Origin of the sequence: Massilia sp. 2TAF26 (assembly GCF_052115005.1) — a bacterium.
In the GTDB taxonomy this organism is placed as follows: domain Bacteria; phylum Pseudomonadota; class Gammaproteobacteria; order Burkholderiales; family Burkholderiaceae_D; genus Telluria.
The window spans coordinates 56,958-112,947 of sequence record NZ_JBFRFV010000004.1; the positions used below are offsets into that span (position 1 = coordinate 56,958).

At 64.4% G+C, this 55,990-nt stretch carries 54 protein-coding genes and 1 riboswitch (2 of these 55 only partly in view); of the genes, 25 read left to right on the forward strand and 29 right to left on the reverse strand.

Annotation, left to right across the window (positions count from 1 at the left end; genetic code table 11):
- Positions 1-262, forward strand: the end of a protein-coding gene (locus AB4Z32_RS05415; protein ID WP_441934897.1) for a LysR family transcriptional regulator. Its footprint begins 650 nt before the window's first position; only the last 262 of its 912 coding nucleotides appear in the window; its start codon lies beyond the left edge, outside the window; its stop codon occupies positions 260-262.
- A 2-nt stretch (positions 263-264) separates the two neighbouring features.
- Here the strand turns inward: AB4Z32_RS05415 and AB4Z32_RS05420 are convergent, their stop codons facing one another.
- A complete protein-coding gene (locus AB4Z32_RS05420; RefSeq protein WP_441934898.1) occupies positions 265-1,254 on the reverse strand; it encodes a PAS domain-containing protein in 990 nt (329 codons plus the stop codon).
- A gap of 241 nt (positions 1,255-1,495) precedes the next feature.
- On the opposite strand from AB4Z32_RS05420, the gene AB4Z32_RS05425 reads away from it, so the two are divergent.
- The 5 genes from AB4Z32_RS05425 (at position 1,496) to AB4Z32_RS05445 (ending at position 7,956) form a co-directional block, all read left to right on the forward strand.
- Positions 1,496-3,106 carry a BCCT family transporter gene (locus AB4Z32_RS05425; RefSeq protein WP_441934899.1) on the forward strand — a complete coding sequence of 537 codons (1,611 nt, stop codon included), beginning with the start codon at positions 1,496-1,498 and terminating at the stop codon, positions 3,104-3,106.
- Positions 3,107-3,206: 100 nt separating this feature from the next.
- On the forward strand, positions 3,207-4,328 hold the full coding sequence (locus AB4Z32_RS05430; protein WP_441934900.1) for an aromatic ring-hydroxylating oxygenase subunit alpha: 1,122 nt from the start codon (positions 3,207-3,209) through the stop codon (positions 4,326-4,328).
- Positions 4,321-5,805 carry an NAD-dependent succinate-semialdehyde dehydrogenase gene (locus AB4Z32_RS05435; protein ID WP_441934901.1) on the forward strand — a complete coding sequence of 495 codons (1,485 nt, stop codon included), beginning with the start codon at positions 4,321-4,323 and terminating at the stop codon, positions 5,803-5,805. Before AB4Z32_RS05430 ends, AB4Z32_RS05435 begins: the two co-directional genes overlap by 8 nt.
- Positions 5,806-5,829: 24 nt before the next feature.
- A complete protein-coding gene (locus AB4Z32_RS05440; RefSeq protein ID WP_441934902.1) occupies positions 5,830-6,807 on the forward strand; it encodes a PDR/VanB family oxidoreductase in 978 nt (325 codons plus the stop codon).
- Positions 6,808-6,846: 39 nt separating this feature from the next.
- Entirely contained in the window at positions 6,847-7,956 is a 1,110-nt protein-coding gene (locus AB4Z32_RS05445; protein WP_441934903.1) for a porin, read from the forward strand.
- 9 nt (positions 7,957-7,965) lie between these two features.
- Here the strand turns inward: AB4Z32_RS05445 and AB4Z32_RS05450 are convergent, their stop codons facing one another.
- From AB4Z32_RS05450 to AB4Z32_RS05495, 10 genes are read right to left on the reverse strand one after another with little or no spacing between them, the layout of a single operon-like run.
- Positions 7,966-8,892 carry an ACP S-malonyltransferase gene (locus AB4Z32_RS05450; protein WP_441934904.1) on the reverse strand — a complete coding sequence of 309 codons (927 nt, stop codon included), beginning with the start codon at positions 8,890-8,892 and terminating at the stop codon, positions 7,966-7,968.
- 2 nt (positions 8,893-8,894) lie between these two features.
- Positions 8,895-9,773, reverse strand: a complete 879-nt coding sequence (gene mdcB / locus AB4Z32_RS05455) for a triphosphoribosyl-dephospho-CoA synthase MdcB (RefSeq protein WP_441934905.1) — start codon at positions 9,771-9,773, stop codon at positions 8,895-8,897.
- The gene (mdcG, locus tag AB4Z32_RS05460) at positions 9,766-10,449 is read right to left on the reverse strand and encodes a malonate decarboxylase holo-[acyl-carrier-protein] synthase (protein WP_441934906.1); all 684 of its coding nucleotides are present in this window, start codon (positions 10,447-10,449) and stop codon (positions 9,766-9,768) included. The genes mdcB and mdcG overlap by 8 nt, the downstream gene beginning before the upstream one ends.
- Positions 10,433-11,149: a biotin-independent malonate decarboxylase subunit gamma gene (mdcE, locus tag AB4Z32_RS05465; protein WP_441934907.1), complete on the reverse strand. Its 717-nt coding sequence runs from the start codon at positions 11,147-11,149 to the stop codon at positions 10,433-10,435. The genes mdcG and mdcE overlap by 17 nt, the downstream gene beginning before the upstream one ends.
- Complete coding sequence (locus AB4Z32_RS05470; protein WP_441934908.1) at positions 11,146-12,045, reverse strand: biotin-independent malonate decarboxylase subunit beta; 900 nt, start codon at positions 12,043-12,045, stop codon at positions 11,146-11,148. Before AB4Z32_RS05470 ends, mdcE begins: the two co-directional genes overlap by 4 nt.
- Complete coding sequence (mdcC, locus tag AB4Z32_RS05475) at positions 12,042-12,353, reverse strand: malonate decarboxylase acyl carrier protein (protein ID WP_441934909.1); 312 nt, start codon at positions 12,351-12,353, stop codon at positions 12,042-12,044. The genes AB4Z32_RS05470 and mdcC overlap by 4 nt, the downstream gene beginning before the upstream one ends.
- Positions 12,354-12,355: 2 nt before the next feature.
- Entirely contained in the window at positions 12,356-14,023 is a 1,668-nt protein-coding gene (gene mdcA / locus AB4Z32_RS05480) for a malonate decarboxylase subunit alpha (RefSeq protein WP_441934910.1), read from the reverse strand.
- A complete protein-coding gene (locus AB4Z32_RS05485; RefSeq protein ID WP_441934911.1) occupies positions 14,024-15,373 on the reverse strand; it encodes a TRAP transporter large permease in 1,350 nt (449 codons plus the stop codon).
- A 4-nt stretch (positions 15,374-15,377) separates the two neighbouring features.
- The gene (locus AB4Z32_RS05490; RefSeq protein WP_441934912.1) at positions 15,378-15,926 is read right to left on the reverse strand and encodes a TRAP transporter small permease; all 549 of its coding nucleotides are present in this window, start codon (positions 15,924-15,926) and stop codon (positions 15,378-15,380) included.
- The gene (locus AB4Z32_RS05495; protein ID WP_441934913.1) at positions 15,926-16,951 is read right to left on the reverse strand and encodes a TRAP transporter substrate-binding protein; all 1,026 of its coding nucleotides are present in this window, start codon (positions 16,949-16,951) and stop codon (positions 15,926-15,928) included. Before AB4Z32_RS05495 ends, AB4Z32_RS05490 begins: the two co-directional genes overlap by 1 nt.
- Before the next feature lie 134 nt (positions 16,952-17,085).
- On the opposite strand from AB4Z32_RS05495, the gene AB4Z32_RS05500 reads away from it, so the two are divergent.
- Positions 17,086-17,748 (forward strand): GntR family transcriptional regulator, encoded by a 663-nt coding sequence (locus AB4Z32_RS05500; protein ID WP_441934914.1) that lies wholly within the window; start codon positions 17,086-17,088, stop codon positions 17,746-17,748.
- Here AB4Z32_RS05500 and AB4Z32_RS05505 read toward each other — a convergent pair.
- Positions 17,745-18,299, reverse strand: coding sequence for a porin family protein (locus AB4Z32_RS05505; RefSeq protein WP_441934915.1), 555 nt, complete (start codon positions 18,297-18,299; stop codon positions 17,745-17,747). The genes AB4Z32_RS05500 and AB4Z32_RS05505 overlap by 4 nt on opposite strands.
- 409 nt (positions 18,300-18,708) lie before the next feature.
- On the opposite strand from AB4Z32_RS05505, the gene AB4Z32_RS05510 reads away from it, so the two are divergent.
- The gene (locus AB4Z32_RS05510; RefSeq protein ID WP_441934916.1) at positions 18,709-20,703 is read left to right on the forward strand and encodes a PhoX family protein; all 1,995 of its coding nucleotides are present in this window, start codon (positions 18,709-18,711) and stop codon (positions 20,701-20,703) included.
- Positions 20,704-20,727: 24 nt separating this feature from the next.
- On the opposite strand, the gene thiE is transcribed toward AB4Z32_RS05510, so the two are convergent.
- From thiE to thiC, 5 genes are read right to left on the reverse strand one after another with little or no spacing between them, the layout of a single operon-like run.
- Positions 20,728-21,354: a thiamine phosphate synthase gene (gene thiE, locus AB4Z32_RS05515; RefSeq protein ID WP_441935119.1), complete on the reverse strand. Its 627-nt coding sequence runs from the start codon at positions 21,352-21,354 to the stop codon at positions 20,728-20,730.
- 16 nt (positions 21,355-21,370) lie between these two features.
- Positions 21,371-22,114, reverse strand: coding sequence for a bifunctional hydroxymethylpyrimidine kinase/phosphomethylpyrimidine kinase (gene thiD, locus AB4Z32_RS05520; RefSeq protein ID WP_441934917.1), 744 nt, complete (start codon positions 22,112-22,114; stop codon positions 21,371-21,373).
- Between the two features lies 1 nt (position 22,115).
- Positions 22,116-22,916, reverse strand: coding sequence for a thiazole synthase (locus AB4Z32_RS05525; protein ID WP_441934918.1), 801 nt, complete (start codon positions 22,914-22,916; stop codon positions 22,116-22,118).
- Positions 22,917-22,939: 23 nt separating this feature from the next.
- Complete coding sequence (thiS, locus tag AB4Z32_RS05530; protein WP_441934919.1) at positions 22,940-23,143, reverse strand: sulfur carrier protein ThiS; 204 nt, start codon at positions 23,141-23,143, stop codon at positions 22,940-22,942.
- A gap of 15 nt (positions 23,144-23,158) precedes the next feature.
- On the reverse strand, positions 23,159-25,039 hold the full coding sequence (gene thiC, locus AB4Z32_RS05535) for a phosphomethylpyrimidine synthase ThiC (protein WP_441934920.1): 1,881 nt from the start codon (positions 25,037-25,039) through the stop codon (positions 23,159-23,161).
- Positions 25,040-25,109: 70 nt separating this feature from the next.
- A riboswitch (TPP riboswitch) is annotated at positions 25,110-25,210 on the reverse strand.
- Between the two features lie 133 nt (positions 25,211-25,343).
- Between thiC and AB4Z32_RS05540 the strand changes: the two genes are divergently transcribed.
- From AB4Z32_RS05540 to AB4Z32_RS05555, 4 genes are all read left to right on the forward strand, one after another.
- Positions 25,344-25,874 (forward strand): hypothetical protein, encoded by a 531-nt coding sequence (locus AB4Z32_RS05540; RefSeq protein ID WP_441934921.1) that lies wholly within the window; start codon positions 25,344-25,346, stop codon positions 25,872-25,874.
- 19 nt (positions 25,875-25,893) lie between these two features.
- Positions 25,894-26,730 (forward strand): DUF6159 family protein, encoded by an 837-nt coding sequence (locus AB4Z32_RS05545; RefSeq protein ID WP_441934922.1) that lies wholly within the window; start codon positions 25,894-25,896, stop codon positions 26,728-26,730.
- A 56-nt stretch (positions 26,731-26,786) separates the two neighbouring features.
- Positions 26,787-27,635 carry an MOSC domain-containing protein gene (locus tag AB4Z32_RS05550; protein WP_441934923.1) on the forward strand — a complete coding sequence of 283 codons (849 nt, stop codon included), beginning with the start codon at positions 26,787-26,789 and terminating at the stop codon, positions 27,633-27,635.
- A gap of 76 nt (positions 27,636-27,711) precedes the next feature.
- On the forward strand, positions 27,712-28,833 hold the full coding sequence (locus AB4Z32_RS05555) for a DUF484 family protein (protein ID WP_441934924.1): 1,122 nt from the start codon (positions 27,712-27,714) through the stop codon (positions 28,831-28,833).
- Positions 28,834-28,854: 21 nt separating this feature from the next.
- Here AB4Z32_RS05555 and AB4Z32_RS05560 read toward each other — a convergent pair whose 3' ends face one another.
- A complete protein-coding gene (locus tag AB4Z32_RS05560; protein WP_441934925.1) occupies positions 28,855-30,837 on the reverse strand; it encodes a monovalent cation:proton antiporter-2 (CPA2) family protein in 1,983 nt (660 codons plus the stop codon).
- Positions 30,838-30,925: 88 nt separating this feature from the next.
- Here AB4Z32_RS05560 and AB4Z32_RS05565 point away from each other — a divergent pair, with 88 nt between their 5' ends.
- From AB4Z32_RS05565 to AB4Z32_RS05610, 10 genes are all read left to right on the forward strand, one after another.
- On the forward strand, positions 30,926-31,960 hold the full coding sequence (locus tag AB4Z32_RS05565; protein ID WP_441934926.1) for a KpsF/GutQ family sugar-phosphate isomerase: 1,035 nt from the start codon (positions 30,926-30,928) through the stop codon (positions 31,958-31,960).
- A complete protein-coding gene (locus AB4Z32_RS05570) occupies positions 31,960-32,493 on the forward strand; it encodes a KdsC family phosphatase (RefSeq protein WP_441934927.1) in 534 nt (177 codons plus the stop codon). The genes AB4Z32_RS05565 and AB4Z32_RS05570 overlap by 1 nt, the downstream gene beginning before the upstream one ends.
- A 13-nt stretch (positions 32,494-32,506) precedes the next feature.
- Positions 32,507-33,115: an LPS export ABC transporter periplasmic protein LptC gene (gene lptC, locus AB4Z32_RS05575; RefSeq protein ID WP_441934928.1), complete on the forward strand. Its 609-nt coding sequence runs from the start codon at positions 32,507-32,509 to the stop codon at positions 33,113-33,115.
- On the forward strand, positions 33,112-33,693 hold the full coding sequence (lptA, locus tag AB4Z32_RS05580; protein WP_441934929.1) for a lipopolysaccharide transport periplasmic protein LptA: 582 nt from the start codon (positions 33,112-33,114) through the stop codon (positions 33,691-33,693). The genes lptC and lptA (AB4Z32_RS05580) overlap by 4 nt, the downstream gene beginning before the upstream one ends.
- Entirely contained in the window at positions 33,694-34,254 is a 561-nt protein-coding gene (lptA, locus tag AB4Z32_RS05585) for a lipopolysaccharide transport periplasmic protein LptA (RefSeq protein ID WP_441934930.1), read from the forward strand.
- Positions 34,254-35,030: an LPS export ABC transporter ATP-binding protein gene (gene lptB / locus AB4Z32_RS05590; protein WP_441934931.1), complete on the forward strand. Its 777-nt coding sequence runs from the start codon at positions 34,254-34,256 to the stop codon at positions 35,028-35,030. Before lptA (AB4Z32_RS05585) ends, lptB begins: the two co-directional genes overlap by 1 nt.
- A gap of 2 nt (positions 35,031-35,032) precedes the next feature.
- A complete protein-coding gene (locus AB4Z32_RS05595) occupies positions 35,033-36,529 on the forward strand; it encodes an RNA polymerase factor sigma-54 (protein ID WP_441934932.1) in 1,497 nt (498 codons plus the stop codon).
- Positions 36,530-36,631: 102 nt separating this feature from the next.
- Positions 36,632-36,991, forward strand: a complete 360-nt coding sequence (hpf, locus tag AB4Z32_RS05600; protein WP_441934933.1) for a ribosome hibernation-promoting factor, HPF/YfiA family — start codon at positions 36,632-36,634, stop codon at positions 36,989-36,991.
- A gap of 104 nt (positions 36,992-37,095) precedes the next feature.
- Positions 37,096-38,181, forward strand: coding sequence for an enoyl-CoA hydratase/isomerase family protein (locus tag AB4Z32_RS05605; protein WP_441934934.1), 1,086 nt, complete (start codon positions 37,096-37,098; stop codon positions 38,179-38,181).
- A gap of 146 nt (positions 38,182-38,327) precedes the next feature.
- Positions 38,328-39,731: a GntP family permease gene (locus AB4Z32_RS05610; RefSeq protein WP_441934935.1), complete on the forward strand. Its 1,404-nt coding sequence runs from the start codon at positions 38,328-38,330 to the stop codon at positions 39,729-39,731.
- A 46-nt stretch (positions 39,732-39,777) separates the two neighbouring features.
- Here the strand turns inward: AB4Z32_RS05610 and rapZ are convergent, their stop codons facing one another.
- The 5 genes from rapZ to ilvA all read right to left on the reverse strand — a co-directional run bounded on the left by rapZ (position 39,778) and on the right by ilvA (position 45,009).
- Positions 39,778-40,641 (reverse strand): RNase adapter RapZ, encoded by an 864-nt coding sequence (rapZ, locus tag AB4Z32_RS05615; protein WP_441934936.1) that lies wholly within the window; start codon positions 40,639-40,641, stop codon positions 39,778-39,780.
- A 73-nt stretch (positions 40,642-40,714) separates the two neighbouring features.
- Positions 40,715-41,650, reverse strand: coding sequence for an HPr(Ser) kinase/phosphatase (gene hprK / locus AB4Z32_RS05620; protein WP_258843954.1), 936 nt, complete (start codon positions 41,648-41,650; stop codon positions 40,715-40,717).
- A 9-nt stretch (positions 41,651-41,659) separates the two neighbouring features.
- Positions 41,660-42,142: a PTS sugar transporter subunit IIA gene (locus AB4Z32_RS05625; RefSeq protein WP_258843953.1), complete on the reverse strand. Its 483-nt coding sequence runs from the start codon at positions 42,140-42,142 to the stop codon at positions 41,660-41,662.
- A 349-nt stretch (positions 42,143-42,491) separates the two neighbouring features.
- A complete protein-coding gene (queF, locus tag AB4Z32_RS05630; RefSeq protein WP_441934937.1) occupies positions 42,492-43,322 on the reverse strand; it encodes an NADPH-dependent 7-cyano-7-deazaguanine reductase QueF in 831 nt (276 codons plus the stop codon).
- A 121-nt stretch (positions 43,323-43,443) separates the two neighbouring features.
- Positions 43,444-45,009, reverse strand: coding sequence for a threonine ammonia-lyase, biosynthetic (ilvA, locus tag AB4Z32_RS05635; protein WP_441934938.1), 1,566 nt, complete (start codon positions 45,007-45,009; stop codon positions 43,444-43,446).
- A gap of 138 nt (positions 45,010-45,147) precedes the next feature.
- Here ilvA and AB4Z32_RS05640 point away from each other — a divergent pair, with 138 nt between their 5' ends.
- Positions 45,148-45,651, forward strand: coding sequence for a YqaA family protein (locus AB4Z32_RS05640; RefSeq protein WP_441934939.1), 504 nt, complete (start codon positions 45,148-45,150; stop codon positions 45,649-45,651).
- On the opposite strand, the gene AB4Z32_RS05645 is transcribed toward AB4Z32_RS05640, so the two are convergent.
- The 6 genes from AB4Z32_RS05645 to AB4Z32_RS05670 form a co-directional block, all read right to left on the reverse strand.
- Entirely contained in the window at positions 45,652-45,912 is a 261-nt protein-coding gene (locus tag AB4Z32_RS05645; protein WP_441934940.1) for a PAAR domain-containing protein, read from the reverse strand.
- Positions 45,913-45,925: 13 nt separating this feature from the next.
- Positions 45,926-47,284, reverse strand: coding sequence for a T6SS immunity protein Tli4 family protein (locus AB4Z32_RS05650; protein WP_441934941.1), 1,359 nt, complete (start codon positions 47,282-47,284; stop codon positions 45,926-45,928).
- A complete protein-coding gene (locus tag AB4Z32_RS05655) occupies positions 47,281-48,462 on the reverse strand; it encodes an esterase/lipase family protein (protein WP_441934942.1) in 1,182 nt (393 codons plus the stop codon). The genes AB4Z32_RS05650 and AB4Z32_RS05655 overlap by 4 nt, the downstream gene beginning before the upstream one ends.
- The gene (locus AB4Z32_RS05660) at positions 48,459-49,007 is read right to left on the reverse strand and encodes a hypothetical protein (protein WP_441934943.1); all 549 of its coding nucleotides are present in this window, start codon (positions 49,005-49,007) and stop codon (positions 48,459-48,461) included. Before AB4Z32_RS05660 ends, AB4Z32_RS05655 begins: the two co-directional genes overlap by 4 nt.
- Before the next feature lie 20 nt (positions 49,008-49,027).
- Positions 49,028-51,769 (reverse strand): type VI secretion system Vgr family protein, encoded by a 2,742-nt coding sequence (locus tag AB4Z32_RS05665; protein WP_441934944.1) that lies wholly within the window; start codon positions 51,767-51,769, stop codon positions 49,028-49,030.
- Positions 51,770-51,980: 211 nt separating this feature from the next.
- Positions 51,981-52,388 (reverse strand): MerR family DNA-binding transcriptional regulator, encoded by a 408-nt coding sequence (locus AB4Z32_RS05670; RefSeq protein WP_441934945.1) that lies wholly within the window; start codon positions 52,386-52,388, stop codon positions 51,981-51,983.
- A gap of 68 nt (positions 52,389-52,456) precedes the next feature.
- Here AB4Z32_RS05670 and AB4Z32_RS05675 point away from each other — a divergent pair, with 68 nt between their 5' ends.
- Positions 52,457-53,695, forward strand: a complete 1,239-nt coding sequence (locus AB4Z32_RS05675) for an NADH:flavin oxidoreductase/NADH oxidase family protein (RefSeq protein ID WP_441934946.1) — start codon at positions 52,457-52,459, stop codon at positions 53,693-53,695.
- A 194-nt stretch (positions 53,696-53,889) separates the two neighbouring features.
- Positions 53,890-55,990 carry the 5' portion of a DUF3683 domain-containing protein gene (locus AB4Z32_RS05680; RefSeq protein ID WP_441934947.1) on the forward strand. Its footprint extends 1,910 nt past the window's final position, so 2,101 of the gene's 4,011 nt are visible here — the first part of the coding sequence; its start codon is at positions 53,890-53,892; its stop codon lies off the right edge, out of view.

Genomic DNA, 55,990 nt, shown 5'->3' on the forward strand with positions numbered 1-55,990 from the left:
CGAGGAAACCGTGCGCGTCAAGGGGGCGCTCTCGACCAATAACGGCGAACTGGTACACCAGTGGGCGATCGACGGCCACGGCATCATCCTGCGCTCGATCTGGGACGTCGGCCGCAGCCTGGACGATGGGCGCCTGGCGAGGGTGCTGCCGGACTACGCGCAGGAAGCCGACGTCTGGGCCATCTATCCGGCGCGGCTGGGAACGACGGCCAATGTGCGGGTTTGCGTCGCCTTTCTGGAAGAATGGCTGAACGCGTCTTGAGTTTATAAGGGCTGGATCGCGACGACCACCCAGGCCGGCCCGCCATCGTCGCGCCGTCCGGCAGTCACGCGCACTTGCGCCGGCAGCGCTTCGCCGCGGCTGTCCTGCAGGACGGTCTCGAAGGGAGAGGGCGACTTGGCGCGCGCACTGCGCCGCAGGCGCGCGCCGCCGTCCGTGAACAGCTTCAGCAAGGCTTCGCCTTCCAGTTCCGCCTTCGGCCAGCCGAGCCAGGCCGCCAGCGCATCGTTGACGGACTCGCAGCGCAGGTCCGCATCCAGCAGGGCCATGCAACCGGCACTCAGCTCGAGCACCGCGCGGCAGCGCGCCCGTTCTTCGCGCAAGGACTGCTCGACCAGCTTTTGCGCGGTGTTCTCCATGCTGATGCCGACGAACTTGATGACTCTTCCGTCGAACTCGCGCACCGGCGTGGCGCGGGAGCTGATCCAGCGGACGGTGCCGTCGGGCTGGATCAGGCGGAAATCGAATTCGTGCGGGCTGCCGAGACGGATCGACTCCTCGTAGATCCGCTGCATCATCGGGATGTCGTCCGGGTGCACGTGGGTATAGAAGGTTTCGTTGCTCTCGACCTGCCAGCCGTAGACCGACTCCACGTTCGACGAGTACTTGACGTCGTCGGTGATGAGGTCCCATTCCCAGGTCACGATGCGGGCACCTTCCTGGGCCAGCTTCATGCGCGCTTCGTTGGCCACCACCTCGGCGGTGTAGCGGCGGCGCACGTCGGTCATCGGCAGGTCGACCGTCGTCGCGCTTTCCATTTCGTGCTGCGCCTGTTCGCCGTAGCGCAGCCAGACCCAGTTCACGCCCAGGAAGGCGGCCAGCTTGCGCAGCTTCTCGTAATCGATCTCGCCGCCTTTGGTCCACTTGTGCACCGCCGGTCGGGACACGCCTAACACAGTCGCGACTGCCTGCAAGGTCAGGTTCTTATGTTCGAGCAGCTCCTTGAGGCGGAACGCAAAACTGTTTTCTGTCATAAATCGATCCAAGTTGGCGGTATGGCAAGGTGCCGTTCGAAAGTATAGCTCAGCGACCCGGTGCGTAAAAAACTCGCAAATTCTGCTTGTACACGGCTCGCAAATTCCCTAGAATGAATTCGTAAACCATAGTTTTACCGTAAACCAGTAGTTTACATAACTCCGCAGATGAGTGCCAGTACTGGACCAGACATGCGGAACAAATAAATAATCCATGTGCGAGCGCACAGGAGGAGACAGTATGAAAAACACCTCGCTACGCAGCGACGGGTTTCTGACCGGCTGCACCATCGCGGCCGTGCTGGTGACCGTCGTCGCCCTGGCGGAATGGCCTGCCCAGGCAGCCGCCACCGCTTCCCACCTCTTCGAATGGTCGACGCGTTCCTTCGGGGCGCTGGTCCAGGTACTCGCCTTCGGCTGCGTGCTGGCCTGCCTGGCCCTCGCGTTCAGCAAGTACGGCAACGTGCGGCTGGGCGAAGACAAGCCGGAATATTCGACCCTCTCCTGGATCTTCATGTTCATCTGCGCCGGCATGGGTTCGTCCACCATGTACTGGGGCGTGATGGAGTGGGTCTACTACTACCAGACGCCGGGCCTGAACATCGCCAGCGGCAGCCGCGACGCGCTGGAGTACAGCATCAGCTACTCCTTCTTCCACTGGGGCCTGAGTGCGTGGGCGATCTATGCGCTGCCGTCGCTGGCCATGGCCTACCACTTCCACGTCCGCAAGAACAAGGGGCTGAACCTGGCTTCCATCGTCGAGGCCATCACGGGCTTCCGCGCTTCCGGCCCGGTCGGGCGGGTGGTCGACCTGATCTTCCTGCTGACGATGTTCGGCGCACTCACCGTCTCGATCGCGCTGACCGCATCGACCCTGACGCGCGGCCTGGCGAGCCTGACCGGCGTGCCCGATACCTTCACCACCCAGCTGGTCATCATCGTCGGCGTGTCGATCCTGTTCTCGCTGAGCGCCTACGTGGGCATCGACGGCGGCATGCAGCGCCTGAGCCATATGGTCTGCTGGGGCGCGCTGCTGCTGGCCGCGGTGGTGTTCGTGATCGGTCCGACCCAGTTCACCGGTAATAACATCGTGAACGGTTTGGGGCGCATGCTGCAGGACTATGTGCACATGAGCCTCTTCACCGACCCGGCCGGCGACGGTTCCTTCAGCCGCAGCTGGACCGTGTTCTACTGGCTCTGGTGGGTCTCGTATTCGCCCGGCGTCGCGATGTTCGTCGCCCGCGTGTCGAAGGGCCGCAAGATCCGCGAAGTGATCATGGCCCTCCTGCTGGGCGGCAGCGTCGGATGCTGGTTCTTCTTCGGCGCCCTCGAAAGCTACAGCATGCACCAGTTCCTGTCGGGCGCCATCGACGTCCCGCGCATCCTGAAGGAACACGGCGGCGAGGAGGCGGTCCAGATTCTGCTGAACGCCATGCCGGCCGGTCAGTTCTTCCTCGGCGTCTACCTGGCCATCATGGTCGTCTTCCTGGCCGCCCACGTCGACGCCGTCGCCTACGCAGTGGCCGCCACCACCACCCGCAACCTGCGCGAAGGCGAGGATCCGACGCCGACCAGCCGCGTGTTCTGGTGCGTGATGCTGACCCTGGTGCCGCTGGCCATGCTGTTCACCAAGGCATCGCTGGAGACCATGAAGACCGCCGTGGTGCTGACCGCGATTCCCTTCCTGGCCATCCTCGCCATTAAGCTGTTCGGCCTGTTCCGCTGGCTGAGCCAGGACTACGGCAATATACCGGCCCACCTGATCGAGTCGTCCACGATGCCGCCGCCGCATGCGAAGCCTGCATCGCCGGACCGGGACGCCGGCAGCAAGCAGGCCGCGATCGCGGAGTGAGTTCCCCGGCACCGTCGCCCCGCACCCGGCACGTCGAATTCTTTTTATATTTTTTTACCGTTATGTTAACCAGCGGTTACCTGTTAAATGTGAGGATACAATGAATCAAACCGTCAAGCTGCCGGCCGAATTCTGCGCCGATACCGAAAACGCCTGGACGCTGCCGGCGTCCTGCTACACCGACCCTGCCGTCTTCGAGTACGAGAAGGAAAAGATCTTCGCCCACAGCTGGATCTGCGTCGCCCACCGCAGCGAGCTGGCGGAGAAGAACGACTACATCACCCGCGAGGTGATCGGTGAGAACATCGTGGTGCTGCGCGACCGCGACGGCGTGCTGCGCGCTTTCTACAACGTCTGCCCGCACCGCGGCCACCAGCTGCTGAGCGGCAGCGGCCGGGCGCGCAACGTGATCACCTGTCCGTATCACGCCTGGACCTTCAAGCTGGACGGCGAGCTGGCCCATGCGCGCAACTGCGACAACGTGCCGAACTTCGACAAGGACAAGTCCAGCCTGGTGCCGGTCAAGGTCGAAGAGTATGCCGGCTTCGTCTTCGTCAACATGGATCCCGAGGCCGGCACCGTGGAACAGCAGCTACCCGGCCTGGAAAGCCGTCTGCGCGCCGCCTGCCCGGTGATCGACCAGCTGCAGCTGGGCGCCCGCTTCGTCACCGAGACGGCGGCCAACTGGAAGAGCATCGTCGACAACTACATGGAGTGCTATCACTGCGGACCGGCCCACCCGGGCTTTTCCGACTCCGTGCAGGTCGACAAATACGTCCACACCCTGCACGGTAACTGGACCCTGCAGTTCGGCCTGGCCAAGTCCTCGGAAAAATCGTTCAAGCTCGACCCGTCGATCAAGGACCCGAGCTTCGCCGGCTTCTGGGCCTGGCCCTGCACCATGTTCAACGTGCCGCCGGGCGCCGACTTCATGACCGTCATCTACGAGCTGCCGGTCAGCACCGAAGTCACGCTGCAGCACTACGACATCTACTTCCTCAACAAGGAGCTGACCGAGGAGCAGACCAAGCTGGTCGAGTGGTACCGCAACGTATTCCGCCCGGAAGACCTGAACCTGGTCGAAAGCGTGCAGCGCGGCCTGAAGTCGCGCGGCTATCGCGGCCAGGGCCGCATCATGGTCGACCGCGAACGCAGCGGCATCAGCGAGCACGGCATCGTCCACTTCCACCGCAAGATGGCGAACGAGTACGGCGATGAATGAGCGCGGCCACCTGGAAGGCGCACCGCGCCTGAACGACGAGACCCTGTTGCGCCAGCAGGCCTGCATCGGCGGCGAATGGCGCGACGCGGCCAACGGCGCCACCGTGCAGGTGTTCGATCCGGCCGGCGCCGGACGCATCGGGACCGTGCCCTGCATGGGCGAGGCCGAGACAGTGGCGGCGATCGAAGCCGCCCACGCCGCCCTGCCGGCCTGGCGCGCCCGCACCGCGAAGGAACGCGCGGCGCTGCTGCGCGCATGGTACGAACTGGTCCTGCGGCATGAAGACGACCTGGCCGCCATCATGACCTGGGAGCAGGGCAAGCCCCTGCACGAGGCGCGCGGCGAGATCCGCTACGCCGCCTCCTTCATCGAGTGGTTTGCCGAGGAAGGCAAGCGCGTCTACGGCGACGTGATCCCTTCGCCGAGCGCCGACAAGCGCCTGCTGGTGGTGCGCGAGCCGATCGGCGTGTGCGCCGCCATCACGCCGTGGAACTTCCCGGCCGCGATGATCGCCCGCAAGGCCGGGCCGGCGCTGGCCGCCGGCTGCACCATGGTCGTCAAGCCCGCCAACGAGACGCCGTTCAGCGCGCTGGCGCTGGCCGAACTCGCGCTGCGGGCCGGCATTCCAGCCGGCGTGCTGAACGTCGTCACCGGCGATGCCGTCGCCATCGGCAGCCAGCTCACCGGCCACCCGCTGGTGCGCAAGCTGTCCTTCACCGGCTCGACGCCGGTCGGACGCCTCTTGGCGCAGCAATGCGCCGCCACCGTCAAGAAGGTCTCGCTCGAACTGGGCGGCAATGCACCCTTCATCGTGTTCGAGGATGCCGACATCGACGCCGCCGTCGACGGCGCGCTGCAGGCCAAGTACCGCAACGCCGGCCAGACCTGCGTCTGCGTCAACCGCCTCTACGTGCACGACGCCGTCTACGAACGCTTCGTCGAGCGCTTCTCGGCCAGGGTCGCGCAGCTGCGCGTCGGGAGCGGCTTCGACGCCGCGTCCGAGATCGGCCCGCTCATCAGCGGCAAGGCGATCGACAAGGTGGCCGAGCTGGTGGCCGATGCGGTCGGCAAGGGCGCCCGGGTGGCGGTCGGCGGCGCCATGCATGCCGCCGGCCCCGGCTTCTATGCGCCGACGGTGCTGACGGAAGTCGCGCCCGGCATGCGCATCCTCGACGAGGAGGTGTTCGGACCGGTGGCGCCGATCGTGCGCTTCCGTTCCGAGGACGAGGTCGTGCGCATGGCCAACGACACCATCTACGGGCTCGCCGCCTACTTCTACAGCCGGGACATCGGCCGCGCCTGGCGCGTGGCGGAGCAGCTCGAATATGGCATGGTCGGCATCAACACCGGCCTGATCTCGAACGAAGTCGCGCCCTTCGGCGGCGTGAAACAGTCGGGGCTCGGCCGCGAAGGCTCGCGCTACGGCATCGAAGACTATATGGAAATGAAGTACCTCTGCATGGCCGTCCAGGCGTAGCGGAGGAAAGACGAGATCGCAGCAATGGAAAATTCATATCGGACCATCCCGGTCAGGGTGGCGCGTATCGACACCGTCACCCCGCTGATCAAGCGTTTCACCCTCGAAGCCGCCGACGGCGGCACGCTGCCCGCGTTCACCGGCGGCAGCCACGTCATCGTGCAGATGCGTGACGGCGACCGGCGCTACAGCAATGCCTATTCGCTGATGAGTTCACCGGAAGCCCTGGGCGCCTACCAGATCGGGGTGCGCCGCGAGACGCCGTCGAAAGGCGGCTCGGCCTTCCTTCACGACCGCGTGAAGGAGGGCGACCTGCTCGACATCACCACGCCGAACAATCTGTTCGCGCTGTCGGACGAGGCGCGGCATCACGTGCTGATCGCGGGCGGCATCGGCATCACGCCCTTCATGTCGCAGATGCACGAGCTGCGCCGGCGCGGCGGCTCCCACGAGCTGCACTACGCCTTCCGCGGGCCCGAGCATGGCGCCTTCAGCGAGGAGCTGGAAGAACTGGCCGGACAGTCCTCGGGCAAGGTCCGCTTCTACGTCGACCGCCTCGGCCAGCAGCTCGACCTGGGCGGCCTGTTCGGCGGCCTGGCCGAAGGCGCGCACGTCTACGTCTGCGGCCCGGCGGGGCTGATCGAGGCGGTGCGCAAGGCGGCGCAGGCGGCCGGGGTCGATCCCGGAAGAGTGCACTGGGAGCAGTTTGCGGCTTCCACGTCCGCGAACGACGGTGCTTTCACGGTGGTGCTGGCGAAATCCGGCAAGACCGTCGAAGTGGGCGCCGGCGAATCGATCCTGAAGGCGATCGAACGGGACAAGGCCGTACAGGTGGAATGCCTGTGCCGCGAGGGCGTGTGCGGGACCTGCGAGACCCGCATCCTCGAAGGCGAAGCCGAACACCTCGACCAATACCTCAGCAATGCCGAAAAGGACGCCCAGCAGACCATGATGATCTGCGTGTCGCGCGCCCGCAGCGGCAAGCTGGTGCTGGACCTATAAGCCCCTCGAAAAAGAGCGAGAGACGCCATGGAGGAGACAATGATGACAAATGCAGGTTCGTGGAAGCGGGCGGCCGTCGTGTGCCTGGGCGCAGGCATGCTGATGCCGCTGGCGCCGCTGGCGATAGCCGCCGAGTCGGGCGTGACGGTGTACGGCGTGATCAGCTCGGCGTTGCGATATACCTCGAACATCGACGGCAAGGGCGGCAACAAGACCGAAGTGGTGGCCAGCGGGATCGGCGGCAGCCGCCTGGGCATCTCGGGGACCGAAGACCTCGGCGGCGGCAACAAGGCCATTTTCCAGCTCGAGAGCGGCTTCGGCACCGATACCGGCCAGCCGGAATACGGCATCCTGTTCGGCAGGCAGGCCTTCGTGGGCCTGAGCGGTTCCTGGGGCAGCCTGACCTTCGGCCGCCAGTACAACGCCGTGAACAACGTCGGCTGGTCCTTCAATCCGCTCGACCAGAGCTGGGGCAACTACTGGTCCGATCCCTACTACACGGGCGGCGACATCTTCATGCAGGGCTACCGCATCGACAACAGCGTCATCTACAAGCGCAGCGTCGGCCCGGTCAGCCTGCAGCTCGACTACGGGGCGGGCGAGCAGACGGGCGGCGGCACGCGCGGTTCGACCTTCGGCGGCGGCATCATGTATTCGAAGGACGGCCTCGGGCTGGGCGCGGCCTACGACGAGCGCCGTGCGTCATCGGAAGGTGGCAATACGATCAGCAACTACACCCTGGGCGCGTCCTGGGCCGCCGGCAAGGCGACCACCTATGTCGGTCGGATGGGGCGCCACGAAAGCGCCGGCGATGCGCGCTTCCTCATCTCCTACATCGGCCTGGGCTACCAGCTCACGCCGGCCCTGCACCTGTCGGGCGCCTTCTACCGCTACGTCCAGAGCGGCGGCGTGACGACCCAGTTCCAGGCGGCGCCGATCCTGCTCGGCAGCGGCCGCACGAATGTGTTCGCCGCCGTGGCCGACTATGCGCTGTCCAGGCGCACCAGCCTGTTCCTGGAAGCGGATGTGAACGATGCGCACGACGGCGCGGTGGGACGCGAGACCGAATACTGGGGCTCGGGACCGGTCCTTGGGCTCGGCCACGCGGCCCGCAAGGGTGTGATGGTCGGCTTGCGCCACCAGTTCTGACGACCGGTGTCAGGCCTGGGCCGCGACCCAGGCCGCGATGCCCTTCACGCTGCGGAAATCCGCCACCGAGCGGCAGGCGATCTGCGGATGCCGTTCGCGCAGCATGCGCGACAGCGCGCTGCCGGGACCCAGCTCCAGGGCGACGTCGATGCGCGCCTCGAGCATCGCGTCCAGGCACTCGGTCCAGCGGATCGTGGTTGCCGTCTGCAGCGCGAGCAGCTCGGCCGCCTGTGCGGCGTCGTGCACGGCGGACGCGCTCACGCCCGCCAGCAGCGGCAGGGCAGGGGCGGCGGCATGCTCCCCCAGCAGGCTGCGCAGCGGATCGACCGCGCTCGCCAGCAGGCCGGTATGCGAAGCCACCGTGATCGGCAAGGGTTTATATGTTGCCCCCATCGAAGGCGCGAGTGCCGCCAGGCGGTCCAGGTTTGCGCGCAGGCCGCCGGCAACCAGGGCGCCGGGCGTGTCGATGGCCGCTTCGCAGCCGGCTTGCCGGACGAGGTCCAGCGCGGCTTGCGATGTGAGCCCGGAGACCGCCGCCATGCCCTGTTCGCCGGCGCTGGCCGCGGCTTCGCTCATGATCGCGGCGCGCCGCGAGGCAATGGCGACCGCCCGCTCCAGCGGCAGGGCGCTGGCGATCGCATAGGCGCTGACTTCGCCGACGCTATAGCCGGCCACCAGAGCCGGGCGCGGCAGGCGTTCGGCCAGCATGGTCCAGGCCATCAGGGTGGCGGCCACCACCAGCGGCTGGGCGCAGAGGTTGTCGAACATGGCCGAGGGGTGAGAGAGCAGGTCCCGCAATGGCTTCTCCGCCACCGGACCGTCCGCATCGCGCAGCCAGGCTTCGGCCTGGCCGAAGGCTGCCTGGTCGCCGCTTGCGAGGCCGAACATCGCCGGGCTTTGCGCGCCCTGTCCGGGGCAGAGGATGGCCAGCCGCATCGTCAGGGCGCTCCCTCGGTCGCCAGGGAATGGACGAAGCAGGTCGCGGCCAGCAGGTCGGCCGCGCCGCCGGGCGACAGGCGGTGCGCGACGAAGCGGCGGTGCGCCGCCACCGCGTCCTCCTCCCAGTCGCCGGCCGCGGTGCCGCCGCGCTCCAGGAAACGCAGGGAGGTGTCGCGCACGATGCGCGCCCCTGCGGCGCCGCCGCGGTGATACACGTTCGTATCGGACAGCCCGGCCATCAGCGTGAACAGGGTGTCGATGCGGGCGCAGCGCAGGCCGCGCCCGGCCGCCAGCGTACGGCGCAGGGTGGGCAGGGCCAGTTCGAAAATCGCGGGAAAGCCGGCCGCCGCCTGTTCGCGCGCGCCCGGCGCCGCATGACGGCTGCGGACCAGCGCACCGTTCGATGCGGCAGGGCCCCGGTGGCCGGCCAGCGCTTCACCCCAGCAGTCCGCCAGCGTGGCGCGCAGCACCTCCGGCTGCCAGGACGAGGACGCCGCACGCCCGGCCGCCGCGCACAGCAGGCCGAGCGAAAAGATCGCCCCGCGATGCGTGTTGATGCCGCCGGTGGCAAGCAGCATGCGCCGCTCCGCTTCGATGCCCAGCCGGCGCAGGGTCTCGAATCCGCTTCGTCTGGTGCCGGCCAGCGCGATGTCGAGGAAGTAGCGGCGCAGCGAGAACAGGCTGCGTACGAAGGTCGAGGCATCCATGTCGTCGTGGCTGCCGGTATCCACCAGCGACACCAGGCCGGGCTTGGGATACAGCGCGAGTTCCTGGTACAGGCTGCGCACCGCGTGGCGCGCGACGATGGCGCCGGCTGCGGCGGCATCGTCGGCATCGGCGGCCGCGTGGCCGCGCTCGCGCAGGCAGGCCTCAGCCATGACGGCCACCGTCCGTGCCGAACTGGGCGAGCAGGGCGTCGCGTCGCAGCAGCGCCACGGAATTCAGGTGCTTGGCCAGCACGCGATCGAGTTTGCCGGCCTCCTGCGTGTCAGTGCCCAGCCATTCTTTCCAGGACACCGCATGACCGAAGGGGAATTCGATCTCGCCGTCCAGCGGCAGGCTTTGCGCATGGCGCGCCAGCAGCGCCAGGCCGGTCTCGAGCTGGGCCTCGTCGAGGGGACGCAGCAGCAGGTCGATGTCCGAGCCGGCGCCGAGATAGCAATCGCCGGTCAGCGTCTGCATCGCCATCGAGCCGAACACCCGGCAGTCCACGCCCGCGGCGCGCAGTGCGATGCGCAGGTTGCGCAGGCCTGGCTGCCAGGCGGCCGGCGCCTCGGCTTCGTCCAGCGCCAGCGCGCCCCGCGTTGCCGCGACTTCGCTGCGTTCGACGGCAAAGCCGAGCCTGACCTTCCGGCCGCTGTGCGGATCGGGCGGGGCGGGGATGCCCAGGCAGAGCAGGCCGGGCGGTGTGTCCGGCTCGAGCCGGCGCACCACGGCCGGCAAGCCGCGCGCCTGCCAGCCGAGGGCCAGCTCGCGCGCCGCGCCGTCCAGGCCGCCCAGGGCCGACGCCCAGCCCTGCGGCGTCAGCCAGACCAGGTCATGCCGCCTGTACATCGGATCCCGTGCGTACCGCCTGCGCGACCGCGAAGGCCAGCTTGCGGCCGCCGCGTTCCAGCCCGAGTTCGGCGCGGCGGTCTCCAGGTCCCGCCTGGGCCAGCGCATCCTCCAGCGCCGCCGCCAAGTTCTCGTGCCAGATCCCGGCCACGCCGCCCATGCGCAGGTAGTTTTCCGCACCGGGCGCGAACACCGGGTTGTCCTGGGCCAGCGCTTCCAGCCGTTCGAGCGGCACCTTGGTGATGCGCGCCATGGCCGGCAGGCCCATCACGCGGATGGTGGCCTCGGGCAGGGCATAGCAGGCATCGGCGATCAGGCCACTGGTGATGAAGCCGCCCGACAGCGCCTGGTCGTACACCAGGCCGACGATGCGGTGGCCGCTCCGCCGCGCCAGCTCGACGCATTTGCCCAGGTGGGCCATGTAGCTGTTAATGCCCAACATCTCGTCGCGGCGGCGCAGGCGCTGGCCTTCGGTGTCGACCAGGATCACGATCGCCCTGCCGGGATGGCGCCTGACCGTGTCGAGGATGGCACTGGCCTGCGCCAGCGCGATCTCGACGCCGATCGGCGTGTGCCCGGTGGTGCCGATCACGGTCACCGTCTTTCCGTTCACCTGGGCTTCGCCGCTCAGGAAGCAGTCGCGTTCGACGATGCGGTGGCCCTGCGGGAACAGGGCGTCCGCCACTTGTTGCCAGTTCATGATGCGGCTCCTTCACGGTGGCTGTCGGCCAGTTCGCGGAATGCGTCGATCTCCAGCAGCGGCACCGATTGCGGCTCGCCGATGCCGAGGTCTTCCCAGATCTCCAGCGGATCGTCGAGCTTGCCGAAGCGTTCGAGGCGGCTGCCGAGCATGCGCTGCTCGGCTTCCAGCGCTTCGAGCGTCAGCCCGGTCCCCGCGCCGCGCGCCGCATCGGCCAGCCGCAGCGCCGCATCGCGGAAGGCCGCGACGTCGTCGGCCACGATGGCCTGGGCGTCGCCGATCAGGTAGCGGTGCTTGCCGCCGGTGACGCGCCAGACCAGGGCGCGGTCGCGGGCGTCGAATTCCTCGACGCCGCCGGCGGTCTCGATGACTTCCGGCCCCGACATCGCCAGCCGGCTTTCTTCGGAGATCACGACACCGTTGGTGCAGCGGGCCACGATGCCCATGCCGCCGAAGCAGCCGTTCGAGCCGCCCACCAGGGCGATCACCGGAATACCGGCGGCGCGGGTGTCGAGCACGGCGCGCATGACTTCCGATACGGCGATCAGGCCGGCGTTCGCTTCGTGCAGGCGCACGCCGCCGGTCTCCAGCAGCAGCAGCACGGCGCCGGCGCTTTCGTCGACGGCGCGGCGCAGCATGCCCACCAGCTTGGCGCCATGGACTTCGCCGACCGCGCCGCCCATGAAGCCGCCTTCCTGGGCGGCGATGAACACCTGCCTGCCCTGGATACTGCCCTTGCCGACCACCACGCCATCGTCGAAGGACACCGGCGCATCGAGCTGGTGCAGGTGAGGACTCACCACGCGCAGCTGCGGCGGCAGGAATTCCGTAAAGCTGCCTTCATCCAGCATGCCGGCGATGCGCTGGCGCGCGGTGGCTTCCTGGTAGCTGCTCATGAGGCCTCTCCTGTGATGGATTCGGCCGCCTGGTCGAGCCGCAGGCTGACCACCGCCGGGGTCGCGCCCATGTCGTTGATGGACACGCGCACGTCGGCCAGCTGCCAGCGCTGGTGGAAGTCACGCACCACCGCTTCCCAGATCGGACCGAAGCCGTGGGCGGCGGTGCTGATCTCGATCGCGCAGGCGCCGTCCAGCGGCTGGCGCTCGATCAGGATCTCCAGGTTGCCGGAGCCGACCACGCCCACCAGGCGGGCACCAATGATCCGGCGTTGGCCGCCGTTGAAATTGAATCGTAGGGTTTCCATGATTACCAGTTCCTGAACTGTTTGGGCGGCTTGTACAGGCCGTGGGATGCCCGCACCAGGTCCTTCATGTTCCTGGCCGCCAGCAGGTCGCGCGTGGCGAGCCGCTTGTCGATGCCGAGGTCCTCGGGACGCTGGACGATGCCGCGGTCGCGCAGGTTTTCCACCATGCGCCGGTCGCGCGCCAGCCCGACCGGCGTGTAGCCGGCCACGCCGCGGATCGCCTGTTCGCGCTCCTCGTCGGTACGGCACAGCAGCAGGTTGGCGATGCCTTCTTCTGTCAGGATGTGGGTGACGTCGTCGCCGTAGATCATCACCGGCGGGATCGCCATCTTCGCCTGCTCGGCCAGCTGCCAGGCATCGAGGGTTTCGACGAAGGCCGGCTGCATGTGCTCGCGGAAGGTCTCGACCATCTGCACCACCAGCTTTCGGCCACGCGGGATGGCTGGCGTGCCGCGCCGCGCCTGTTCGCCGGCCTTCAGCCAGGCCGGGCTGGCGTGACGGCGGCCGCGCGCGTCGGCACCCATGTTCGGCGCGCCGCCGAAGCCGGAGATGCGGCCCAGGGTCGCCGTCGACGAGTTGCCCTGCAGGTCGATCTGCAGGGTCGAGCCGATGAACATGTCGCAGGCGTAGTGACCGGCCACCTGGGAGAAGGCGCGGTTGCTGCGCATGCTGCCGTCCGGGCCGACGAAGAACACGTCGGGACGCGAGCGCACATAGTCTTCCATGCCGAGCTCGGAGCCGAAGGAGTGCACGGTCTCGACGAAGCCGGCCTCGATCGCGGGAATCAGGGCCGGGTGCGGGTTCAGCGCCCAGTTGCGGCCGATCTTGCCCTTCAGGCCCAGCGAGGCCGCATAGGTCGGCAGCAGCAGTTCGATGGCGGCGGTGTCGAAGCCGATGCCGTGGTTCAGGCGCTCGACCTGGTACTCGGCATAGATGCCCTTGATGGCCATCATCGCCATCAGGACCTGGATCTCGGAGATCAATGCCGGGTCGCGCGTGAACAGCGGCTCGATGTAGTGCGGGGTCGGCGCCGCCACCGTGAAGTCGACCCAGTCGGCCGGGATGTCGACGCGCGGCAGCACGTCGACGATCTCGTTCACCTGGGCGATCACGATGCCGCTCTTGAAGGCGGTGGCCTCGACGATGGCCGGCGTGTCCTCGGTGTTCGGGCCGGTGTACAGGTTGCCGTGGCGGTCGGCCGCCTGGGCCGCCACCAGCGCCACCTGTGGCGTCAGGTCGATGAAGTAGCGGCCGAACAGCTCCAGGTAGGTATGGATCGCGCCGATGTTGATCTTCCCGTTTGAAACCAGCTTGGCGAGGCGGCCGGCCTGCGGTCCGGAAAACGAGAAGTCGACGCGCGCGGCGATGCCCTTGTCGAACACGTCCAGGTGCTCGGGCAGGGCCAGCACCGACTGCAGCATGTGCAAGTTATTGACGCGGCCGGGGTCGAGCGCGGCCAGGGTCCTGGCCAGGAAGTCGGCCTGCTTCTGGTTGTTCCCTTCCAGGCAGACGCGGTCGCCGCATTCGATCACCTGGTGCAGCAGTTCGCGCGCCAGGCCGGTATCGACGATCTTGCCCCGCAGGCCAGCGCCCAGTTGCTCGCGCGCCCGCGCCAGGCGCCGCTCGCGGTTGGCGCGCTGGCGGTCCCAGCTTCTTTCCTTGTTACCCATCTAGCGCGCTCCCATGATCATGTCGGGCAGGGTGGTCGAGATCTGCGGGAACACGCACAGCAGGATCACCGCCACGAACATCAGCACCACGAAGGGCATCACACCCCAGATCACGTCGGACAGCGGGATGTCGGGCGCGATGTTCTTGATGACGAAGATGTTCAGGCCCACCGGCGGGTGGATCAGGCCCATCTCCATCACGATGGTCATCACCACGCCGAACCAGATCAGGTCGAAGCCGGCTTCGCGCAGCGGCGGCAGGATGATGGGCGCGGTCATCAGGATGATCGATACCGGCGGCAGGAAGAAGCCGAACACGATCACCATCAGCAGGATCACCGACAACAGCACCCATTTCGACAGGTGCAGCCCGACCACCCACTGCGCCGCCGACTGGCTGATGTGCAGGTAGCTCATCACGTAGGAGTAGAGCAGGGACATGCCGATGATCATGAGGAGCATGGTCGACTCCTTGATCGTCGAACTCAGGATCGGCCCGAGTTCCTTCGGCCGCCAGATGCCGTACACGACGGCCATCAGCACGATGGCCAGCAGGGCGCCCAGGCCGGCGGTTTCCGACGGCGTCGCATAGCCGCCGTACAGCGCGATCATCACGCCGGTCAGCAGCACCAGGAAGGGCAGCACGCGCGGCAGCATCTCGACCTTTTCCGCCAGCGTGTAGGTGTGGGCGTCCAGGTAGGCCGACTTCTCGCCGCCGCGCTGGTAGAGCTCATGGGCCAGGCGGTATTCCTTGCGCGCCCGGTGAACGGCATAGCCGGCGAACAGCAGGACCAGCATCAGGCCGGGGCCGATACCGGCCAGGAACAGGCGGCCCAGCGACTGCTCGGCGGCCACCGCGTACAGGATCATCGTGATCGACGGCGGCAGCAGGATCCCGAGGGTGCCGCCGGCGGCGATGATGCCGGCCGCGAAACCGGGCGAATAGCCGCGCTTGCGCATTTCCGGAATGCCGGCCGAGCCGATCGCCGAGCAGGTGGCGGGCGAGGAGCCGGCCATGGCGGCGAACAGCGCGCAGGCGAACACGTTGGCGATGCCGAGGCCGCCGGGCACCTTGTTCAGCCAGGCGTGGATGGCCGAGTACAGGTCGCGCCCGGCCGGCGACTTGCCGATCGCCGCGCCCTTCATGATGAAGAGCGGGATCGACAGCAGCGTGATCGATGCCATTTCCTCGTACACGTTCTGGGTGATCGTGTCGAGCGAGGAAGCCGGCATGAAGAAATACATGAACACGGTGGCGACCGCGCCCAGCGCGAAGGCGATCGGCATGCCCGAAAACATGACGACGAGCGTGGCGGCGGCGTAGCCGACGCCGAGGGAAAGTGCGCTCATGGGTTTATTCCTTTTCGGTGAGGCGGCCGATCAGCTGGACCAGGATCTGCAGCGTCAGCAAGGTCATCCCGAACGCCATCAGCGAGTACGGGATCCACAGCGGCGGCGCCAAGGTCGACGAGGTGGTCTGGCCTTCGACCAGGGCTTCGTGGAACAGGGTCCACGATTTCCAGGAGAAGAAGGCGCAGAACAGGAAGGACAGCAGGTCCACCAGGATCAGGCGGACCCGGTTCACCCTCGCCGGCAGCAGGCCGGCCAGCGCTTCGATGCCGATGTGACCGCGGAAGGACTGCACGTAGGCGGCGCAGAAGAAAGTGGCGCCGACCAGCATGAAGACCGCGGCCTCGTCCTGCCAGTCGGTGGCGACCTTGAAGAAGTAGCGCATCACCACCGAGTAGCTCAGCACCAGCGCGGTGAGGATCATGGCAAGCATGGAGATCACCAGCAGCAGGTGGTTGACCCTGTTGAGGAACACCGCCAGGGTGGCCACCCCGCGGTGCGAGGGCAGCGCAGGTGCTTGCGGCGCCTGGGCCTCGTAACCGTGGGCACTCATCACTTCACCTGTTCGGCGAGCTGCAGCAGCCTGGCGGTGTTGGGGTTCTTGGCGGCGAAGTCCTTCCAGGCGGTACGGCGGGCGATGTCCTGCCATTTCTTGACGGTGGCGTCGCTCAGGTCGACGGTCTTGGCGCCGGCCTTGGCGAACACCTTGGCCACTTCTTCATCGTCTTCCTTGGCGGCCTTCAGCGCGAAGGCTTCCATTTCGGCGCCGACCTGCAGGATGACGGCCTGCTGTTCCTTGCTCAGGCGGTCGAAGGCGGCCTTCGACATCATCAGCGGCTCCAGCATGAACCAGTAGGACTTGCCGCGGCCGGTGGTGAGGGCCTTCGACACTTCTTCCAGGCGGAACGAGATCAGCGAGGTCGAGGAGGTCAGTGCCGCATCCATGGCGCCGGTCTGCATGCCGGCATAGATTTCGTTCGACGGCAGGGTCACGACGGCGGCGCCGGCTTCCTTCAGGATCAGGTCCATCTCGCGCGAGCCGCCGCGGATCTTCATGCCCTTCGCGTCTTCCGGCTCGACGATCGGCTTGCCGCGCGATGCCATGCCGCCGGCCTGCCAGATCCAGCTGACCATCACCACGCCCTTGTCGGCGAGGATCTTCGTGAGCTCCTTGCCGACCGCGGCATTTTTCCATGCGGCGCTCTGCTCGTAGGAGGTCACCAGGCCGGGCATCAGGCCGATATTGGTCTCGGGGACTTCGCCGCCGGCATACGACAGCGGCACCAGCGACATGTCGAGCGCGCCCTTGCGCATCGCGGAGAACTGGGCATTGGTCTTCATCAGCGACGAGCCGGGGTAGATCTCGAACTTGACGCTGCCCTTGGTGCGTTTTTCGACCTCGGCGGCAAACATGCGCACCAGGCGGTCACGGAAATCGCCCTTGTCGATGGTCCCGCCGGGGAACTGGTGCGAAATCTTGATGACCGTGTTCTGGGCCGATGCCGGCAATGCGGCCAGGACCATGCTCATGCCGAGTGCCAGGGCGCCCAGGGTGCTGCGTCGCTTGATTGATACCATGTCTATCTCCTCAGTTCTCTTCACGGGAACACATGCTGGTGCATGCAAGTTTTTTGTTTGTGTATACAAGATGACGTAGAAAAAATACAATGTCAATCTGGTTACTATGATTTTTTTGAGCGGGAAGCAGCACCATGAAAAAGCTCTCTGATCGGCTACGCGAACAGATTGAAGAGAAGATCGCCACCGGGAAATTACTCCCCGGACAGCATTTGGATGAGACGGAACTGGCCACCGAATTCGGGGCGTCGCGTACCCCGATCCGCGAAGCCCTGATCCAGCTGGCGTCGGCGGGACTGGTGCAGATCCGTCCGCGCCGCGGGGCGGTGGTGGCGACGGTGTCGCCGCATCAGATCGTGGAGATGTTCGAGGTGATGGCCGAGCTGGAAGCCATGTGCGCACGCCTGGCGGCGCGGCGCATGTCGGCCGCCGAGCACGGCAAGCTGCTGGAAGCGCACCGGGCCTGCAGCAGCGCCTACGAGGCGCGCGACCCGGACGAGTACTACTACCGCAACGAGGTGTTCCACCAGACGATCTTTGCGGGCAGCCACAACCATTTTCTGGCGGAACAGGCGGGCGCCCTGTCGCGCCGGCTCCGTCCTTACCGGCGCCTGCAGCTCAGGGTGCGCGACCGCATGAAGCACTCGTTCAGCGAGCACGATGCGGTGGTGAATGCGATCATCGAGGGTGACGGCCAGAAGGCGGCCGACCTGCTGCGTAGCCATGTGGCGGTGCAGGGCCAGCGCTTTACGGACCTGGTCGCCTCCCTCGACGCGCTGAATGTCGCGGCGGCTTAGAAACCGTACTTCACGCCGGCGCTGAAGACCTTGTTGTCCGCGCCGTTGCGCAGCTGCTTGCCGTTACGCTCGTATTCGGCGAACAGGGACACGTTCTCGGTCAATCTGGTCTGCACGCCCACCGCGGCATACACGCCGTTGGTGTTGTCCTTGAAGTTCCATCCCTTGAACGGGCTCGAGTACTTGGCCTCGGTATGGGCCAGGCCGAGCTTGCCGTACATCGCGGTGCGCTCGGTCAGCGGGAAGGTGTATTTGGCGGCCGCGTAGAAGCTCTGGCTCTTCACGCCGACGTGGTAAATATCGTTCTCCAGCGGCACATAGAAGCCGCTCTTGCCCAGGTAGCTGTAGCCGCCCTCGACGGCCCAGTTCTGGTCGAACTCGTAGCCGCCGAAGATCGTGGTGCTGCGCTTGTGGTCGCCGGTGATGGAATCCTTGACGGCGCCCACGCCGATGCCCAGGTAGGTGCGCGGCGCGTCATTGGCGGTGGACTGGGCCTGGGCGGCGCCCATGGCGAGGAACCCTGTGAGCACTGCGAAAATCGTCTTTTTCATCGTTCTTCCTTTTGTTTTGGTTTTCACTTTGCCGGGATGCAGCGGGCATCGCGGCGTGAAAAACGATAGCAGCTTGTTTCTTTTTAAAAACTGTCGAGTTGGTAAGAAACTGTTACCCGTGTGCATATAAATGACTGAAAAGTCAGATATGCATGTGTTTATGATCGGAAAGATGAGTGAAGTTGGCAGGGGTATCGCTGCAAATTGGCGGCAGATGGTAAATGCGTTTCTGTTGCGAATACTTACAAGTTTGAAGAGCGAACGGAAAACGCTGTTACGCGGCCTGGCTGCGCGTGTCACAGAACCGTTAAATTTCCGTCATCTTCCTGACATACGTCTCCACTATCCTGCCCAGCGTTCTCCGTGCCATCGGCGCGGTCCCAATGACCTGATCCTGGAGTGTTGACGTATGAATGCGAATACCGACCTGTCCCGCCGCCGCCTGCTGCGCCTTCTCGGCGCAACCCCGATGCTGCCGATCGGCGCCGGCACCGTGGGCGCCATGCTTGCCGGCTGCGGTGGCGGTGACGACGGCCCGGTGACCACGGCGCCGACCACCCCGGGCCAGACCACGCCGCCGGCCGTGACCCTGTCCAGCGTCTCGTTCGGCTCGATGAATGCGCCGACCCTGCTTGATGCCGCCGCGATGGCCACCACCTCGGTCGCCTCGACCATGACGGTCAGCTTCAGCGACAGCAGCAAGCTCGATTTCAAGCTGTCGTATAAGCCCTTCTTCATCACCGGCGACATGGTCCCGAACGGCAGCGGCGGCACCATCCTGGCCGGCGGCTACTACGACATCGCTAACCGCCCGATCGTCGACACCACCGTGGCCGGCAAGGAACGCCAGTTCTTCTCGGACTCGCCGGACGGCACCTCGCTGCTGACGGTCCCGAATGCGAAAGTGGCGGGCGTGAAGGGCAATACCGTGTTCGCCGTGGTGCAGTTCGAATACACCACCTGGGCCCAGGACGGCACCAGCGACATGTACGGCAAGCTGCCGTCGCCGATCGCCGTGCTGACCCTGGACCAGGACCCGGCCAATGGCAAGCTGAGCCTGGTGAAATACCACAACGTCGACACCTCGGGCGTGAACGGCCTGTGGATCACCTGCGGCGCCAGCCTGTCGCCCTGGGGCACCCACCTGTCGAGCGAGGAGTACGAGCCGAACGCCTTCACCGCCGCCACCGATGCCCAGTTCAAGGGCTTCAGCAAGAACCTGTACGGCGACGAGACCCGCGCCAACCCCTACAACTACGGCCACCTGCCGGAAGTGACCGTCAATGCCGACGGCACCGGCAGCATCAGGAAGCATTACTGCATGGGCCGTATCTCGCACGAGCTGGTGCAGGTGCTGGGCGACAACCGCACCGTGATCATGGGCGACGACGCCACCAACAGCGGCTACTTCGTGTTCGTCGCCGACAAGGAAAAAGACCTGTCCTCGGGCACCCTGTACGTGGCCAAGGTGGGCGCCGGCTTCTCGCTGGATCCGGCCGCCGCCGCCGCGCCGCTCAGCTGGATCAAGCTGGGTTCCGCCACCAGCGACGAGATCCGCTCGCTGGCCGCCTCGCTCAAGCCGACCGACATCATGGACGTCAAGAGCAGCGATCCGCAGGATGCCAGCTACACCAAGGTTGCCGCCAACGGCCGCACCGAGTGGCTCAAGCTGAAGCCGGGCATGGAAAAGGCCGCCGCCTTCCTCGAGACCCACCGCTACGCCGCGCTGGTCGGCGCTTCGATGGGCTTCACCAAGATGGAAGGCACGACCGTCAACCTGAAGGACAAGATCGCCTACTCGGCCCTGCAGAACTGCCAGAGCTCGATGGTGGCCGGTAACGCCCTGAACGTGCCGGGCAACGGCGTCTCGATCCCGAAAGCGATCGTTGCCGGCGCCGTCATGATGCTGAGCCTGAAGGGCGGCCAGAAGGATACCGCGGGCAACGCCATCAACAGCGAGTGGATGCCGGCCGACACCAAGGCCCTGCTGGTGGGCGAAGACATCGCCGCCGACGCACTGGGCAATACCGCCAACCCGAACAAGGTCGCGAATCCGGACAACCTGAAGTTCTCGGAAAAGATGCGCACCCTGTTCATCGGCGAGGACAGCAGCCAGCACGTCAACAACTACCTGTGGGCCTACAACATCGACACCAAGCAGCTCTCGCGCCTGCTGTCGGTGCCGGCCGGCGGCGAGTCGACCGGCCTGCACGCGGTCGACGACATCAACGGCTGGACCTACATCATGAGCAACTTCCAGCACGCCGGCGACTGGGGCGGCATCCACGCCAACGTGAAGACCACGCTGGATCCGCTGATCCGCGCGAACTACAAGGACAAGTTCGGTGCGGCGGTGGGTTACCTGACCGGCGAGCTGACCCAGTTCAAGCTGGCCAAGGCTTGATAATGCAGGGTGGGCACGGGGTGCCTACGCAGGCCGCGCCCACCCTATGAACAGGTTCGCGAACTCCCGCACAGCCGCAGCCGGATCCTCCGCCAGGTACACGCTGCTGATCGCCGCCACCATATCCGCCCCGCGCGCCACCAGCGGCCGCGCATTCTCCGCCGTCATCCCGCCGATCACCACCACCGGCACCGCCAGCCGCGCCCTGGCGCCGACGACGATGTCCGGCGGCGTGCTCACCTCGTACACCTTCACCTTCGACGGATAGAAGCCGCCGAAGGCCACATAGCTGGCGCCCGCCTCCTGCGCCGCCAGAGCCAGCGGAAACTGGCCATAGCAGGAAGCGCCGACGATCCTGCCCGGCCCGAGCGCCGCGCGCACGGCGGCCACCGGCGCGTCGGTGCCGCCGACGTGCACGCCGTCGGCATCCAGGCGCAGGCACAGCTCCAGATGATCGTTGATCACCAGCGGCACGCCATGCCGGCGGCACAGGGCGAGCAGGGCGGCCGCCTGTTCCTCGCGCAGCGCCTCGCTTGCCTTCTTGTTGCGGTACTGGACCAGCGCGGCGCCGCCTTCCAGTGCGCGCTGCGTCGCCTCCAGCAGACGCCCGGTATCGATCCAGTCGGGCGTCACCAGATACAGTCCTTTCAGTGTTTTCATTGTCACTTCATGCTCCTCGATGTTCGATACGGCGCGGAATGCGCTGGCCGGGGGCGATCGCATAGGAGTCCGCCAGCGACTGGTTGCAGCAGCGCTGGGCGCGCTCGAGGGCCTGGGCCATGGCGTCGCCCAGCGCCAGGCGGGCAGCCAGGCTGGAGGCCAGGGTGCAGCCGCTGCCGTGGAATTCGCCCGGCAGGCGCGGCCAGCGCCATTCGCGCATGCCGCCGCGGCTGTGCCAGCGGTTGACGACCTCGTCTCCATCGCCATGACCGCCGGTGACGAGGACGTGCGGACAGCCGGACAGCGCCAGCGCCGCCGCTTCCGGCAGGTTGGGCGTGGCCACCGTCGCCACCACCAGCAGCGGCGCCAGCGCCGCCAGCGCATTGCCACGCGCGAGGGCATCGCCGTGGCCGCTGGCCAGCACCGGGTCGAGCACCACCGGCAGCGCCGGCTGACGGGCGCGCAGCAACAGGACGATGCCGGCGATGGCTTCGGCATTCTCGAGATTGCCCGGAATGCCCAGCTTGACCGCGCGGATCGGCATGGTGTCGGCCAGCAGCACGGCCTGGCGCGTCAGCAGGCCGGCGTCCACCGGCGCCACCTCGAACACCCGCTCGTTGTCCTGCACCGTGAGCGCCGTGACGATGGGCAGCGCATGCGCACCCTGGGCCGCAATCGCCTCGATGTCGGCCTGGATGCCGGCCCCGCCCGAGGGGTCGAGACCGGAAAACACCAGCACGCAGGGTTTCATCTCATTTGACTCCAATGAGCCGTCCCGCCATCGGCGACGAGGGCGAAGCCGCGAAACGGCGCGGCATCCGGCCCGCCAGATACGCTTCGCGGCCGGCCTCCACCGCGAGCCGCATCGCGCGCGCCATGCGCACCGGGTCCTGGGCCAGCGCGATGGCGCTGTTCATCAGCACGCCGTCGCAGCCCAGCTCCATCGCCACCGTGGCGTCGGAAGCCGTGCCGACGCCGGCATCGACCAGCACCGGCACCTTGGCCTGCTCGATGATGAGCGAGAGGTTCCAGGGATTCAGGATGCCCATGCCGGAGCCGATCAGGGAGGCCAGCGGCATCACCGCCACACAGCCGATGTCCTCCAGCATGCGCGCCTGGATCGGGTCGTCGCTGCAGTAGACCATCACGTCGAAGCCGTCGCGCACCAGCTCCTCGGCGGCGCGCAGGGTTTCGGGCATGTTGGGGAACAGGGTCTTCTCGTCGCCCAGCACTTCGAGTTTCACGAGCTTGTGCCCGTTCAGCAGTTCGCGCGCCAGCTGCAGCGTGTACACGGCATCCTTCGCCGTGTAGCAGCCGGCGGTGTTCGGCAGGATGGTGTAGCGCGAGGGCGGCACCGCGTCGAGCAGGTTGGGCGCATGCGGATCCTGGCCGATGTTCACGCGGCGGATCGCCACCGTGATGATCTCGGCGCCCGCGGCCGCGGTGGCCGCCGCGGTCTGCTCCAGGTCGCGGTATTTGCCGCTGCCGACCAGCAGGCGCGAGTTGTATTCCTTGCCGGCGATGACGAGCGGCCGGTCCTTGGTCTGGTTCATGTGTTCTCCGATTCCGTAAAGTTTCAGCCGCCGCCGATGGCGCGCACCACGTCCACCTGGTCGCGCGGCTGCAGCAGGGTCGTGCGCCACTGCTCGCGCGGCACCACGCGGTGGTTGACCGCCATTGCCAGCGCCTGGCCGGACAGCTCGAGCATGTCGACCAGTTCGTGCAGGCTGGATGCGCCTGGCAGTACGTGCGGGGCGCCGTTCAGTTCTATCTCCAGCATCGCTACTCCTTGTGCTCAGTTCTTGAGATAAAGCTCGGCGCCATTGCGCATGAACTCGACCGCCTTCTCCTGCATGCCGCCGGCCGCATAGTCGCGCACTTCCTGGGTGATCTTCATCGAGCAGAAATGCGGCCCGCACATCGAGCAGAAGTGGGCCACCTTGGCGGAGTCCTTCGGCAGCGTCTCGTCGTGGAAGGCGCGCGCCTTGTCCGGATCGAGGCCGAGGTTGAACTGGTCTTCCCAGCGGAATTCGAAGCGCGCCTTCGACAAGGCGTTGTCGCGGATCTGCGCGCCCGGGTGGCCCTTCGCCAGGTCGGCCGCATGCGCCGCGATCTTGTAAGTGATGATGCCGTCCTTGACGTCGTCCTTGTCGGGCAGGCCCAGGTGCTCTTTCGGGGTCACGTAGCACAGCATGGCGGTGCCGTACCAGCCGATGTTGGCGGCGCCGATGCCCGAGGTGATGTGGTCGTAGCCGGGCGCGATGTCGGTGGTCAGCGGGCCGAGGGTGTAGAAGGGCGCTTCATGGCACTGTTCCAGTTGCAGGTCCATGTTCTCCTTGATCAGGTGTAGCGGCACGTGGCCCGGTCCCTCGATCATGGTCTGCACGTCGTGCTTCCAGGCCAGCTGCGTGAGTTCGCCCAGGGTGCGCAGCTCGGCCAGCTGGGCTTCGTCGTTGGCGTCGTAGATGGAGCCGGGGCGCAGGCCGTCGCCGAGGCTGAAGGCGACGTCGTAGGCCTTCATGATCTCGCAGATCTCTTCGAAGCGGGTGTAGAGGAAGGATTCCTTGTGGTGGGCCAGGCACCACTTGGCCATGATCGAGCCGCCGCGCGAGACGATGCCGGTCAGCCGGTCCGCCGTCATCGGAATGAAGGGCAGGCGCACGCCGGCGTGGATGGTGAAGTAGTCGACGCCTTGCTCGGCCTGTTCGATCAGGGTGTCGCGGTAGATTTCCCAGGTGAGTTCCTCGGCCTTGCCGTTCACCTTTTCCAGCGCCTGGTAGAGCGGCACGGTGCCGATCGGGACCGGGCTGTTGCGGATGATCCATTCGCGCGTCTCGTGGATGTGCTTGCCGGTCGAGAGGTCCATCACCGTGTCGCCGCCCCAGCGGATCGCCCAGGTCATCTTCTCGACTTCCTCGCCGATGGAAGAGGTGACGGCGGAGTTGCCGATATTCGCATTGATCTTCACGAGGAAGTTGCGGCCGATGATCATCGGCTCGGATTCCGGGTGGTTGATATTGGCCGGCAGGATGGCGCGCCCGCGGGCGATCTCGTCGCGCACGAATTCGGGCGTGATCACGGCGGGAATGGAAGCGCCGAAGGACTGGCCCGGATGCTGGCGCCCCAGCAGGGCGGCCATTTTCTTCCCGGTCGGACCGGCGGCTTCGAGGCTGCGCAGGTATTCCTGGCGCCGCAGGTTCTCGCGGATGGCGGCGAATTCCATCTCCGGCGTGACGATCCCCTTGCGCGCATAGTGCATCTGGGTGACGTTGCGGCCGCCGGCCGAGCGGCGCGGTTTGCGCTGCAGGTCGAAGCGCAGTTCGGCCAGCTTCGGATCGCGCAGGCGCTCCTGGCCATAGCGCGAGCTGGGACCGGCCAGTTCGACGGTGTCGCCACGCTCGCGGATCCATCCGGAGCGCGGGCAGGGCAGGCCGGAGCGGATGTCGATGCGCGCCTCGGGGTCGGTGTAGGGCCCTGAGGTGTCGTAGACCCAGACCGGCGGATTCGGCTCCGCGCCAAAGGATGCCGGTGTAGGCGACTGGTGGATCTCGCGCATCGGCACCCGGATGTCGGGGCGCGAGCCGGCCACGTAGACCTTGTGCGAGTTGGGAAGAGGCGTCACGGCCGCGGCATCGACCGTGGCGCTGGCGGACAGGAATTTCGGATCGGCGTTCAAGTGCACTCCTTGTATCACTGAAGATCGGCGATCCAGCGGAGGAGTGCAAAGAAACGTAGCACGAGGGCGTACGCGGACTCTGTAGCTTCCCTTCGCTGGCATTATCCAGATCAGGTTCGGAGGGTATTTCTCACCCGCGCGGTTGATGGCGCAGGACCCCTAGCGTTGTTGCCGCCTCATGAAAAGGCGACGGGCGGAGTGTACGTGGGTTTTGGGACAATGGCAATGTGGTCGCATCGAACGTGCGTATCGCCCGTGAGAATGCGCGCATATCTGCGCCATCCGTCCTGCTAAGCTTCGCACGATGAAAAAGATGACGACCATTCGCAGCCTTGCGTTCACGCTGCTGGCCCTGCACGCGGCGGCATCCGAGGCATGCCGTGTACCGCCGGCCGGACAGATCGTCACACCCGACGAGCAAGTCCTGATGGCGGGGGATGTGGCTGTCGCGCAGGCGATCGGCGCCACGCCACTGGGCGATTACCTGGTCGAATACCGCTTCCAGACGCTGGAGCAGCTGAGGGGGACGGGCCGGCAGGTATTCACCGTGATCGGCGGCCCCGAAGGCTTCAACAACAAGGACAGCAGTTTCAACAACCACTGGGACCCCGCGTTCTGGAAGCGTGGCGGAGGCCGCACCATCAACGGCTCCGACTGCGTCCTGCGCCCTGGTTTCGTGGTAGGCAACACCTATCTCGTGTTTCTCGGGCTGCAGCCGACCTGGCGCAGCTTCGAGAAGATCGAGATGGCCGGCGGCAGGCCGAATCCCGACGACCGATGGCTGGCCTTTGTAACGCAGAAGCTGGCCCCGTGGCGCGACTACCCCGCCCGCTAACTCACCGAGGAGAAAAACCATGTTCGACCGTCTCAGCCGCAGTTTCCGCCTCGTCGGCGCCAGCGCCCAGGTGCTCAGGCAGGACAAGCACCTGATGCTGTTCCCCATCATTTCCGGCCTCGCCCTGTTCCTGGTGCTGCTCGCCTTCGCGCTGCCGCTGCTCGGCCTGGACTCGATCGACGGCGTCAAGCAGGGCGGCCTGTATTCGACGGCCTTCCTGTTCTACGTGGTCCAGTACTTCGTCATCTTCTACTTCAACACGGCGCTGGTGGGCGCGGTCGTGATGCGGCTCGAAGGCGGCAGCCCGACCCTGGGCGACGGCCTGCGCATCGCCAACAGCCGCATCGGCACGATCTTCGGCTATGCGGTCATTTCCGCCACCATCGGCGTGATCCTGCGCGCCATCCAGGAGCGGGTCGGCTTCATCGGCCGCCTCATCGCCGGCCTGCTCGGCGCCGGCTGGGCGGTCGCCACCTTCCTGGTCGTGCCGGTGATCGCCACCAGCGACCGCGGCGCGCTCGATTCGATCTCCGAGAGCACGGCCCTGCTCAAGCGGAGCTGGGGCGAGAACGTGGCCGGCCAGGTCGGCCTGAACGTCGCCTTCAGCCTGCTGTACCTCTGCCTGCTGGCCGGCGCCGTCGTGCTGGCCATGCTGTTGGCGAAGCTTGCCGCCGGGCCGGTGGCGGTGGGCGTGTTCGCCGCCATCGTCCTGCTGGCCTTCTTGGGCTGCGTGCTGATGCACGCCACGCTGACCGGCATCTATTCCGCCGTGCTGTACCGTTACGCCCTCTACGGCAGCGATGCACCCGGCTTCGACGGCCCGGTCCTGGCGTCGGCATTCCGGCAAAAGTCCTGAAGCCGGCAGGCTTTGGTGCGATACTATGCGGCCCTGAAGTCGATTCAAGCGCCGCAATGCCCACCCTGTCCCAGCTGCTCCTCTACCCGATCAAATCCTGCGCCGGCATGTCGGTGCGGGAAGCCACTCTCCTCGAAACCGGCCTCGCCGCGCATGGCGTGCACGACCGCGAATGGATGCTGGTCACGGAGTCCGGCCAGTTCCTGACCCAGCGCGAATTCCCGCGCATGGCGCTGATCCGGCCGCGTCCCGACGGCGGCAACCTGCGCGTGAGCAGCCCCGGCATGGGCGACCTGCTGCTGCCGCTCGCCTGGCATGACGAACCTGTCCGCCACGTGCAGATCTGGGACGACGCCGTCCGCGCGGCCGACTGCGGCGACGTCGCCGCCGGCTGGTTCACCGAAGCCCTCGGCGCGCGCGAACGCCTGCGCCTGGTGCGCTTCCGCCAGGACGTGGTGCGCCCGACCAGCGTCAAGTGGACCGGCGGCCTGCCTTCGCAGACCCGCTTCGCCGACGGCTATCCGCTGCTGCTGATCGGCCAGTCCTCGCTCGACGACCTGAACCTCCGCCTGCGCGCGGCCGGACGCGCGGCCCTGCCGATGGACCGCTTCCGGCCCAACCTGGTGGTGGCGGGACTGGAAGCCTACGAAGAGGACTACACGGCCTTCCTCAGCACCGGCGCGGCCGAGATCCGTCCGGTGAAACCCTGCGCGCGCTGCCCGATTCCGTCGATCGACCAGGGCACCGGCGTGCCCGGCCCCGATCCGCTCGACATCCTGCAGACCTACCGCGCCAATCCGAAACTCGACGGCGGGATCTGTTTTGGCATGAACTGCATCGTTTCCGCGGGCGCCGGCAGCGTGCTGCGCGTGAACCAGGACTTGACGGCCGAACTCGCATTCTGACAACGTTTTCGTGGCGCCCATTTGCAATACGGCCGAGTTGGCGTAATGTTAGGGCTAATTGCGGAAAGGAATGTCCATGCACGAGCAGCAGGGCGCCAGTGTGCGCGAACTGATGGCCGAGAACGCCGCGCTGCGCAGGCAGCTCGCCAGCCTGATCGACCAGGCCGAGAGCAACCACGCGATCATGATGCGCCACCAGGCCTTCGATCTCGAGCTCGTGGGCGCGGGTAGCTTCCAGGAGCTGGTCGCCACCATCTTCCGCCAGCTGCCGATCGTGTCCAGCCTCGACATCGTGACCTTGTCGCTGGTCGACAGCGGCGCCGACATCTTTACCGTGATGCACAAGCTGGGCGTGGACTTCGACAGCCTGCCCAACCTGCTGTTCCACGAACATCCCGAAGAGCTGGGCTTCGACTTCGAGCCCGGCCATCCGCCGCGGCCGCGGCTGGTGCCCTACCACCCGGTCAGCCACGCGAGCGCCTTCCCCCATCCGCCGGCCGGCCTGGCCAGCGTCGCGCTGGTGCCGCTGCTGCGCAACAAGCGCCTGATCGGCTGCCTGAACCTGGGCAGCCGCGACCCGAGCCGCTTCACGCCGCTGCTGGGCACCGACTTCGTCGAGCACATGGGGTCGATCATCGCCATCTGCCTGGAGAACGTGATCAGCAACGAGATGCTGAAGTACATCGGCCTGACCGATGCGCTGACGGGCGTCTACAACCGCCGCTACATGGACCGCCGCCTGGCCGAGGAGGTCGGCCGTGCGCGCCGCCAGGGCTACAGCATCGCCTGTATGTACATCGACGTCGACCACTTCAAGCAGGTCAACGACACCCACGGCCACCAGGCCGGCGACGACGTGCTGCGCGAAGTGGCGTCGCGCATCAAGGACGAGCTGCGCATGTCCGACACGCTGGGCCGCTTCGGCGGCGAGGAATTCGTGGTGCTGCTGATCGACGCCGACCTCGAGAGCGCGAAGCTGGTGGCGCAGCGGATCCGCGCCGGCGTGGCCGGCCAGGATTTCCTGCTGGCGGAAGGCGAGGCCTTGCCGGTGACGGTGTCGATCGGCGTGGCGGCGCTGGACGATGCCGAGGGCGACGATCCCATCGAGGACGTGGCCTCGGCGCTGGTGGCGCAAGCCGACCAGGCGCTGTATCAGGCCAAGCAGAACGGCCGCAATCAGGTAGTCAGCGCCGCGTAGGGCGGGCTCGGCGAGCCCACTCTACCGTAAAAGCCGGCCCTCGGCGCGGTTGACCGCCGTCCCGGTCCCGCGCAGCACCACCACGTCGCCGGCGCGCAGCTCGGTATCGTCTTCGGGCTCGATCCGCTGGTTGCCGCGCCGGACCGCCGTCACCTCGGCGCCGACTTCGTCGAAGCCCAGGTCGCCGATGCAGCGGCCGACCGCGCCGGCATCCTCGGCCAGCACCACCGAGTGCAGGCGCACGTAGCTGTGCTCCGGATCGTCGCTGACGTCGCTGGCGCCGTGGAAAAAGCCGCGCAGCGAGGAATAGCGTTCGTCGCGCGCGGCCTGCACGCGGTGCACCACGCGCCGCAGCGGCACCCCCATCACCACCAGCGCGTGCGAGGCCAGCATCAGGCTCGATTCCAGCGCCTCCGGCACCACCTCGGTGGCGCCGGCGCGCTTGAGGACGTCGAATTCGGTGTCGTCGTGGGCGCGCACGATCACCGGCAGCTTGGGCGCCAGTTCGTGCACCAGGTGCAGCACCTTGAGCGCCAGGCGCGTATCGGCGAAGGTGATCACCAGCGCGCTGGCGCGGTTGATGCCGGCCGCGATCAGCGATTCGCGCCGCGAGCAGTCGCCGTAGGAGACGTTGGCGCCGGCCGCGCGCGCTTCCTGGACCCGCTCGGGATCGAGGTCGAGCGCATACCAGGGCAGCTTTTCCTCCGACAAGAGAGTAGCCAGGCTCTGCCCGCTGCGGCCGAAACCGGCGATGATCACGTGCTTCTGCGCCGCCATCGTGCGGCTGGCGATCTGGGTCAGCTGCAGCGACTGCAGCATCCATTCGTTGGACGCCATCTTCATCACGATCTTGTCGCTGTTGGCGATCATGAAGGGGGCCAGCAGCATCGACAGCACCATCGCCGCCAGCACCAGCTGGATCAGGAAGGGATCGATCAGCTTCGAGCCGGAGGCCAGGTTCAGCAGCACGAAGCCGAATTCGCCGGCCTGGGCCAGGGCCAGGCCGGTGCGCATCGCCACCCCGTCGGAGGAGCCGAAGGCCTTGGCCAGCGCCCCGATCAGGGCGAACTTGAGCAGCACCGGAATCGCCAGCATGGCCAGCACCAGCCACCAGTTGGCCAGCACCAGCTCGAGGTTGAGCAGCATGCCGATGCTGATGAAGAACAGGCCGAGCAGCACGTCGCGGAAGGGCTTGATGTCCTCTTCCACCTGGTGCTTATACTGGGTCTCGGAGATCAGCATGCCGGCCACGAAAGCCCCGAGGGCCAGGGAGAGGCCGGCGCGCTCGGTGATCCAGGCCGCGCCCAGCGTCACCAGCAGCAGGTTCAGCATGAACAGTTCCTGCGAGCGGCGCTTGGCGACGATGGTGAACCATTTGCGCATCAGCTTCTGGCCGAAGAACAGCAGCAGGGCCAGCACGGCGGCGGCCTTCAGCGCGGCCCAGGCCAGGTTCATCGCCAGTTCCTCGGCCGGCCGCGCCAGCGAGGGAATCAGGATCAGCAGCGGCACCACGGCCAGATCCTGGAACAGCAGGATCCCGATGATGCGCCGCCCATGCTCGCTCTCGAGCTCGAGGCGTTCGGTCAGCAGCTTGGAGACGATCGCGGTGGAGGACATCGCCAGCGCGCCGCCGAGCGCCAGCGCGGCCTGCCAGCCGGTGTTGAACGGCGCCGGCAGGCGCGGGGCCAGCAGCGAGGCCAGCACCGTGATCAGGATGGTCAGCGAGACCTGGGCCAGCCCGAGCCCGAACACGATGCGCCGCATCGCCTTGAGCTGGGCCAGCGAGAATTCGAGGCCGATCGAGAACATCAGGAACACCACGCCGAATTCGGCCAGGGCATGGGTGCTGGGACCGTTGTCGGCCAGTTGCAGGGCGTGGGGGCCGATCAGGACGCCGACGGCCAGGTAACCCAGCATCGGGGGGAGGTGGAGCATCCGGAACGCAACCACGCCAAGAACGGCGCTGCCCAGCAGCAGAAGAGTTAATTCAAGGCCTGATGTCATGCTGGGGTGTGGTCACGATCCCGTAAATATGTGCGCTCTGTTACGTCTGGCAAGTTTTTTGCTTTCGCAATTCGGATATACTTCCACCATGAGTGTAACCGATGAAAAAATAATGTTGACAAGTTTTGACGAGGCCCAGGCAAAGCGCGCTCTGGAGCTGGCGCGCGAGACCCTGGACATCGAAGGCGAAGCGATCCGCAAGCTGAGCGCGCGTCTCGGCCAGGACGACAGCCTGAAGCCTGCCGTTGCGCAAGCTGTGGCCCTGATGCTGGCCTGCAAGGGCCGCGTGGTCGTCTCGGGCATCGGCAAGTCGGGTCACATTGGCCGCAAGATCGCCGCGACCCTGGCCTCGACCGGCACCCCGGCCCTGTTCCTGCACCCGGCCGAAGCCGCCCACGGCGACCTCGGCATGGTCACGCCGCAGGACGTGCTGGTCGCGATCTCGTATTCCGGCGAAAGCGCCGAGCTGGCGGTCGTGATTCCGGCCGTCAAGCGCATGCGCGTGCCCGTGATCGCCATGACCGGCAAGCCGGGCTCGCGCCTGGCCCAGGTTGCCGACGTCCACCTCGACGTCTCGGTCGACAAGGAAGCCTGCCCGCTGAACCTGGCGCCGACCGCGTCCACCACCGTCACCCTGGCGCTGGGCGATGCCCTTGCCGTCGCGCTGCTGGAGCTGCGCGGCTTCAAGTCGGAAGACTTCGCCCTGTCGCACCCGGGCGGCGCCCTCGGCCGCAAGCTGCTGACCCACGTGCGCGACGTGATGCGCAGCGGCGACGCGGTGCCGAAAGTGAAGCCGAATGCTCCGCTGACCGAGGCCCTGCTGGAAATCTCGCAGAAGGGCATGGGCATGACCGCCATCGTCGACGACGCCGGCCGCCCGGTCGGCGTGTTCACCGACGGCGACCTGCGCCGCCTGTTCGAGAAGACCCATGACTTCAGCAGGCTGACGATCCAGGACGTCATGCACGCGAATCCGCGCCGCATCCATCCCGAGCAGCTGGCGGTCGACGCCGTTGCCGTGATGGAGGAATTCCGCATCAACCAGATGCTGGTGACCGACGCCGACGGCATGCTGGTCGGCGCCCTCCACATCCACGACCTGACCCGCGCCAAGGTGATCTGATGGTGACCCAGCTGGAACATCTGCAGCGTGCCGCGCGCGTGAAGGTCATGATCTTCGACGTCGACGGTGTCCTCACCGACGGCAGCCTGACCTATGACGCCAACGGCGAGATCACCAAGACCTTCTTCGTGCTGGACGGCCTCGGCATCCAGCTGCTGAACCGCACCGGCGTGCAGACCGCCATCATCAGCGCGCGCAATTCGCCGATCGTGGTCAAGCGCGCCGCCGACCTCGGGATCACCCACGTGTTCCAGGGCCAGCACGACAAGCGCCTGGCCTTTGCCGAGCTGCTGGAAAAGACCGGCGTGACGGCCGAGCAGTGCGGCTACATCGGCGACGACGTGATCGACCTGCCGCTGTTCACCCGCGTCGGCTTTGCCGTCACGGTGCCGAGCGGCCATCCGGAAGTGCAGTACCGCGCCCACTACGTGACGAAGAATGCGGGCGGACGCGGCGCCGTGCGCGAAGTCTGCGACATGGTGATGCGCGCCCAGGGAACCTACGAACAGGCATTGGCACCGTACTTTGGATAATCCTTCGCAAGCCATGGCGACCACGACCTACGTCAACAAGCGCACCGCGCACCGCTGGCGTCTGCTGGCATTGATGCTGGCGGCCGTGTTCTTCGCCTTCGGCAGCTTCTGGCTGGTGCAGGTGATGCGCGGCGAAGGCGAAGCGCACCGCGTCGACGTGGGCGACGATCCGGACTACATCATCGACAACTTCAGCTTCGTGCGGATGTCGGAAGCCGGCCAGCCGCGCTACGTGATCTCGGGCGAGCGCCTGACCCACCGCCCGGCCAACAACACCTCGGTGATCGACAAGCCGGTCGTGCAGAGCATGAGCACCGACCGGCCGCACATGACGATGACGGCGAACACCGCCAACGTCAACCAGGACCAGAACCAGATCGACCTGATCGGCAATGTCGACATCTCGCGTCCCGGCAACGCCACCTCGAAGCCGATGCGCATCCGCACCGAGGCGCTGACCGTGCTGCCGGACGAGGAAATCTCGAAGACCGACAAGCCGATCCAGATGACGCTCGGCGCCGCCTCGGTCACCGGCGTCGGCATGGTCGCCAACAACGCCACACAGCAGGTGACGCTGGGCGGCCGCGGAGAACTCATCTTCCCGCCGAAAGGAAAACAATGAAAAAAATACTCGCTGTCGCCGCGCTGTCGCTGGCAAGCCTGACCGCCTCGGCGGAGCGTGCGGATTCTCTCAAGCAGGCCAAGATCGATTTCAACAACGCGCACATCGACGAGGTCACCCAGACCCGCACCTTCACCGGCAACGTCGTGCTGACCCGCGGCACCCTGACGATCAAGGCCGACAAGGCCGTGCTCACGGAATCGCCGGAAGGCTATATGGCGGTGACCCTGACCGCCGCGCCGGGCCAGCCCGCGACCTTCCGCCAGAAGCGTGACGGCGGCCCCGACCTGTGGGTCGAAGGCCAGGCCCAGCGCATCGAATACGACGAGCGCACCGAGCTGGTCAAGCTGTTCTCGAACGCGGTCGTCAAGCAGCTCGAGGGCAAGCGCATGACCAGCGAGGTGAACGGCCCGTTCATCTCCTACGACAACCGCACCGAGCAGGCCAACGTGTTCAACGACACCAGCGGCGAAAGCAAGCCGGGCGGCGGACGCGGCACCATCATCATCGCGCCGCGCCGTACCGCGCCGGCGGCGGCTCCCGCGACCACGCCGGCGGCGCCGGCAGGGAAGCAGTAAATGAAGGCCGTCCTTGCCGCTGCCGCGCTGTTGCTGGCGCCGCTGGCGCAGGCGGAGCGGGCGGATGCGCTCAAGCCGCTGAAGGTGGTCGGGGGCAACGGGACCCTGGACCAGGTCACGCAAACCGTGGTCCTGACCGGCGGCGTGACCGCCACCCGCGGCACCATGCTGCTGAAGGCCGAGCGTGCCGAGATCAAGGAAGCGCCGGACGGTTACAAGACCATCGTCCTGGTCGCGGCGCCCGGCAAGCCGGCGTCGTTCCGCCAGAAGCGCGACAGCGGCCCCGAGCAGTGGGACGAAGGCCAGGCCGAGCGCATCGAGTACGACGAGCGCACCGAGGTCGTCAAGTTCAGTTCGAACGCCGCCATCAGGCAGCTGGAAGGCAGCAACGTGATGCGTGAAATGGGCGGCGAATTCATCGCCTACGATGCGCGCAAGGAAGTCCTGCTGAACCTGAACGACCCGAGCGGCGTCGACAGGCCCGGCAAGGCCCGCGCCAGTTTTACTTTTTATCCGCGCCGCACTGCGTCGGCCGGGCAACCGGAAGCAGGAAAGCAATGATGGATGTACACGCAGACGCCGCCGCCATCGCGAGCGGCGGCAGCACCCTGGTGGCCAAGGGGCTGCAGAAAAGCTACGGCAAGCGCCTGGTGGTGCGCGACGTTTCGCTGCAGGTCGCCTGCGGCGAGGTGGTGGGCCTGCTCGGCCCGAACGGCGCCGGCAAGACGACCTCGTTCTACATGATCGTGGGCCTGGTGCCGGCCGACGCCGGCGCCATCGTCATCAACGGCACCGACATCACCAGCCTGCCGATCCACCGGCGCGCCATGCTGGGCCTGTCCTACCTGCCGCAGGAAGCCTCGGTGTTCCGCAAGCTGACGGTGGAGGAGAACATCCGCGCCGTGCTGGAACTGCAGCGCGAGGACGGCAAGCCGCTGGGCAAGAACCGCATCGAGGAGCGCCTCAACGAGCTGCTGGCCGAGCTGCAGATCGAGAAGCTGCGCGAGAACCCGGCGCTGTCGCTGTCGGGCGGCGAACGGCGCCGCGTGGAGATTGCGCGCGCCCTCGCCACCAACCCGCGCTTCGTGCTGCTGGACGAGCCGTTTGCCGGCGTCGATCCGATCGCGGTGATCGAGATCCAGCGCATCGTGCGCTTCCTGAAGGAGCGCGGCATCGGCGTCCTGATAACCGACCACAACGTGCGCGAGACGCTCGGCATCTGCGACCGTGCCTACATCATCAACCAGGGCGCGGTGCTGGCGTCGGGACGCCCGGACGACATCATCGCCAATGAATCGGTTCGCCGCGTCTACCTGGGTGAACATTTCCGGATGTAGTCATGAAACAGACGCTGCAACTCAAGACCTCACAGCACCTTGCGCTGACACCGCAACTCCAGCAGTCGATCCGGCTGCTGCAGCTGTCCACTCTCGAGCTGCACCAGGAGATTGAACAGGTCCTCAGCGACAACCCGCTGCTCGAACGCCTCGACGATCCGCTCGACCACTCGGTGCGCCTGCTGGCCGACGGCGCGATCAACAACGGCGCGTCGACCTCCACCACGCCCGACTCGCCGCCCTCGTCCAGCCAGGGCGAGGAGGGCAATGGCGGCGGTGGCGCCGAAGCCGAAGGCGGCGACAGCGACAACGGCGATGCCGGCGGCGCCGAGCACGACATGGACTGGGGCGATTCTGGCCGTTCCGGCAGCGGCAGCGGCGGCGAGGAAGAGGACGGCCGCCCGCAGCTGGAAGCCAGCCCGGTCTCGCTGCGCGAACACTTGATGGAGCAGGTACGCCTGACCTGCATGTCGCCGCGCGATTGCGCGCTGGTCGAGATCGTCGTCGACACCCTCGACGACAACGGCTACCTCGAAGAAACCCTGGACGAGCTGCATGCGCGCCTCCCGGCCGAACTCGAAGTGGAATTCGAGGAGTTGCGCACCGCGCTGGCGCTGGTGCAAAGCATGGACCCGCCCGGCGTGGGCGCGCGCAGCGCCGCCGAATGCCTGGCGCTGCAGATCCGCCGCATGCCGGGCGTGCCGCTGGTCACGCGGCGCATGGCGCTGACCATCGTCGAACGCTACCTGACCTGGTTCGCGCAGCGCGAATTCAACAAGCTCAAGAAAGCCCTCGACTGCGACGACGAAGACCTGCGCGAAGCCCAGGCCGTGATCCGCCATTGCAATCCGCATCCGGGCGCGGCCTTCGCTTCCGACGTTTCCGACTTCGTGGTGCCGGACGTGATCGTGCGCCGCGCGAAGGACGGCTGGAGCGTGCAGCTGAATCCCGAGGTGATGCCGCGCCTGCGCGTGAACAGCCTGTATGCCACCTTGATGAAGCAGGGAAAATCGGAATCCCAGCTGGCGGCGCAGTTGCAGGAAGCAAAATGGCTCATCAAAAACATGCGCCAGCGCTTCGATACTATCCTTCGGGTAGCTCAAGCAATCGTGGAGCGCCAGCGGAACTTTTTCTCCCATGGCGCCGTTGCCATGCGGCCCCTTGTTTTACGTGAGATAGCTGATACACTAGGTCTACACGAGAGCACAATTTCTCGTGTCACAACTCAGAAATACATGCTGACGCCGCACGGCATGTTCGAGTTGAAGTACTTTTTCGGGAGTCACGTCGCGACCGAGGCAGGAGGAGAAGCCTCCTCGACCGCGATCCGGGCTCTCATCGTACAACTCACAGGAGCAGAAGACCCCAAAAACCCTTTATCCGACAGCAAGATCGCGGAGATGCTAGGGGAACAGGGAATGGTTATCGCACGCCGCACGGTAGCGAAATACCGCGAGGCGCTGAAGATCCCTCCCGTCAGCCTCCGTAAATCTCTGTAGCAAGCTCTTTCAGCAAGCTCTTGCAGCAAGCTTCTTGCAACAACGCTGCCCTGGTGCGTGGTATGCGCGTACGACAGGCAGCGCATCATCAAAGGAGTGTGTATGAATCTCACTATCAGCGGACATCATCTCGATGTAACCCCGGCAATCCGTGAATACGTACAGAACAAGCTCGAACGCATCACCCGCCATTTCGATCAAGTGATCGACTCCCACGTCATCCTCTGCATTGACAATCTCACCGAGAAAGAAAAGCGCCAGAAGGCCGAGATCAACTTGCGCCTCGCCGGCAAGATCGTTCACGTCGCCAGCGCCGCGCACGACTTGTACGCCGCGATCGACATGCTGATGGACCGGCTCGACCGGCAGGTGCAGAAGTACAAGCAGATGCTGCAGGATCACAGTAGTACACCGCTCAAGCGCATACCCAACGATGGAGGAGAAGCTGCCGCTACAGCGTGATCCTTCCGCTGGCGCAGCACAAGCAAGGAAGGGCGCATCTGGCGCCCTTTTCGTTTTCCGGGCCGCGCTACAATGCCGTTTTCCATTTCAATAAATAAAAGAACATGAGCGAATACGTGCAGACCCGCGTTGCCAGCGGCACCGGCATCATTACCCTCGACCGTCCCAAGGCCCTGAACTCGCTGTCGCTGGAGATGGTGCGCGCACTGACGGAGACCCTGCTGGCCTGGCGCGACGATTCGAACGTCGACGCCGTCGTTATCAAGAGCAGCAGCGAGAAAGCCCTGTGCGCAGGCGGCGACATCCGCTTCTTCCACCAGGCCGGGCGCGCCACGCCCACTGGAGGCAGTGCGCTGCTGGAAGACTTCTTTACCGAAGAATACGCGCTGAACCACCTGATCCACTTCTATCCGAAACCCTATATCTCGTTGATGGACGGCGTGGTCATGGGCGGCGGCATGGGTATCGCCCAGGGCGGGCCCGAGACCGGCCTGCGCATCGTGACCGAACGCACGAAGATGGCCATGCCCGAGGTGAACATCGGCCTGTTCCCGGACGTCGGCGGCAGCCACTTCCTGTCGCATGCGCCGGGCGCGCTCGGCATGCATCTGGGACTGACGGGGCTGACCATCGGCGCCGCCGATGCGCTCTACGTCGGCCAGGCCGACGTGTTCGTGCCGGGCGCCGAACTGCCGGCACTGCATGCGCTGATCGCTGCGACGCCGGGCAAGCAGCTGGCCGATGCGATCCGCGCCTTCGCCGCGCCGTTCGCGCAGCAGGCCGGCGCCAGCGAACTCGAAGCGCAACGCGCGCTGGTCGACAGGCACTTTGGCGCCGACTCGGTACAGGCCGTGATGGTCTCGCTGGAGGGCGATGACACCCCATTCGCGCAGAAGGCCCTGGCCGCGATGCGCCAGCGCTCGCCGCTGATGATGTGCGTGACGCGCGAGATGCTGGTGCGCGGCGCCACGATGGACGTGGCCGCCTGCCTGCGCATGGAGCGCTCGCTGGTGCGCCGCAACTTCGAACACGGCGAAGTGCTGGAAGGCGTGCGCGCGCTGGTGATCGACAAGGACAATGCGCCGAAGTGGAACCCGCCCGCGCTGGATGCCGTCACGCCGGAGATGGTGGCGCGCTTCTTCGAGCCGGTGTGGCCGGCGCATGCGCATCCGTTGCGCCACCTGCCATAAGCGGCGCCCGCTCCGCCGCCCCGGCATCCGCCGGGTTTTTTTTCGCCGACCGATAATGCGTTGCAGCATAAGCACGAATTTATGCGATGATTTCATCAGGCAATGAAATAATGGCATAGCCAAGCACAACAATAGAGGAGTCCAATTTGTCGTTTCTGATCGTCCTGGCCGCGCTGGCCTTCCTGATGGTGGCCGCCTACCGCGGCTATAGCGTCATCCTGTTCGCACCGATCGCCGCCCTCGGCGCGGTCCTGTTCACCGACCCGTCCGCCGTGGCGCCGGTCTTTTCCGGCATCTTCATGGAAAAGATGGTCGGCTTCGTCAAGCTCTATTTCCCGGTCTTCATGCTGGGCGCCGTGTTCGGCAAGGTCATCGAGATGTCCGGTTTCTCGAAATCCATCGTGCAGGCGGCGATCCGCTACATCGGCCGCTCGCGCGCGAACGCCGTGATCGTCGCCGTGTGCGCGCTGCTGACCTATGGCGGCGTGTCGCTGTTCGTGGTGGTGTTCGCCGTGTATCCGTTTGCGGCTGAGCTCTACCGTCAGAGCAATATTCCGAAGCGCCTGATGCCGGGCGCGATCGCACTGGGCGCCTTCTCGTTCACCATGGATTCGCTGCCGGGCACGCCGCAGATCCAGAACATCATCCCGACCACCTTCTTCAAGACCACCGGCTGGGCCGCGCCCGTGCTCGGCACCATCGGTTCGGTGTTCATCATCGTGGTCGGCCTGACCTACCTGGAATGGCGCCGCCGCGCCGCGATGGCGAAAGGCGAGGGCTATGGCGCGCACGCCGATGTGCCCGAGGCGGAGGCGAACCGGGAAGCGCTGCCGCATCCGCTGATCGCGGTGCTGCCGCTGGTGCTGGTGGGCGTGGCCAACTTCGCATTCACCAAGATGATCCCGGTCTGGTACGGCGCCGGCGCCTATACGGTGCCGCCCGAAGTGCTGCCGGGCGTGCACACGCCGGTGACGGCCACGGTCAAGAGCGTGCTGGCGATCTGGTCGGTCGAAGCCGCGCTGCTGCTCGGCATCCTGCTGGTGCTCGCGACCGCCTTCCGCCGCGTCAGCCAGCGCTTTGCCAGCGGTTCGAAAGAAGCCGTCGGCGGCGCCCTGCTGGCGGCGATGAATACCGCGTCCGAATACGGTTTCGGCGGCGTGATCGCCGCGCTGCCGGGCTTCATCGTCGTCAGCGATGCCCTGAAGGGGATTCCGAACCCGCTGGTGAATGCGGCGGTGTCGGTCAGCTCGCTGGCCGGCATCACCGGCTCGGCCTCGGGCGGCATGAGCATCGCGCTGGCCGCGATGTCCGACCTGTTCATCAAGGGCGCCGAAGCGGCCCATATTCCGATGGAAGTCCTGCACCGCGTGGTGGCGATGGCCAGCGGCGGCATGGACACGCTGCCGCACAACGGCGCCGTGATCACCCTGCTGGCGGTGACCGGGCTGACGCACCGCGAGTCGTATCGCGAGATCTTCGCGATTACCGTCATCAAGACGCTGGCGGTGTTCTTTGTGATTGGGGTGTTTTACGCGACCGGGTTGGTGTGAGTGTTAGCTCGTCGTCCCCGCGGAGGCGGGGATCCCGGTTCGGCTATCAGTGCTGCTCGCGATGCCGCACAACCACCCGTTCGGATTCGCCGAAGTAAGCCGCCAGCCGTTCCGCCATGTACACGGAGCGGTGCTGTCCACCCGTGCAGCCGACCGCCACCGTCAGGTAGCTGCGGTTGTCGGTCTTGAACGATGGCAGCCATTTGGCCACGAAGGCGCGGATGTCGGCCAGCATTTCGACGGCCTGGGGCTGGGCGTCGAGGAAGGCGATGACGGGCGCGTCCTTGCCGGTGAGCGGTCGCAAGGTCAGGTCGTAGTAGGGATTCGGCACGGCGCGCACGTCGAACACGAAGTCGGCGTCCAGCGGCACGCCGCGCTTGAAGGCGAAGGATTCGAAATACAGGGTCAGCTTCGCGAATTCGATCTCGGCCAGTTCCTTGACCCAGGCGCGCAGTTTGTTCGCCGACATTTCCGAGGTGTCGATCACATGGCCCAGCTTCTCGATCGCTCCCAGGCGGTCGCGCTCTTCCGAGATGCATTCGATCAGCGTGCGGCGCGAAGCCGGGTTCTCGCCCGGGCGCAGCTCGTGCGACAGCGGATGGCTGCGGCGGGTCTCGGAAAAGCGGGCCACCAGCGAATGGGTGCTGGCAGTCAGGTACATCACCTTGACGTCATGCCCTTGCTCGCGCAGCGCGCGGACCGTGGCCGGCAGTTCCGCCAGCGACTCGGCGCTGCGTGCGTCGACGGCGACGGCGACGCACTTGCTGTCGGCGCCATTGACTGTCTCGACCAGCAAAGGCAGCAGGGCGGGCGGCAGGTTGTCGACGCAGTAGTAGCCTGCGTCTTCGAGAACATTGAGGGCTACCGACTTGCCGGAACCCGAGATACCGGTGATGAGAACGATTCGCATGTGTCCATCATACCGCAACGGTAAGACCTTGTCGCCAGTGGCCAGGCCAGTTGCGATGGTGGTAACTTAGAACCTAATCGCCGCTCATCGCCTGGCGTTGACGTTCCATGAACTCCTGCAGCGTATCGATACCGCGCAGCTGCAGGATGGTATTGCGCACCGCGGCTTCCAGCAGCACCGCGATGTTGCGGCCGGCCGCGACGGGAATCACGACCTTGCGGATCGGCAGGCCGAGCACGTCCTCGGTCGGGAAGTGGAAGGGCAGTCGCTCGACTTCCTCGTCCAGCGCGCCGCGCTTGACCAGATGCACGATCAACTTCAGCCGCATCTTGCGGCGCACGGCGGTCTCGCCGAAGATCGCCTTGATGTCCAGCAGGCCCAGGCCGCGCACTTCGAGCAGGTTCTGCAGCAGCGGCGGGCAGCGGCCCTCGATCATGTTCGGGGCGATGCGCGAGAATTCGACCGCGTCGTCGGCCACCAGGCCGTGCGAACGCGAGATCAGTTCCAGGCCCAGCTCGCTCTTGCCGAGGCCGGAATCGCCGGTGATCAGCACGCCCACGCCCAGCACGTCCATGAACACGCCGTGCATGATGACGCGCTGCGCCAGTTTCTTCGATAAATAGACCCGCAGGAAGTCGATGACCTGGGCCGCCGGCAGCGGGGTCGAGAACAGCGGAATGTTCTGCTCGTCGCAGATGGCGAGAATGTCCGGCGGGGTGTCCAGGCCCTGGGCGATGATCAGGGCCGGCGGGCCGCCCGCGATCATTTCGCCGATCATGTGGCTACGCGAGCCCGACTTGAGACGCTGGTAGTAATTCAGTTCCTGGTGCCCGAACACCTGGATGCGGCCCGGGTGGATGAGGTTCAGGTGGCCGACCTGGTCGGCGGCCGAGACGGCGTCGCCCGAGATCAGGCGTTCGCCGCCGGGGAAGCCCGCGAACCAGCCAAGTTGCAGGCTATCGCGATTGTCGTCGTACAGCCTCTGGATGGTCAGCGGAGTCTGGAGCATGGCCTTATTCTAACCCAGTGCCTGCAGGCTCGGTTGCCAGTTGATAATGCGTTCATGCACCGAGCGCGGGTCCGGATCGGTGGCCAGCGCGGTACGCACGGCTTCGTCGGAGAACAGTTCGGCGATTTCGGACAGGATTTCCAGGTGCTGCTGGGTCACGTGGTCCGGGATCAGGAGGAAGAACAGCAGGCTGACCGGTTGGCCGTCCGGCGATTCGAAGGGAATCGGCTCGGCCAGGCGGACGAAGGCGGCCAGTGGCGACTTCAGGCTCTTGCTGCCCTTGATGCGGCCATGCGGCACGGCCACGCCATGACCGAGACCGGTCGAACCGAGGCGTTCGCGCGCGAACAGGTTGTCCGAGACCGTCGAGCGGGCGATGCCGCAGTTGTTCTCGAAGATCAGGCCGGCCTGTTCAAAGGCGCGCTTCTTGCTCGACACTTCCAGATCGAGCTGAACGTTTTCGAGCGAGAGGATTTTGCTTAGATTAGTCATAACACGCTTCTGTTGCGGTACACCCAGGTTCTTGCGAGCGGGAATTATAGGCCTGTTTCATGGCCATGACATTCGATTTCGCGTCTGTACGACTGGCTGTTTTATCCCTGTGGCCAAACATCGGTTTGATCGCGCGCAATCGTTTTGTATCTACACGCAATATCCGCTACGAAATTTCAAATTTCTCGAATGGAAAGGCGAATTTCAGACCCATCTTCCGTATTTTCTAGCCGAAACTTGCCAGCATGCCCAGTCTGCGCTTCGTCACTGCGAAACGATTGACGTCGCTTTGATGCCACGGTTCTGTCGCTGGAAACGAACACTAGATGGGGACAATGCCTGGATTTTTCTACTGCCGGGCGGTGCGCAGATTGGGCGCCTTGCCGGCGCTGAAATTCGCGCGCCAGGGATTGATGTCGAGTCCGCCGCGCCGCGTGTAGCGGGCGTAGACCGCCAGCTTGTGCGGCTTACACTGGCGCAGGATGTCGGTGAAGATGCGCTCGACACATTGCTCGTGAAATTCGTTGTGCTCGCGGAAGCCGATCAGGTAGCGCAGCAAGCTTTCCTGGTCGATCTGCGGACCGGCGTAATGGATCTGCACGGTACCCCAGTCCGGCTGGCCCGTGACCAGGCAGTTCGACTTCAGCAGGTGGGATACCAGGGTCTCTTCGACCGCGGCTTCGTCGTGCCTGGCCTTGAGCAGTTCCGGTGCCGGGCTGTAATTGTCGACCTCGATGTCGAGGCGGTCCAGCAGCACGCCTTCCAGCTCGCCCATCTTGAGCTTGCCGAAGTCTTCCGGCTGGGTGAGCGTCACGGCTACCTGCGCGCCGAAGGCAGTCGACAGGTCTTCGCGCAGCAGGGCCAGCAGGGCGTCCGTATTCGCCAGGCGGGTCTGGTTGAAGGAGTTGAGATATAACTTGAAGGACTTCGATTCGACGATATTGGGCGAATCGGCGGGGGCCGTGATGGTCGCGATCGCCACCTGCGGCTTGCCGCGCATGTTCAGCCACGACAGCTCATAGGCGTTCCAGATGTCGACGCCGAAGAAGGGCAGCGTACCTTTCAGGCCGAGCTCGTCACGCTTCTGCTGGCGCGGAATGGGAAACAGCAGCTCGGGCGCGTACTGGGTCTGGTAGGCCGAGGTCTTACCGAGCGGCGATTGATCAGGGGTATTGGTCATAGTCAGTCTCGAGGTGCGGGACTTGACGCGGGATCGCCGCGTCGGCAAAGCCGCGTATCGTACACCTTTATGCCAATTACTGCGCTGAATTACGCGTGGACACCCTGTGCCCACGCCGCAATCACAAGAACAGCTTGTAGACGGGATTGTTGGTTTCATCCCAGTGGCGATACCCCAGACTAGCCAGGAATTGCCGGAACTCATCCATCTCCCCCGAAGGCACCTGCAGCCCGACCAGGATGCGCCCGACGTCTCCGCCCTGGTTGCGATAGTGGAACAGCGAGATATTCCAGTTCGGCGCCATGCTGTCCAGGAAACGCATCAGCGCGCCCGGACGCTCCGGAAATTCGAAGCGGTACAGCAGTTCGTCGTGCGCCAGCGCGCTCTTGCCGCCGACCAGGTGGCGGATGTGCAGCTTGGCCAGCTCGTCGTGGGTGAGGTCGAGGGTGCGGAAACCGTGCTCCTCGAAGGTGCGGGCCAGCATGCCGGATTCGCTGCGGCTGCCGATCTGCACGCCCACGAAGATGTGGGCTTCGCGCTCGTCGCTGATCCGGTAATTGAACTCGGTGACGTTGCGCGGGCCGACCAGGGCGCAGAAGCGCTTGAAGCTGCCGCGCTGCTCGGGAATGGTGACGGCGAACACGGCTTCGCGGTCCTCGCCGATTTCGGCGCGCTCGGCCACGAAGCGCAGGCGGTCGAAATTCATGTTGGCGCCGCAGGCCACCGCCACCAGGGTCTCGTTCTTGACCGGATTGCGGGTCAGCAGCGAGCGCTCGACATAGGCCTTGGCGCCGGCCACGGCCAGCGCGCCGGCCGGCTCGAGGATGCTGCGGGTATCCTGGAACACGTCCTGGATCGCGGCGCAGATCGCGTCGGTATCGACGATCACGATCTCGTCGACCACTTCCTTGGCGATGCGGAAGGTTTCCTCGCCCACCAGGCGCACCGCGGTGCCGTCCGAGAACAGGCCGACGTCGGGCAGGGTGACGCGTTCGCCGGCCTTCAGGCTCTTCGCCATCGCATCGGAATCGACGGTCTGCACGCCGATCACCTTGATGTCCGGGCGCACCGCTTTCACATAGGCGCCGACGCCGGAGATCAGGCCGCCGCCGCCGATCGCCACGAAGATCGCATGGATCGGGCCGGAGTGCTGGCGCAGGATCTCCATGCCGATCGTGCCCTGGCCGGCGATCACGTCCGGATCGTCGAAGGGGTGCACGAAGGTCAGCTGCTGCTCGCGCTCGAGCAGCAGGGCGTGGTTGTAGGCGTCGGTATAGGAGTCGCCGTGCAGCACGATTTCGACGTTGGCGCCGCCGCGTTCCTTGACGGCGTTGATCTTCACCGGCGGCGTGGTGGTCGGCATCACGACCAGTGCGCGGCAGCCGAGGCGGCTCGCGGACAGCGCCACGCCCTGGGCATGGTTGCCGGCCGAGGCGCAGATCACGCCGCGCTTGAGCTGCTCGAGCGGCAGGTGCGCCATCTTGTTGTAGGCCCCGCGCAGCTTGAAGCTGAACACGCTCTGCATGTCTTCGCGCTTGAAATAGATGCGGTTGCCGATGCGCTGGGACAGCGTCGGCGCCAGCTCGAGCGGGGTTTCTTGGGCCACGTCATAGACGCGCGCGGTCAGGATTTTCTTGAGGTAGTCGGTAGTCATGGCGGATGTGATAGTGGATTCCGGAGGCGACATCAGGACTGTCTTGCAAGGCGGATAACCGAGGCGTGCAGTACGGCGGGCGGCGCGGGATGGAGCGGGGCCTACCGTGTCGTGGCGGTGGGTTTTTCCTCATTATAATGGACCTATCCTGCTCTTCATTCAACCCCACCCATGATCGAGTCCGCCGTCCTCTGGCTGCTGAAAGTCCTCGCTGTGCCAACCGTCGGCCTGACTTCCGTCTTCCTGATCGCCTTCGTCTCGGCCACCCTGTTGCCGCTGGGCTCGGAACCGGCCGTGTTCGCGGTGGTGAAAGCCAACCCCGCCATGTTCTGGCCGGTGATCCTGGTCGCCACCCTCGGCAACACGCTGGGCGGCATGGTCGACTACTGGATCGGCTACCGCGCCAAGGTCGCCTTCGCCAAGGAGCGCAAGTCGCGCTGGTTCCACTGGCTGGCGCGCTACGGCTCCAAGACCATGCTGCTGTCCTGGGTGCCCGGCATCGGCGACCCGCTGTGCACCCTGGCCGGCTGGCTGCACCTGCCGTTCTGGTCCAGCGTGATGTACATGGCGATCGGCAAGTTCGGGCGCTATATCTTCATGACCGTGACCTTGCTGTACGTGCCGGATGGATGGTGGAAGTGGATTGGAGAGATGACGGGCCGAGTGTTTGGGTAATCAGGTTCGTTCGAACGTCGTGATAGTGGATTTCAGCGTCGCGCCGCAGCTGGTTTTGTGTCCGTCATAAGCGACGGCAATGCCGTTGATGGTGTGATGCGAGTCGCCTTCGATAATCGTGCCGTCGCCATGTATCGGACAGGTGCATTTGTCCCCAACACAGGCGACGGCTATGCCAGCGACCGTAAAGTGGGTTGCGGCGACGTTTACGACTTTGCCGCCGTGGCTGGTAGGGTCGTTCAGGCGGACGATGTTAGGCATTGTTGGCCGCCCTTTACCCGGCAGTCGGTGGCGTTGCTTGATTCTCGTCGTAGGCAACCAGCTTCCATACAGTTGGGACTGGATGTGTCGTGCCTTGACCGGTCAGCTTTTGCCAGAAGCTGGTCCCATCAAGCACAGCGTATGGCATAAGTTCGCCAGCTTTGAGCAAGCGGCGGTTGTTACTACCCTTGAGTTTTTGGGTTTCTGTGCACTCCCACCAGCCGGTTTGTGGGCATGGTTCGCCAGTGCGAGACAAGCTCGCGAGTGGAACTCGCTGCGGAGTAGGCGGGGGTGTCGCATCGCTGGGCTGGCGCACTCGGATCGTGGAGATGAGTTTATCCCACAGCATTAGCGCTTCCTCGTCCGTGAGACTTGGGTCTACCTTGCCTTTGCTGTTGTCCTTCACGCCGGTGTCGAGTCGGATGTCGAGCTCTGGGTGCAATGGGTCCTTTATGGCACCGACACTATGGAATCGAAATTCATGTACAGACTTGCTATCTTTGTAAGCAGGGGTACGTAAAGCCAGTTCGACTCCTTCCCAATTATTCAACTGGCGAGGTTGTTCGCGGAGAATCTTGGTACGTGAGAAAATGGCACCCAAGCCATCTGCCTCAGCAATTTCTTTGGCTTGGGCCCTTAATAATATAGGATTATTGCTCTCCCGTAGGTGTTCTAGATTTTTGTGCATATCTATCGAAAGATGAACGTCAGGAAATTCTTTTATGCGAACGCCCAATCTTACCCATTCGCGTTCTTCTGCAAGCGAGATGAATCCGCCTTCAATACATACTCCTGGATCGGCCGGGATTTCGTTTTCTGAGCGCGAACGCAAGTGTCCAGCTATTCGGTTGAGCATAGGTACTTGATCTTCTTCGGGAAGCGCAAAGTCATGATTTTGAACGAATAAATCATTCCCTACGGGAATGTAAGAATATATTGAATATCCGGCTTGGTTTTTTGATCCAAATACGATCTTTTGCCCCGGAATCGCACCGTCAATAATTTTTCCAAAAAGTGGCAGTCGACGGATGTCGTCTTTGAGTAAGTACTGTCTTTCTTCTTCAATCTCGCTCAGTCTTTTAGCTACATATTTTTCTAAGTTGGTAGCTTCTCCTTCATGAAAGACGATCGGTACTTCTATGTCGGCAGGGCCATATACGATGGTTGCGGTCGCTGGAACATTTATTAAAAAGCGACCAAAGCAAACTTTGCGGGTTTTTTCAAAAATAGGCTGTAGGCGGGAAGCAAGATCTATCATAGGTTGCCTCGATTCAAGTGCAGTGCTACGCTGACAAGCACAAAGCAAATTTGTAAAAAGAAAGGCAATTAAAAAATACGTAGCTAACCTTCTCTGCTGAGAGAATTTCATCATTTCGACCATTTCATGGTGGATGCTATTCGGAATAGGCTGTAAAGCGTAGCAGCAAGTACCGCATTGTTACTATAACTGGATTGATGCTCGTAGCCAGTTTGTCTAAAAACCCCTTTGAATTTCCCGCTTTTAAGTTGTGCATCCGCAGAGTGCAGAGGTACAGTTTGATCGCCGGGATCTTCAGCTTCCTGTAAGACGGTTTCGAATTGGAGCTTGGCTTCGTTCGGTTTGGTCTTCAGTTCAGGATCAGTTAGATACAATTTTCCTTTGGCATTGTCTGTAACAACGCGTAGTCGGTCTACGTCGTTTATGATTTCTTTGTTTTTGATTTCCCAAACAACTTTTTGCCACGCGGGTCGATTTGAATCGGCGCCATAATGTGCATAGCTTTGGTCGTGATAAGTGTTTGAGATTTCCGAGTGAAAGGATTTTGCTCTGTCTAATAAGATCAGGGAATTGTTGAACCCAGATGTTTTCAAATCTGCAGGATTGATCCACTCTTCTCGAAATAAATTGAACCATTTGTTTCGAATCTTGTAAATTTCATCATAAGGGTCGCCGTTTTCGGGAAGACGTTTAAGCGTTTCCCCTTTTTGCTTTACTTGTAGCCAGTGGTTTCCGTAGGCTTGACTTGGCAGTAGCTCCAACCCGCCTTGGGAATTGGCAAGTACGGAGGTAACATCACTGCCGAGGTAACCCAGTACCCTCGCACTGATTCCTCTGCCTTCAAAGCCACAACGCATACGCTTGTACGCAGTGCCAGCACCTATCGCTGGCATTACCCCATGGACAACCCCAAGTACCTGATCGTTGAGTTTGCCCATTTCGGGATGAATCACGGCGCGTGCTACCAGGCCACCCATCGAATGCGTAATAAGAATGACTTTTTCGCATTGAAAACCCTGGTCTTGATAAGTCTTCATTAACGTCCGAATACGGCCAGCGATCCTGACGCCGGATACAGCGTTTCCCTTAAGCCAGTTGTAGCCCATCGCATGGACAGGGAACCAACAGCCTTTCACCGCGTTGCGTATAGTCTTTTCGTCGAGTTCCCCCAGCGTTGAAGCAGGATGGGCTTGCCACATTGACGGGGCAACACCTACGACAAATTTCTTTAAATATACATCCAAGCTTCCTTGCGAAAAGGCTGCATTTAGCCGTTGTTCACAGGTACTCAAGATCTCCTGATAGCTACTGAAATACACTTCTCCCCAGCCACGCTCACGCGCTTTCTGATCGCGGTTTTCGGATTTGACGTCCCAGGTAGATCATTTTGAAGAAGTGGGCCGTCGAATCGTTCGAATGCCGAGTACATGAATGTCGCTCGTACTTCGCTGTTACGTTGGTCAGCGGTTTCGTTTGAGTTGCCTGTAGGATTATTGATGGGATCGTAGATATCCAACTCGGTCGTCTCTGGGTCCAGGCGAAGCTGCCTCTCGATTGGGGAATCATTAACCTGCCCAAGCGTCACCGAAAGGTTGTCCGGCCGCCATGCGATATTGTTTTTCTTTCCAAGCTGCTCCTGACGTGCCGCGCTCATGCGCAGATTCGATCCCATGATCCCCGGTATGAAAATAATCGGTAGCACACGCTTGGGCGGGATGCTGTGAATCTGCGGCGTTTTATCTTGCTTGGGTGTGACAAATCCCTGCGCGACCGTGCCTTGCTGCCGAGCCGGATCGACGGGAAGCTTATAGCCCACCAGCTTGCTTTTTTCTGTCATCGTTGCGGTCTCCTGTCTGGTCAGTCGTAGATTGCTTCGATCGCAAAGTGGCCGAAGGGAATGGTCGAAGTGAGTATCTGAGTCAGCCCATCCGAATCGGTTTGGCCTTCCAGGATCTGGCCATCCTCCATCGTCGCTCGATAGCGTAGATTGGCCAATGGCTCACCGGTGCTCAGGTCGACCATGCGCACGCGTTGGTCATAATTTGCCGAACTCCCGGGAATTTTCAGATCGATTGACCCGCCATCGCCAGCGCCAGGAAATTCGGCTTTGGCGGACTTGACCACGAAATTGCCTGTGCATTGATGGGTGATGGTCCCCCCTCCAAATGCCGCCTGAGCACCTTTGGAAATGACGGTGACTTTGGGAGACTGCAGAACGATTTCATCGGCAGCGGAAAGGACGATACGCTTGGCCGAGGTGATTTCCACGTTATCGTCATGAGCCTGGACCTCGACTTTTCCACTAGCAGCGATCAGCTTGGTGCCGAGTGCATGGGCGAAGAGGCTGATGCTTTCCAGCGCATGAAGCACCAGTCTACGTCCGGCCGAAACCTGCGTATTGCCGAGACTGACGACATCGACGTGCGTCTGCGCTCCGATGGCAATGCCAGCTTGGCTTCCCAGCAGCATACCGGCTGGTGCTTGGACGGCGACGATCGGCTGGCCGCCAGCCCTCATCTGGTCTTTTGCGGTGTTGCTACCATCTTCCCACTGCTTCAGATGGCCCGACACCTGGGCTAGTGAGTCTCCATTCGCTGCATCAGCCTCGTGTTTCTCAGCCACCTCGGCAAGTTGCTTCTGAATCGTCTCTAGCGCCTTCGCCAGCCCGGTCAGCCCGTCACGATCGAGCTGGCGACCGGCAGCTCGCAAAGAGGCGTCCGCACTGATGAGAATGCCTTTGCCAGCTCGCAACGACAAACTGGCATCTGTTCGCAGCTCTGCACCTTCACCGCGGGCCTCGGCTTTGCTGTCGTGCCGTGGATGCGTCAGATAGCCTAAATTCAGTTGGCTGTGGCCGTGCTCGCTCGCCAGTTGAGCACTGATCTGGTTCGGTGTGTCGTCCAATCGGAGCTGATTGGCGCGCCGCGACTGACCTTCTTTGCTGACGATCCCGGACAGGTGCTTGTCGCCGGGCAGAATACTGGTTTGGTTGAAAGAGGGTGGTGATGTATTCCCTCCATGTACGCTGCCGATTATCAATGGCTTATCCGGGTCCCCTCCCAGGAAAACAACGACCACTTCGTCGCCAACGCGTGGCAGGGAAATAACACCGTACCGATTTCCCGCCCATCCTGTGGAGATTCTCAACCATGYAGAGTCGCGATCGCTGTCAGAAGCCCCAGCACCCTGAGCATGCTCGTGGTCTTCCGTTCGGCATGCTGGAAACCGAACCTTTATTCGTCCAAGTTCATCGCAGTGGATTTCATCATTCACAGGGCCGACGACGATAGCGGTTTGTGCTTCCGTACGCGGCAAGTCGATACGAGGATCGTAAGCAGGGACGATTGGAATGCCACGCCGTGTGCAGGTAAAGCGATTTGTGTAGCGCATGCTGCGTTCATCACTCGCCTGACGGATGCTGGCTTGATCGCTGTCCCAGCCGTTCAGAACAAACATACGGCGAATTCGTTCGTCGAGCGTCTTGGGTAGATTGTTCTCAGCTTCGACCCTCAGCTCAGTGCAGACAAACGCTCTCTCATCGACCGGATGGGAGTCGATCTCGGGATGGCCCTCGATTAGCCTCCACTGTCCGACTTGCATATCGCGATCGCCACTTTCGCCTTGAAAAAGCTTCGCTTCATATTCCTTGCGTTGAATTCGGAGTACGCCCAGGGAGCGGTAGTCGCCCATATCGTTGCCCGTGTGGGGGGAATCGACTAAGTAGTCATCCAGACTGTAGGCGAACTGATTGCCAAGCAATCCTTGATCGTTGATGCTCGTTTCGCTGGTCATCATTGACCAGGTTTGCTTATAGTCCCAACTGCAGCGGCTTGCGCGGCCTGCCGTTAATTTTCTTGCTGCGTGCCACCTAGTGATACCGTCACGATGCTCGGTACCGGCATCCCGGTGAAAGCGCGCTGGACCAGCTGGGTTTTCCTCCAGAGTCATCGCGTCGTCGAACAACACGAGCGTATGGCATGGAGTGCCTTCGCTGCCTCTCTCAGTCGCGGAGCCAGGTTGGATAAACCAGGCGATACCGCGCCGCTTCCAAAGACGGCGCAAAAAAACCGCATTCGACTCGTTGTACTGCATGGTGAATTCCCGCGCCGGGTATTGTTTCAGGCGTTGAACGTCGAAATCGAACGCACGTGCAGCCACCGGATTGGCTTCGCGCCACTCACGCAGAACGGCGTAAGTGATATCAACTTCGTTGGCGTTACGGAAAACGCGTGTATTGCATGTTTCTTCGAGAAGAGAGAAGGCGTCGCGGACAATGAGTTGATATGTCGCCAACCCACCATCGCTCTGGCCTTCGACGACGCTGTTGATGATGCCGCATACTGGGCGTAAGCCGCCTGAGGCAGTCACGAACTGTAGTTCGATTGGATTGGCAATGAATTGTTTGAGGTCCATGCCGGCATGATTCGACACGCATAGCAACGAATATTCGATGCCACTGCAGATCGATTCAGCGCCACTCACGTGCTTGACAAGCAGCAGGTCGTCAACCACGCCTTTTTGAGTCCAAAGACGTAGCCGAATCGGGCGGTTCGCTTCAGTCAGGCTGGAATTGAAGAAAGGTAATTCGTCGAGAATCACGTGATTTCCTTTGAAGAAAGCAGTGCGACGATATTTCGGGAATGCAAAGCGCTATCTTAGCGACACGCTTAAAGGCGGATTTGATCTTGCGCATTGCCATTTTTTGGTCTTGGCAAACACGCTTATGCATCAAGTATCGGAAGCCGACGTCAGAAATTCAGGAGTCGATGTGGAGGGAGATTGCTCTTTTGCTTGAATAGCAGGTCAGCACCTAAACGTCCAAACTGTGATCATGGTAGCGAGCCAAGACCTTGTGGCGTAGACCTTCCTCTGGCGACCACGTGGACTGTATCTGTGCTTTTGTCTGGAGCAGGGACTGGCGTTGAACGTCGAGAATGGCGCTTAATCTGTCGACTTCCTTCAGTCGGATGTCCAGTTTGGCGAGTATCCCATCCTGGAGAGCGTCTCCCTGAAGCGCCGCGAGTGCGCGGATCGTGTCGAGCGAGAAACCGAGGCTTTGGCCGAGTTGAATGAGTTCCAGGTGAACAAGCGCGCAATCCTCGTACACCCGGTAGCCATTCGCCCCACGCTGCGTCTTCGGCAACAATCCTTCCTTCTCGTAGTAGCGGATGGTGGAGGCCGGAACCCCGCTGCGTTCCGCCAGTTCGCCGATTTTCATTTTGCGCTTGACCTTGAAGTTGACTTCAAGCTTAGGATACCTCATCCACATCGAATCGAGGCCATCCCATGTTGTTTACCCCGCTGACCCTGCCGAACGGCGCCATCGTCCCCAACCGCCTGGCCAAGGCCGCCATGGAAGAGACCCTTGCCGATGCCGGCCAGTTGCCGGGGCCCGCCATCCACCGCCTGTACCAGCGCTGGGCCGAGGGCGGAACCGGCCTGATCATCACCGGCAACGTGATGGTCGACCGGCGTGCGCTCACCGGTCCGGGCACCATCGCGCTCGAAGCGGGCACGCCGCTGGCGCCCTTCACTGACTGGGCCCGGGCGGCGCGCGCGCATGGCGCCCAGGTCTGGATGCAGATCAGCCATCCGGGCCGCCAGGTGCTGGCGAACATGGGAGGACAGGCCTGGGCGCCGTCGGCGGTGGCGCTGGACCTGGGCAAGCACAGCAAGCTGTTTGCGCAGCCGGTCGCGATGCGGGAAGACGATATCGCGGAGGTCATCGAACGCTTTGCCGCGACCGCCCATGCGGCCGAACAGGCGGGCTTCACCGGCGTCCAGATCCACGCGGCGCATGGCTACCTGATCTCGCAATTCCTGTCGCCGCTGAGCAACCGGCGGGAGGATGCCTGGGGCGGCAGCCTGGCCAATCGCGCGCGCCTGCTGCTGGAGGTCGTGCGGGCAGTGCGTTCCCGCGTGGCGCCGGGCTTCTGCGTCGCGGTCAAGCTGAATTCGGCCGACTTCCAGCGCGGCGGCTTTTCCGAGGACGACGCACGCCAGGTGCTGGCCATGCTGAATCGCGAGCAGGTCGACCTGGTCGAGCTGTCGGGCGGGAGCTACGAGAGCCCGGCGATGCAGGGCCGCACCGCGGATGGCCGCACGCTCGCCCGCGAAGCCTATTTCCTGGAATTCGCCAAGGACCTGGCGGCGGTTGCGGCGATGCCGCTGATGACGACCGGCGGCATCGCGCGCCGTGAAGTCGCCGAACAGGTGCTGCACGGCGGTGTCGCCATCGTCGGCATGGCGACGGCGTTGGCTGCCGTCCCCGACCTGCCGCGCCAGTGGCGGGACGGGCGCGAGCCGGTGGCGGCCATGCCGGCGGTCGACTGGAAGGACAAGGTGCTGGCCAGCCTGGCGCGGATGGCGCTGGTGCGGCGGCGCCTGCATGCGCTGGGCCGGGGCGGTGCGGGGTCCGCCGCCTACAGCCCGCTTTTCACCGTGGTGCTCGACCAGTTGCGCAGCATGCGCCTGACCCGGCGCTACCGGGCGTGGAACAAGGATGAAGCCACGCTTCGTGGATAAGATGCCACCATATTCGGATTGCCGAGTTTTCGGTGCAAAAACACGTTTTTGTGCATCGAAAATTTGCACTGGTAACGATTTTTCCGACGTTTGTGCTAAAACCGGATTGTAAAAATCATTCGTTACCCAGCATGGTGCATCGCAATAAGCTAGAATGACTGTCCACTACGCGTCAGTTCGTTAGCCGATCCACCATGAACGCACCAGCCAATATCCACGCCCTGCTCGAAGAAAACGCACCGGCCCGCCTGCGTGAAATTCCCTACAACTACACCTCATTTTCCGATCGCGAGATCGTGATCCGGCTGCTGGGCGAATCCTCGTGGCGGCTGCTTGACGAGCTGCGCGGCGCGCGCCAGACCGGCCGTTCCGCGCGCATGCTGTACGAAGTGCTGGGCGACATCTGGGTGGTGCGCCGCAATCCCTATCTGCAGGACGACATGCTGGACAACCCGAAGCGGCGCGCCAAGCTGATCGAGGCCCTGCATCACCGCCTGGCCGAAGTCGACAAGCGCCGCCTGACCGTGGATGCTGGCGACAATGCCGATGCGGCCACCGCCGCCGCCCGCAGCAGCGCCGTCGAGCAGTTGCTGGCCGCGGCCCGCAAGGCGGTCGACGACTTCGGCCGCGAATTCAGCGACATGTACGACCTGCGCAAGCGCGCTAGAGCCGTGCTGGGCCGCTACACGGACAAGCGCAACATCCGCTTCGACGGCATGCACCGCACCTCGCACGTGACCGACGCCACCGACTGGCGCGTCGAGTATCCCTTCCTGGTCCTGCTGCCTGATTCCGAAGACGAGATGGCCGGCCTGGTGAAAGGCTGCATCGAGCTCGGGCTGACCATCATCCCGCGCGGCGGCGGCACCGGCTATACCGGCGGTGCGATTCCCCTGAGCCCGATGTCGGCGGTGATCAACACCGAAAAGCTGATCGGCATGGGCGAAGTCGAGATGAGCCGCCTGCCGGGCGTGGACCGCGAATACGCGACCATCCATACCGGCGCGGGGGTAGTGACCCAGCGCGTCTCGCAGGCGGCCGAGAAGGCCGGCTTCGTGTTCGCGGTCGATCCGACCTCGGCCCACGCTTCCTGCATCGGCGGGAACATCGCCATGAATGCGGGCGGCAAGAAGGCCGTGCTGTGGGGGACGGCTCTCGACAATCTCGCTTCCTGGCGCATGGTCGACCCGAACGGCGACTGGCTGGACGTGACCCGCATCGACCACAACCTCGGCAAGATCCACGACGCCCCGGTCGCGACCTTCAGGCTGGAGTGGACGCATCCGTCGGAGAAGGGCGCCTCGAGGAGCGCGCCGTTCCGCACAGAGCTATTGGCCATCGAAGGCCGCCGCTTCCGCAAGGAAGGCCTGGGCAAGGACGTGACCGACAAATTCCTGGCCGGCCTGCCGGGCATCCAGAAAGAGGGCACGGACGGCTTGATCACCTCGGGCCGCTGGATCCTGCACAAGATGCCGAAGTTCACGCGCACCGTGGCGCTGGAATTCTTCGGCCAGGCGCGCGATGCGATCCCCTCGATCGTCGAGATCAAGGATTACCTGGACAGCCTGCCGAAGAACGGCAAGCCGGAATTCGAAACCCTGCGCCTGGCGGGCCTGGAGCACCTGGACGAGCGCTACCTGCGCGCGGTCGGCTACGCGACCAAATCCAAGCGCGGCACGCTGCCGAAGATGGCGCTGTTCGGCGACATCGTCGGCGACGACGAGAACGCGGTCGCGCAGGCGGCCTCCGAAGTGGTGCGCATCGCGAATACCCGCGTGGGCGAGGGCTTCATTGCCGTCAGCGCGGAAGCCAGGAAAAAATTCTGGCTGGACCGCGCCCGCACCGCGGCCATCGCGCGCCACACCAACGCCTTCAAGATCAACGAAGACGTGGTGATCCCGCTGAACCGCATGGGCGAGTACACCGACGGCATCGAGCGCATCAACATCGAGCTGTCCATCAAGAACAAGCTGCAGCTGGTCGAGGAACTGCACGCCCTGTTCACCTCCGGCCAGCTGGAAGTGAGCAAGGCCGACGATGCCACCGGCGAAGGCGTGTCGAAGGAAGAGATCCTGGGCGACCGTCCGCAGCAGGCCGACGAGCTGCTGGCGAAGACCGCTGCGCGCTGGGGCTGGCTGCTGGCCAACCTGGACCATCCTTTGCGGGACGTGCTGCCGAAGCTGGCCGAATTCGGCCTCGACGGTTTCATTGACACCTTCGAGCGCCGCGTATCGGGCCAGCCGCAGGCGACCTTGTTCGACGTGGTGCAGGACCACACGGTGCGCGTCTCGTGGA

Excerpts from the sequence above, each read along its gene's own strand:
- AB4Z32_RS05560 (WP_441934925.1), bottom strand. The coding sequence starts at position 30,837 with ATGACATCAGGCCTTGAATTAACTCTTCTGCTGCTGGGCAGCGCCGTT.
- AB4Z32_RS05430 (WP_441934900.1), top strand. The coding sequence starts at position 3,207 with ATGAATCAAACCGTCAAGCTGCCGGCCGAATTCTGCGCCGATACCGAA.
- AB4Z32_RS05440 (WP_441934902.1), top strand. The coding sequence starts at position 5,830 with ATGGAAAATTCATATCGGACCATCCCGGTCAGGGTGGCGCGTATCGAC.
- AB4Z32_RS05450 (WP_441934904.1), bottom strand. The coding sequence starts at position 8,892 with ATGCGGCTGGCCATCCTCTGCCCCGGACAGGGCGCGCAAAGCCCGGCG.
- mdcC (WP_441934909.1), bottom strand. The coding sequence starts at position 12,353 with ATGGAAACCCTACGATTCAATTTCAACGGCGGCCAACGCCGGATCATT.
- AB4Z32_RS05490 (WP_441934912.1), bottom strand. The coding sequence starts at position 15,926 with ATGAGTGCCCACGGTTACGAGGCCCAGGCGCCGCAAGCACCTGCGCTG.
- queF (WP_441934937.1), bottom strand. The coding sequence starts at position 43,322 with ATGACCAATACCCCTGATCAATCGCCGCTCGGTAAGACCTCGGCCTAC.
- mdcA (WP_441934910.1), bottom strand. The coding sequence starts at position 14,023 with ATGGGTAACAAGGAAAGAAGCTGGGACCGCCAGCGCGCCAACCGCGAG.
- AB4Z32_RS05645 (WP_441934940.1), bottom strand. The coding sequence starts at position 45,912 with ATGCCTAACATCGTCCGCCTGAACGACCCTACCAGCCACGGCGGCAAA.
- AB4Z32_RS05650 (WP_441934941.1), bottom strand. The coding sequence starts at position 47,284 with ATGATGAAATTCTCTCAGCAGAGAAGGTTAGCTACGTATTTTTTAATT.
- lptA (WP_441934929.1), top strand. The coding sequence starts at position 33,112 with ATGAAAAAAATACTCGCTGTCGCCGCGCTGTCGCTGGCAAGCCTGACC.
- AB4Z32_RS05625 (WP_258843953.1), bottom strand. The coding sequence starts at position 42,142 with ATGACTAATCTAAGCAAAATCCTCTCGCTCGAAAACGTTCAGCTCGAT.
- mdcG (WP_441934906.1), bottom strand. The coding sequence starts at position 10,449 with ATGTACAGGCGGCATGACCTGGTCTGGCTGACGCCGCAGGGCTGGGCG.
- AB4Z32_RS05485 (WP_441934911.1), bottom strand. The coding sequence starts at position 15,373 with ATGAGCGCACTTTCCCTCGGCGTCGGCTACGCCGCCGCCACGCTCGTC.
- AB4Z32_RS05545 (WP_441934922.1), top strand. The coding sequence starts at position 25,894 with ATGTTCGACCGTCTCAGCCGCAGTTTCCGCCTCGTCGGCGCCAGCGCC.
- ilvA (WP_441934938.1), bottom strand. The coding sequence starts at position 45,009 with ATGTCGCCTCCGGAATCCACTATCACATCCGCCATGACTACCGACTAC.
- AB4Z32_RS05675 (WP_441934946.1), top strand. The coding sequence starts at position 52,457 with ATGTTGTTTACCCCGCTGACCCTGCCGAACGGCGCCATCGTCCCCAAC.
- hprK (WP_258843954.1), bottom strand. The coding sequence starts at position 41,650 with ATGCTCCAGACTCCGCTGACCATCCAGAGGCTGTACGACGACAATCGC.
- thiS (WP_441934919.1), bottom strand. The coding sequence starts at position 23,143 with ATGCTGGAGATAGAACTGAACGGCGCCCCGCACGTACTGCCAGGCGCA.
- AB4Z32_RS05595 (WP_441934932.1), top strand. The coding sequence starts at position 35,033 with ATGAAACAGACGCTGCAACTCAAGACCTCACAGCACCTTGCGCTGACA.
- hpf (WP_441934933.1), top strand. The coding sequence starts at position 36,632 with ATGAATCTCACTATCAGCGGACATCATCTCGATGTAACCCCGGCAATC.
- AB4Z32_RS05550 (WP_441934923.1), top strand. The coding sequence starts at position 26,787 with ATGCCCACCCTGTCCCAGCTGCTCCTCTACCCGATCAAATCCTGCGCC.
- AB4Z32_RS05495 (WP_441934913.1), bottom strand. The coding sequence starts at position 16,951 with ATGGTATCAATCAAGCGACGCAGCACCCTGGGCGCCCTGGCACTCGGC.
- AB4Z32_RS05425 (WP_441934899.1), top strand. The coding sequence starts at position 1,496 with ATGAAAAACACCTCGCTACGCAGCGACGGGTTTCTGACCGGCTGCACC.
- AB4Z32_RS05570 (WP_441934927.1), top strand. The coding sequence starts at position 31,960 with ATGGTGACCCAGCTGGAACATCTGCAGCGTGCCGCGCGCGTGAAGGTC.
- AB4Z32_RS05540 (WP_441934921.1), top strand. The coding sequence starts at position 25,344 with ATGAAAAAGATGACGACCATTCGCAGCCTTGCGTTCACGCTGCTGGCC.
- AB4Z32_RS05565 (WP_441934926.1), top strand. The coding sequence starts at position 30,926 with ATGAGTGTAACCGATGAAAAAATAATGTTGACAAGTTTTGACGAGGCC.
- AB4Z32_RS05670 (WP_441934945.1), bottom strand. The coding sequence starts at position 52,388 with ATGAAAATCGGCGAACTGGCGGAACGCAGCGGGGTTCCGGCCTCCACC.
- lptB (WP_441934931.1), top strand. The coding sequence starts at position 34,254 with ATGGATGTACACGCAGACGCCGCCGCCATCGCGAGCGGCGGCAGCACC.
- AB4Z32_RS05435 (WP_441934901.1), top strand. The coding sequence starts at position 4,321 with ATGAATGAGCGCGGCCACCTGGAAGGCGCACCGCGCCTGAACGACGAG.
- thiD (WP_441934917.1), bottom strand. The coding sequence starts at position 22,114 with ATGAAACCCTGCGTGCTGGTGTTTTCCGGTCTCGACCCCTCGGGCGGG.
- rapZ (WP_441934936.1), bottom strand. The coding sequence starts at position 40,641 with ATGCGAATCGTTCTCATCACCGGTATCTCGGGTTCCGGCAAGTCGGTA.
- lptA (WP_441934930.1), top strand. The coding sequence starts at position 33,694 with ATGAAGGCCGTCCTTGCCGCTGCCGCGCTGTTGCTGGCGCCGCTGGCG.
- AB4Z32_RS05525 (WP_441934918.1), bottom strand. The coding sequence starts at position 22,916 with ATGAACCAGACCAAGGACCGGCCGCTCGTCATCGCCGGCAAGGAATAC.
- AB4Z32_RS05420 (WP_441934898.1), bottom strand. The coding sequence starts at position 1,254 with ATGACAGAAAACAGTTTTGCGTTCCGCCTCAAGGAGCTGCTCGAACAT.
- AB4Z32_RS05510 (WP_441934916.1), top strand. The coding sequence starts at position 18,709 with ATGAATGCGAATACCGACCTGTCCCGCCGCCGCCTGCTGCGCCTTCTC.
- AB4Z32_RS05500 (WP_441934914.1), top strand. The coding sequence starts at position 17,086 with ATGAAAAAGCTCTCTGATCGGCTACGCGAACAGATTGAAGAGAAGATC.
- AB4Z32_RS05505 (WP_441934915.1), bottom strand. The coding sequence starts at position 18,299 with ATGAAAAAGACGATTTTCGCAGTGCTCACAGGGTTCCTCGCCATGGGC.
- AB4Z32_RS05660 (WP_441934943.1), bottom strand. The coding sequence starts at position 49,007 with ATGACAGAAAAAAGCAAGCTGGTGGGCTATAAGCTTCCCGTCGATCCG.
- mdcB (WP_441934905.1), bottom strand. The coding sequence starts at position 9,773 with ATGGCTGAGGCCTGCCTGCGCGAGCGCGGCCACGCGGCCGCCGATGCC.
- AB4Z32_RS05470 (WP_441934908.1), bottom strand. The coding sequence starts at position 12,045 with ATGAGCAGCTACCAGGAAGCCACCGCGCGCCAGCGCATCGCCGGCATG.
- AB4Z32_RS05445 (WP_441934903.1), top strand. The coding sequence starts at position 6,847 with ATGATGACAAATGCAGGTTCGTGGAAGCGGGCGGCCGTCGTGTGCCTG.
- AB4Z32_RS05605 (WP_441934934.1), top strand. The coding sequence starts at position 37,096 with ATGAGCGAATACGTGCAGACCCGCGTTGCCAGCGGCACCGGCATCATT.
- AB4Z32_RS05555 (WP_441934924.1), top strand. The coding sequence starts at position 27,712 with ATGCACGAGCAGCAGGGCGCCAGTGTGCGCGAACTGATGGCCGAGAAC.
- mdcE (WP_441934907.1), bottom strand. The coding sequence starts at position 11,149 with ATGAACTGGCAACAAGTGGCGGACGCCCTGTTCCCGCAGGGCCACCGC.
- lptC (WP_441934928.1), top strand. The coding sequence starts at position 32,507 with ATGGCGACCACGACCTACGTCAACAAGCGCACCGCGCACCGCTGGCGT.
- AB4Z32_RS05640 (WP_441934939.1), top strand. The coding sequence starts at position 45,148 with ATGATCGAGTCCGCCGTCCTCTGGCTGCTGAAAGTCCTCGCTGTGCCA.